The sequence below is a fragment of the Rhizobium sophorae genome, from assembly GCF_013087515.1.
Lineage (GTDB): Bacteria > Pseudomonadota > Alphaproteobacteria > Rhizobiales > Rhizobiaceae > Rhizobium > Rhizobium sophorae.
Genome location: NZ_JABFCN010000001.1, coordinates 1 through 54,639, shown reverse-complemented (window position 1 = coordinate 54,639; position 54,639 = coordinate 1). Strand labels below are relative to the sequence as shown.

Sequence of the window (54,639 nt, the reverse complement as noted above, 5' to 3'; positions counted from 1 at the left end):
GTTGTAGCCCATTGAAGATATCGCTTCTTCTAGCTGGATATTTCCGGGTTCGCCAGTTAGAGCCTTTCCGGGTTAGCTTGAAGCATTCTGTTGGCTCAAACGGAGTCGGATGGTCGACCGGCCGGCGCGCGTCGTAGTCAGCTCTACGGCCAAGCCGGCCGGTCGATCAGCCGGCCCGTTTCAGCCAACCCGAAGGGCCGGGCATCTTTCCGCCAGGGCAGAGGCGATCGGCTCGGACGTACCAAGGGGTATGCCCATCGCCAATCGCCTCTGCCCTGACGAAAACCTGCTCCGGCAGAATGCTGCAATCTAACCCGGAAAGGCTCTAGAACCGCCGCGGGAACCAGATGCCGCCGCAATCGCCCTTTAGCTCTGTGCGCCTCACCGCCGGAGGATTTCATGGATCTCAGTTTGACCCGCCGCACGCTGCTCGGCTCGGCCCTTTGCCTACCTGCGCTGGCGCTTCCCGCCAGTGCCGAGGAAGGGGCCAAGGAGAATACCGGCGAGGGCGACGACAATATCGAACACCGCCTTGCCGCATTGGAAAAACGCACCGGCGGCCGTCTCGGCGTCTCGGTGCTCGATACCGAGACGAGCATCTCCTTCGGCTATCGCGGCAGCGAGTCCTTTCCGATGTGCAGCACCTTCAAGGCGCTGGCCGCGGCTTTCGTGCTTGCCCGTGCCGACAAGGGCGAGGAGAACCTCGACCGGCGGGTGAGCTACGGCAAGGACAAGCTCGTCGATTATTCGCCGCTCAGCGAAAAACACGCCGGAACCGATGGCATGACCCTTGCCGAACTCTGCGAGGCGGCGGTGACGGTCAGCGACAATACGGCCGGCAACCTGTTGCTCGAAAGTTTCGGCGGTCCGGCGGGGCTGACCGATTGGCTGCGCTCGATCGGTGACGGCACGACGCGTCTCGACCGCACCGAGCCAACGTTGAACGAGGGCAGGAAGGGCGATCCGCGCGATACGACGACACCGGATGCGATGCTCGACACGCTCGGCAACCTGACGCTCGGCTCGGTCCTGGCCGAGGCCTCCTCAGACAGGCTGATTGCCTGGCTGGTGGCGAGCACGACAGGCAAGGAGCGGCTCAGGGCCGGCCTGCCGGCCGATTGGAAGGTCGGCGACAAGACCGGCACCGGCCCGAATGGCTCTCTCGGCGATATCGCGGTGATCTGGCCGCCGGATCGCGGCCCTATCGTCGCAGCCGTCTACATCGCCGAGGCGACCGCGTCGGCGAAGGAGCTCAACCCAGTCTTTGCCGAGGTTGGGCGTATGATCGTCGAGATGGTTTGAACTGGAGAAAGCTGAAGCGGGTTTCCCGCGAGTGTATGCAATCGCTGAGAACAGCCCCTCATCCGCCTGCCGGCACCTTCTCCCCGCGCGCGGGGCGAAGGGACATGCCGCACCGGCTTCCTCCTACCGCGGCGCCGCCTTTGACACGTCCCCTCTCCCCGCGAGCGGGGGTTAGGGTGTGGGGCTGCCATTGGCGCGAACCGAAGAGCCTTGAGCCATCAAGGCAGCGTATAGGCGATCACGTAATCGCCGGGCGTCGTGCCGACCGAGCCGTGGCCGCCGGCGACCATGACGACATATTGTTTGTTGTCATCAGCCGTATAGGTCATCGGCGTCGCCTGGCCGCCGGCGGGAAGCCGCGCCTGCCAGAGCTCTCTGCCGTTCGTCACGTCATAGGCGCGCAGGTAGTTGTCGACCGCGGCCCCCAGGAAGGCAACTCCACCCTTGGTCAGCATCGGCCCGCCGATGCCGGGAACGCCCACCTTGAAGGGCAGGGGCAATGGCGTCATGTCGCGCACGGTGCCGTTCTTGTGCATATAGGCGATCTTGCCGGTGCGCAGATCGACGCCGGCGACATAGCCCCAGGGCGGCGCCTGGCAGGGGATCTGCAGGAGACCGAGGAAGGGACCCATGAAGACGCCGTAGGGCGCGCCGTCATTGCGGTTCAGCCCCTGTTCGCTGCCCTTCTCGTCCTGGCCTCTCGGCGGAATATCGGCAGCCGGCACCAGGCGCGAGGTGAAGGCGAGATAGGTCGGCATGCCGAACATGATCTGCCGCTCCGGATCAACCGCCACCGAGCCCCAGTTGAAGGTGCCGAAATTGCCGGGATAGACGATCGTCCCTTTGAGCGAAGGCGGCGTATAACGGCCCTCATAGTGGTAGCGATGGAAGTCGATGCGGCAGGCGAGCTGGTCGAACAGCGACACGCCCCACATGTCCTTTTCCTTCAGCGGCTCGGGCGAGAAGGTGAGGTCGGAAATCGGCTGCGTCGGCGAGGTGTGGTCGCCGGTGATCGCGCCGCCCGGCGCCGGGACTTCCTTGACCGGTATGATCGGCTCGCCGCTGCGCCGGTCGAGCACATAGAGGTCGCCCTGTTTGGTCGGGCCGACCAGGGCCGGAACCACGGTGCCGTCCTGCTTCGTCAGGTCGATCAGCGCCGGCTGGGCCGGCACGTCCATGTCCCAGAGATCGTGATGCACCGTCTGGCGCACCCAGCGCAACTGCCCGGTGGCGATATCGAGCGCGACGATCGAGGAGGAGAATTTCTCGACATTGTCGCTGCGGCCTATGCCGAGCTGGTCGGGCACCTGGTTGCCGAGCGGAATGTAGACCATGCCGAGTGCCTCGTCGACGCTGAAGACCGACCAGCTGTTCGGCGAGTTGGTCGTATAGGTCTGGCCGTCGGCGAGCGGCGTCGTCACGTCGGGATTACCGGAATCCCAGTTCCAGATGAGCGCGCCGGTGTTGATGTCGAAGGCGCGGATGACGCCGGATTGTTCCTCAGTCGAATAATTGTCGTTCACCGCCCCGCCGACGATGATCTTGCCCGCCACCGCGACCGGCGGCGAGGTGGAGTAATAATAGCCGGCCGGGTTGTAGCGCATGCCGGTTTCCAGATGCAGCACGCCCTGGTCGGCAAAGCTGGTGCAGACCTTCCCGTCCGCGGCATCGAGTGCGATCAGCCGGGCGTCGGAGGTCGGCAGGTAGACACGCTCGGCGCAGGGCTGGCCGGCGGCAACGGCGGGATCGGCATAATAGGTGACGCCGCGGCAGGTCTGATGCTGCCGGTCGGGGTTCATGCCGGAGTTGGCGTCGTATTTCCATTTCTCCTTGCCGGTCTTGGCGTCGAGCGCGATCGCCCAGTTATGCGGAGTGCAGAGATAGAGCGTGTCCTTCACCTTGAGCGGTGTCACCTGATAGGTCGTCTCGCTGATATCCTCCGGCCGCTTGACGTCGCCGGTCTGGTATCGCCACGCTTCCTTGAGGGTGGAGACGTTCTCGGCGGTGATCTGGTCGAGTGGCGAATAGCGCTGGCCGAAGGGCGTGCGGCCATATTGATGCCATTCTCCATCCGGCACGCTGCCGCCGAAGGCGGGGTTGGCGGCGACCGTATCCTTAGGCAGCTCGCCGGCGAGATCATGCGGGTCAGTCGTCATCGAATAAAGGGCAACGAGGATGGCGAGGATGACGGGCACGGCGAGCGGCCAGGGGTTCGCGGCGTAGGTGATGCCCGTCGGGCTGCGCAGGCCGAGCGGCCGGCGGATCCATGGCGTCAGCAGCCAGAGCCCGAGCAGGATGATCATGCCGCCGCGGGGCCCAAGCTGCCACCAGTCGAAGCCGACCTCCCAGATCGCCCAGGCAAGTGCTGCGACGACGAGTACCGCATAGACCCAGAGCGCCACCGCCTTGCGCATCAGAAGCAGCCCGGCGGTAATCAGGAACATCAGCCCGGCGAACAGATAGAAGACGCTGCCGCCGAGCGTAACGAGCCAGAGCCCGCCGCCGCCGAGAGTGAGCCCGATGATGATGAAGAAGATGGAGGTGACGATGATCGCCATAAGGCTGTCTCCCGCTGAGGTTAGCCGGGGTGAAGGATCGGCGGAAAAGTCCCGCCGATCAGCCAGATAGCGCAAAGGAGATGCCTTTCAACGGCCACAATTGCCGCAGGCTGCGATGAGGCTTTCTTGGGCCTTTGCGGTTCGCTAGGGATTTTCGCTCACGTCCCGCAGAAAGTCGCAAGCACCCGTTCGCTGGGCTTCGGCGGCTCCCTATAGGCGGCAAAGCCGGGCTGGTCCTCATAGGGTTTCGAAAGCACGGCGAGCAGCGCCTCGAACAGCGAGAAATCGCCGTTCTCGACGGCGGCCTCGATCGCCTGTTCGACCCGGTGATTACGCGGAATGAAGGCGGGATTGACGCTGCGCATCGCAACGGCGCGCTCACTGGCCGTCTGTGGATCGCGTGAGAGCCGCTCGCGCCACAGCGTAAGCCATGCGCCGCCGGCTTCCGGCTCGCGGAAACTCGCCGCAAATTCAGGCTCTGCGGCATCATCGCCGGCAAGATCCGACAGCCGCCGGAAGGCCAGGGTGAAATCGGCACCCTGCGCCTGCATCAGCGACAGCAGCGCCTGCACCAAGTCGAGATCGCCGTCCTCTTCACTGGCAAGCCCGATCTTATCTCGCATCCCGGCCAGCCAGTGCGCCTGGAACCGTTCGCCGTAACTCTTTATCACCGCATTGGCCTTGTCGACCGCACTGTCGGGTTCGGCGTCGATCAGCGGCAGCAGCGTTTCGCCGAGCCTTGCGAGGTTCCATTGGCCGATGCCGGGCTGGTTGGCATAGGCGTAACGCCCATGCTGGTCGATCGACGAAAAGACGGTCGCCGGATCATAGGCATCCATGAAGGCGCAGGGGCCGAAGTCGATCGTCTCGCCGGAGACGGTCATATTGTCGGTGTTCATCACGCCATGGACGAAACCGACATGCAGCCAGCGAGCAATCAGCGCCGCCTGGCGTTCGGAGACGGCTTCGAAAAGCGCGAGATAGGGGTTCTCGGCCTCTTTCAGCGCGGGATAGTGCCGGTCGATCACATAGTCGGCCAGAGCCCGTACGCCATCGGTGTCGCCCCTGGCCGCGAAGTACTGGAACGTGCCGACGCGGATATGGCTGGCCGCGACGCGGGTGAAGACCGCGCCCGGCAGCACCTCTTCGCGATAGACCGGCTCGCCTGTCGTCACCGCCGCCAGCGCCCGCGTGGCCGGAATGCCGAGCGCAAACATCGCCTCGCTGATGATATATTCGCGCAAGACCGGCCCGATTGCCGCCCGCCCATCGCCGCGGCGCGAAAAAGGCGTTGGCCCGGCGCCCTTCAGCTGGATGTCGTAGCGCTTGCCGCTGCGGTCGATGACCTCGCCGAGAAGGATCGCCCGCCCGTCACCGAGCTGCGGCGAGAAGCCGCCGAACTGATGTCCCGCATAGGCCATCGCCAGCGGTTCGGCTCCTTCGGGAACGAGATTGCCGGAAAAGATCGCCGCGCCGTCGCGGCGCAAGGCCTCGACGTCGAGCCCAAGCTCGGCAGCGAGCGGCTCGTTGAGCTTGATCAGCCAGGGCTCCGCCACTGCGGTCGGCGCTTGGGCCGCAAAGAAGCGCTGCGGCAAGCCGACATAGCTGTTGTCGAACGGAAAGGCCGCGCCGGGCCGGTTTATCTGCAGGGCGGAGGTCATGGTTCATAGGTAGGGCTAGGATGCATGCCGCGCAAGCCGGGGGATGACGACCTTCACGAAGAACAGACCCATGCAAGGAATCGTGACCTGCCTTTACCTCTCGTCAAAGCAGCTTTGCCATAAACGACATAGCGCCGCCATGAACGCAGGCGTATAGCAAATCGTCTCCCCTTGGCTTTGCGCCATGTCATCCCCCGCGGCCCTGCTGCCTTGTGTGCTCCGCCGCGCCACCGCGAGTGATCCCGGACGATGTCGGATCAGATTTACCAGGCGCCGATGGTTCGGCGCGCCACGCCCAATTTCCGGGTGATCGCGATGATTGTCGCGAGTGCGATGCTGATGGAAAATATCGATGCGACCGTGCTTGCGACCGCGCTGCCCACCATGGCGCGCGATTTCGGCGTCAGCGCCCCGGCCATGTCGATCGCCCTGACCTCCTATCTCTTGAGCCTTGCGATCTTCATTCCGGCAAGCGGCCGGATGGCCGACAGTTTCGGCTCCCGCACCGTTTTCCGCTCGGCCATCGCTGTCTTCGTCGTCGGCTCCATCCTTTGCGCCCTGGCGCCGACGCTGTCCTTCCTGGTGCTGGCGCGGCTGCTGCAGGGTATCGGCGGTGCGATGATGATGCCGGTCGGGCGCCTGGTGCTGATGCGCAGCGTCGACCGCAAGGATATGGTCAGCGCCATGTCCTGGCTGCTCGTGCCGGCGCTGATCGGCCCGATCGTCGGCCCGCCGCTCGGCGGCTTCATCGTCACCTATCTCGACTGGCGCTGGATCTTTTATATCAACGTGCCGATCGGCATCATCGGCATGATCTTCGTCTCGATCTACATCGAAGAGGTGAAGGGCAAGGCAAGCGGTCCGTTCGATACGATCGGCTTCATCCTCTCGGGCATCTCGCTCGGCTCGCTGCTCTTCGGCTTTGAAATGTCGAGCCATGAAGGGGAGGGCGCCTTCTCGATCTTCCTGATCGCCATCGGCCTGCTTTTCGGCATCGGCTATCTCAGGCATGCCCGCAAGCACCCGTCGCCGATCATGGATTTCTCGCTGATGAAGGTGCCGAGCTTCGGCACGTCGGTCATCGCCGGTTCGCTGACCCGCATCACGCAAGGGGCGCAGCCCTTCCTGCTGCCGCTGCTCTTCCAGATCGGCTTCGGCCTGTCTGCGGCCGCGGCCGGCCAGATCATCATCGCGACCGCGCTTGGCGCTCTTGCCATGAAGCCGATGGCGAAGTTTGTCTTCCGCCGGCTGGGCTTCCGCAGGAGCCTCATCCTCAACGGCATCCTCGGGACGATTGGCTATGGCCTCTGTGCTGCCTTCCGGCCGGACTGGCCGATGCCGCTGATCTTCGTCGTCCTGGTGCTCAGCGCCTTCTTCCTGTCGTTCCAGTTCACCGCCTATAACACCATTGCCTATGACGAGATCAGCAAGGAGCGGATGAGCTCAGCCACCAGCTTCTACACCACCTTCCAGCAGCTGATGCTGTCGCTCGGCATCTGCATCGGCGCCTTGGCGCTGCACGGCTCTATGGCCTTCAACGGCGCCGAAACGCCGGCCCTTGGCGATTTCTCGGCCGCCTTCATCGTCGTCACAATCATCTCGATCACCGCCACCTTCTGGAACCTGCGCTTCTCGCCGACCGCCGGCGAGGAGATCACCGGCTACAAGGCCAAACGGACGAAAGGCGCCGTCGCCAAAGGCTGACGCCGCCTTTCTTTTCGTCAGAAGCCGATCGGCTCCCGCAGCCGCCTGCGTCGCAAGGGCCGGCCCTCGCGCCGGTCCGCCTCGAGCCCGTAGGTCATCGGGCCGTCGAAGCTCCCGAAGGCGAGATCGCTATCCTGCAGCGCCACCTCCACGGTCGCCTCAGGCTCAGTGCGCCTTTGCCGTCCCGTGATCGCAAGCCACAGATCATGCCAGCGGTGCTCACGCATCATCGTGCCCCCAATCGTCATTCTCTCCTCCCTCTCAGGTCGTTACGCCGCCTGCGGCAGGCATGCCTCGCAAATCGCCGCGACATGGCGCTGGTCGGTGCCGCAGCAGCCGCCAAGCACGCTGAGCGCTGGCATGCGGTCGATGAGCTTGCGGTAGCGGCGGCCGAGATCTTCGGGATCGCCGGCATCCAGCGTCTCGCTATTGTCGAGCTGCTCATGGCTCATGGTCGAGGCATTGGCGCGGATGCCGGATATACGTTTCACCCAGGCGCTTCCGTGATCGAGCGCTGTTTCGAAATGCGTCGGGTGGGCGCAATTGATCATGTAATAGGCCGGCGCCCCGCCGGTCATCGCGTCGGTCGTCTCGATGGCCTCCTGAAGGCTGCGGCCCGTCACCAGCCGGCCATCCGTCTCCAGCGTGAAGGAAATGGCCGAGGGCATGCCGAGCGCCTGTGCCGCCCGCGCCACGCCGATCGCCTCGTCGATATTGGTCAGCGTGAAGGCGCTCACCATATCCGCCTCGGTGCCGGCGAAAGCCCCGATCTGGAAGGCGTGGTAGTCTTCCGCCTCGGCGGCATCCATGACGCCCGCCTTGTAGCCGTCGCCGCGCGGGCCGATCGCGCCGCTGATGACGATCGGCTGCTCCGGCCGCTCATAGGCGCTGCGCAAGCCGACGAGCAGGTCGACCGCTTCCTCGTTGACCGCCTTCAGGGCTTCGCTGGTATAGCCGAGCTTCTGCCCCCAGTCCGGGTTGGCCCGCCATGTGGCGGTATCGAGCACGAAGCCCGTGCCGTGCCGCCGTGCGACGTCGAGATAACGGCGATAGTAATTCCGCATGCGCTGCCGCCCGTCCTCGGAAGCCAGCAATACGAAGGCGGCGAAATGCGGAAGATCGATCCCTTCCTGAAAGATCATCGTCGTTTCCATGCCGCCATCGGTAATGAAGGTGCCGCCTTTGAGCTGCGGTAAACCGTTTCTGTACTTTGCCATTGTTGAAGCCTCTCCCTCGCGACACCCGATTGGCTGCCGTCGATGAGTGATGTTCTGGCGCTTAATTCGCTGCCAAACTAGGCGACTTGCGGTATACTGCCGGCGGTTTTGGTTTTTGCAGATTGATATCAATCGCTTGCTTCAACCGATCTTGCCGGGGGCGGAGGCAGATCTGATCGTGCAACACCGAAAACTGTACCGCCGGTACAGGAGGGGAACATGCGAAAGGGCGAGGAAACGCGGACCCGCATCCTCGATGTGGCCGAAGCGGCGGTCTTGCAGAAGGGTTTCGGCGGCACCTCCATCGAGGAACTGATCGCCGAGACCGGCATCACCAAGAGCGGCTTCTTCTATCACTTCAGGGACAAGAACGAGCTCGCCAAGGCGCTGCTCAACCGCTACATCGAAAATGACGAGCGCATCTACGACGAGATCTTCAGCCGCGCGCGCGAGCTGACCGGCGATCCGCTGCAATCCTTCCTGCTCGGCCTGAAGCTGCTGTCCGAATTGCTCTCCGACCTGCCGAACGGCCATCCCGGCTGCCTCGTGGCGACCGTCTGCTATTACGAGCGGTTGTTCGACCGGGAGATACAGGAGACCAACCGGAATGCGGTGCTTGCCTGGCGGCGCCGTTTCGGCCGCATGCTCCGCGAGATCGTGGAGATCTATCCGCCGCGCGAACCCGTCGACGTCGACCAGCTCGCCGACATGGTGTCCTCCGTCCTGGAAGGCGGGATCGTTTTGTCGAAGACGCTGAAGGAACCGAACACGCTGGCCGAACAGGTGCTGATGCTCCGTACCTTCGTGAAAATGCTCTTCCTGCCGGTGGCGGAGATGCCGAGGGCCTAAAGCAACTCCAGCAAAAGTGGGAAGCGGCTTTGCGTCGGGAATTGCGCTTACAACCTCAGTCGCCGTCCTCCAGCGCCGCCGCCATTTCGGCGAGCTTGCGCACGGTGTTGAGGTTGCGCGATGTTCCAGGCTTCAGCGCCGCCAGTTTCAGCCTTGAGCGGCCGGATCCATTGGGATAGTGCACATAGATTTCCCGGCCGGCGAGTTTCGCCTCCTCGCCGTCGGGGGCCACCATCTTCTCCAGCGCATCGCCGGGCGCCTTCTCGGGCAGGAAATAGACGAGCAGGAAATTCGGCTTGGCGTGGGGAAAGGCTGCGTCGGCGGCAATCTTGTCGAGCTCTTTCCGGCTGCGCACCATCACGCCTGGCCGCTTGCCCATCTTCTTGCCGAGCGCCTCGTCGAGCCGCTCCTCCACCGTCTTTTCCGCCTCATCCGAACGGAAAAGCACGTTGCCGCTCTGGATATAGGTTTTCACATCGGAAAAGCCGAGGCCTTCGCAGATCGCCTTCAACTCGGCCATCGGCAGAGCGCCGGTGCCGCCGACGTTCACCGCGCGAAGGAGGGCGATGTAGACGGGCATTTCGTTGTCTCCCAGAGCTCTGTGATGCCCCACCGCACCTTTCACATCTTGCCGGCAACCTTGATCGCAAACGCATACTCAAACGCGATCTCTTCCAGCCGCTGGAAGCGGCCCGAGGCGCCGCCGTGGCCGGCGTCCATATTGGTCTTGAGCAGGATCGGCGCGCTGCCGGTCGTCTGGTCGCGCAGCTTGGCCACCCACTTGGCCGGCTCCCAATAGGTGACGCGCGGGTCGGTCAGGCCGCCGAGCGCCAGGATCGGCGGGTAGGCTTTTGCGCCGACATTGTCATAGGGCGAGTAGGATGCGATCTGCTCGTATTCTTCCTTGCTGTCGATCGGATTGCCCCATTCCGGCCATTCCGGCGGGGTGAGCGGCAAAGTGTCGTCGAGCATGGTGTTGAGAACGTCGACGAAGGGAACGGCGGCAATGAGACCGGCGAACTTCTCCGGCGCCATGTTGGCAACCGCGCCCATCAGCATGCCGCCGGCCGACCCGCCCTCGGCGATGATCTTCGCGTAAGAGGTGAACTTCTGTTGATTCAGATAATCGGCCGCTGCGACGAAGTCCTTGAAGGTATTCGTCTTCTTGTCCATCTTCCCATCTTCGTACCAGGCAAATCCCTTGTCCTTGCCGCCGCGGATATGGGCAATCGCATAGACGAAGCCGCGATCGGCGAGCGACAGGCAGTTGGTGTTGAAGCCGGCTGGAATGGTGATGCCGTAAGCGCCATAGCCGTAGAGCAGGCAGGGCGCGCTGCCGTCGAGCGGGGTATCCTTGCGATAGAGCAGGGTGACCGGCACCATCTCGCCATCCCAGGCCGGGGCAAAGACGCGGCGGGTGACATAGTCGTCGGGATTGTGGCCGGACGGCACTTCCTGCGTCTTCAACAGCGTGCGCTCGCGCGTCACCATGTTGTAATCGTAGAGCTGTGATGGCGTCGTCATCGAGGAATAGGAGAAGCGGATGATATCGGTGTCGTATTCGGCCGCGCCCTGCAGTCCCAGCGAATAGGCTTCCTCCGCGAAGGCGATCGCATGTTCCTCGCCGGTTGCCCGGTCGCGGATCATGATCTGCGGCAGCCCGTCCTTGCGCTCCAGCCACAGAAGATGGCGGGCATAGGCCATGTGGCTAATGATGAGTGTGCCGGGCTTATGCGGCACCACCTCGCGCCAGTTTTCCTTGCCCGGCTTATCAACCGGCGCTTCCATGATCTTGAAATCCTTGGCGCCGCCGTCATTGGTGAGGATGTAGAAGACGTCGCCGCCCTCGGTCAGCGAATATTCGATGCCTTCCTCGCGCGCCGCCACCAGCTTCGGCTCGGCTGTGAGGTCCTTGGTCGACAGCAGCCGGTATTCGCTGGTCTCGTGGTCGTGAATGTCGATATAGATGAAGTCGTCGAGCAGCGAGCCGCCGACGCCCATGAAGAAGCCGGCATCGGCTTCCTCATAGACCAGCCTGTCTTCGGACTGCGGCCGGCCGAGAATGTGGTGGAACACCTTCGACGGCCGGTGGTTCTCGTCGAGCGCCGAATAGAAGAAGCTCTTGCCATCAGGCGCCCAGACGCCGCCGCCGCCGGTATTCTCGATCCGGTCCTCGAGGTCTTGCCCCGTCGAGAGGTCGCGCACCTGCAGCGTGAAGAATTCCGAACCCTTGTCGTCATAGCCCCAGATGCCGCGGCTGTGGTCGCTGGTATGGTCGAGGCCGGCGAGGCGGAAATAGGCCTTGCCGGCGGCCTCCTTGTCGCCGTCGAGCAGCACCGTGCGGATCGTCTCGTCGGCAACATTGCCATCGCGGGCGATGCGGAAATAACGCGGCTGTTCGCCGCCTGTCACATAGAAGGTGCCGTAGGCATAGGCGCCATCCTTCATCGGCACCGAGCTGTCGTCTTCCTTGATGCGGCCGCGCATTTCGGCAAACAGTGCCTTCTGCAGTGGCTTGGTGTCTTCCATCGCCGCATTCATATAGACGTTTTCGGCTTCGAGATGGCGGCGGATCTCAGGATCGAGGATCGACGGATCCTTGAACATCGCCTGCCAGTTGTCGGCGCGCAGCCACGCATAGTCGTCCGTGCGGGTGATGCCGTGGCGCGTATCGGAGATCGGCTTCTTCGGTGCGGCAGGCGGTGTCGGCAGGCTTTTGAAAACGGACAAGGAATGGCTCCGGTGGGAATGTCGGGTTGGCAAGAGATAGAGGTGCACTGGCCCCGGATCAAGCGGTAAGGGTGCGCCAAGGGTACAGGTGCCCTTCCACAGACAAGGAGGACGCTCAGCCCATTTTGCCTTGATGTCACCACAATATTTAAGAAAGTCCGCTCTCGTCGCGCGAAATTTGCACACGCCAAGCCTCCGGCAAGCTGCCCGGGGCAGGGTGAAGAATGGACAACAGTAAGGGATTTCTCCGCAATGCCGAAACGTCTGGTCCTGTTTCTATCCCTCGCAAGCCTTGCTGCTCCCGCCTTTGCCGTTGATCCCGCCATCAAGAAGCAGCTGGAAAAACTCGATCCCTCGACCCGCCTGGAACAGAGCTGCGACACCGAGGCGATGAGCCGCATCAACAAGGACAGCACCGGCTTCAAGCCCGACAAGGTGATCGCCTACACCTTCAAAGACCCGATCCTCGGCGACAATTCGCTGGACGCGCCGGGCGCTGTCTTCCGCAGCAAAGGCGACTGGTACCATCTCTCCTACAATTGCATCACCGGTCCGCAGCATATCAACGTGCGCGAGCTCAATTACGAGATCGGCGAGAAGGTGCCGCGCGAGAAGTGGAACAAGTATTATCTTTATGATTGATGCTGGCCTGTCCGGGCGGCTGCGGTGACATCCGGCCGCATGGCGCCGGGGGAGAGCCGCCGCTAAAATCGGCAGCTCGAATCATAGAAACCCCATTGTATGAACCGCATCCTGCTCGCTTCGGCGTTCCTTCTCGTCAGCATCCCCGCTGCATTCGCGGACGGAATTCCGTCAGCGCCGCCGGCCACGGCAGTTGTCAGGCCGGCCCCGAAGGCGCCGGCGCCAAGACTCGTCGAGCCGCATCTGCATATCGCGCGTTCCAATGTCGTCGGCCATGCCCGCGTTGCTCTGACCTTCGATGCCTGCATGGGGCAGGCGGACGAGCGCATCCTGTCGACGCTGGTGCGTGAACGCATCCCGGCAACGATCTTTGTCACGGCGCGCTGGCTGAAGCGCAATCCCGCTGCCGTCGCCGTGTTTCTGCAGAACCCCGATCTCTTCGAACTCGAAAACCACGGCCAGAACCATATTCCGGCCGTCAACACGCCGACGCTGATCTATGGCATCGCGTCTGCCGGCTCGCCGCAGGCGGTGCGACAGGAGGTCGAAGGCGGCGCTGCTGCGATGGTCGCGGCCGGCATCCCGGCGCCGCACTGGTTCCGCGGCTCGACAGCCAAATATGATCTTTCCGCCATCGGCGAGATCCGCGCCATGGGCTATCGCATTGCCGGCTATTCCGTAAACGGCGACGGCGGTTCGCTGCTGGGTGCTGTTATCACCGAAAAGCGCATCTCCTCGGCCAAGGACGGCGATGTCGTCCTCTCCCACGTCAACCAGCCGACCCATGCAGCCGGCGAGGGGGTGGCGAAGGCGCTTGTCGATCTCAAAGCCAAGGGAACGGAGTTCGTTCGCTTGCAGGACGTCGAGGATACCGGCGACGATAAGACGACGGAGTGATTGAGGGCGTGCCGTGGGGCACCCACCCTCTGCCCTGCCGGGCATCTCCCCCACAAGGAGGGAGATTGGCTGGGCGCGGTGGCTTCCCTAAACAAGGGGCCGTCACGTGAATCGTCGATTTAGACCAGGGCGAGGCATGGCTTCTTGCCGATCTCCCCTTGTGGGGGAGATGGCCGCCAGACCAGAGGTGTGCCCCACGGCACAGTCAATGTGAGGTTTACCTCAGCTCCTTCCCGGCCCGCGCCATACCCTCTCCAAAACGCGCCAAACCCGGCCCATCCCTGTCGAGCGCAAAATCCTCGAACCAATCCCGTTGCATGCCGGCCAGCATGGCGCCGATCATCTGCGCGGCGAGGTAGGAAAAGGTAATGCCGTTGCCGCCGTAGCCATAGGCAGCAAACACATGCGGCGTCTCCGGGACCGGGCCGATCAGCGGCAGACCGTCGACCGTCTCGCCGAAGGTGCCGCACCAGGCGTGTTCCACCCGCGTATCCGCTTTCGGCCACAGCCGCTTCATCTTCTCCTGGATGGCTATGGTCTTTGCCGGCAGCTTGCGGTCGCGCGCCTCCGCATCAATCGTCTCGTCATCCTCGCCGCCGGCGACGATGCGATTGTCAGCCGTCGTGCGCATGTAAAGATAGGGGTGGCTATCCTCCCAGATCAGCGCCCTGTCGCGCCAGAAATTTGCCGGGTCCTGCGGCACGGTGGCGAGCGCCCAGCTTGAACTCGAGCGGTGCAGCTTCGGCATGTCGAGACCCGGCATCGAATAGCCGGTCGCCAGCACGACATGCCGCGCCTCGATGACCTGGCCTCCATCGGTCTCTGCCGTGATGTGATCGCCTTCGCTGTGAAGCGCGGTCACGGAAGCGTTGACCAGCCGCGCGCCGCGCCGCACCGTCATCTCGATCAAGGCCCAGGTTAGATGCAGCGGATCGCACTCCGCCGAACCCGGCGAATAGATCGCGCCATCCCGGTCGAGCTCGAATTGTGTAAAGAGATCGGGATGTTCGAGATAGACGCCGGGAAGGCCGGCCCGGCGGCGAAGCTGGCGCTCCTCCAAGAGGTCGCGCGCGCCTTCGCGGCCGTCGGCCAGATAGAGCGTGTTGCGCGACCGGAAGCCGCAGGCGATGCCGTTGGCGGCGATCAGCTTGGAAAGGCCGGCGACCGCGGCACCGCTGCGGCGGTAGATCCCGGCCGCGCGCTCGAAGCCGTAATAGTCCTCGAGTTCGGTGAGCGTGCTGTCGATTTCCCATTGCAGCATCGCCGTGCTCGCCGCGGTGCTGCCGAAACCGGGCTCCTCCCGGTCAATGAGCGCCACGGAAAAACCGCGCGCCGTCAAATGTTCGGCAACCAAGGCACCGGTAATGCCGCCGCCGATCACGGCGACGTCGGTGGAAAAGCTCTGCTCGATCGGCCGCCATTCCGGCCTTATGCCGCTTTTTCCCCAGAGAGAACGGCCGCTGACCATCTGGTCGTGATCGGATTCGTTGAGATCGAGATCAGCTGCCACGAACGTTTCCCCGGTTGATTATTTCGGCAATTGCGGCTGCGGCTTTTCCTCAATCAGCAATTCGTCGATAATAGTCATGACGATCAGCGAAAGCGGCAGCGCCAGCATGGCGCCGACGGCACCCCACATCCATGTCCAGAACAGGATGGCGAGGAAGACGACGAAGGGATTGATTTCCAGCCGCCGTCCCATCACCGCCGGGAAGATCAGGTTCTCCATGAGGAGATGCACCGTGAAGAAGGCTGCGGCCGGCATCAGGCCGATGAGGAGGCCATCATGGGTCAGGATGCCGGCGACCGCAACGGCAAGCGTCATCAGTGTGATGCCGAGATAGGGGATGAAGCTCGACAGGAAGGCGAAGAAGCCCCAGAGCACCGGGGCCGACAGCCCGCCGGCATAGGCGATGACAGTCATGACCACGCCGAGCCCGACATAGATCAACGAGGCCGTCGCGAAATAGAAGCCGAGCACCTGCTCGACGGCATTGATGACTCGGATGGCCGCCAGACGCTGCGTGCGGGTGCGGAAGGTCATGATGATCGTCTTGCGCAGGTTGACCCGACCAGCGAGGAAGAACAGCAGCGCCGCAAAGAAGATCATCCCCTGTATCAGGGCCGGCGTCAGGTTAGTCGTCACCACGTGCAGCACGCTGCCGGTGTTTTCGAGCAGCGCACCGATCGACATCGATCCGCTTTCGAATGTCGCCGGCGTGATATGCAGCCATCTGATGCGCTCCAGATAAGGCATCAGGCGGTCTATGGTGCGTTCGGCGAAGGCCGGACCCTCATTGGCAAGTGTCATCAGCGGGTCGGCGAGCGAGTTGATCAGCAGGAAGATCACCAGCGCCACGCTGCTTGATAGCATGAAGGCGTTGGCAAGCCGCGGCACGCCCATCTTGCTGAGCTTTTCTGCCGCCATGCCGAGGATCATGCCGACCACGACGGCCAGCGTGATCGGGATGAGGATCAGCGACATGAAATAGACGGCGGCAAGGAAGAGAATGCCGAAGATGCCGATGATCGCCCAGGCCATGGTGACATCGAGCCCGTCCTTTTCCAGACGGTGCAGCGGGGGGGGCGGCAGATCTTCCGCAGCCTCCTTCAGCGACTGTGCCCAGGCGCTGGTATGGCGTTCGCCGATCGCGATCTTCTTTGCTTGTTTGCGGATGCCATTGGCAATACCCATGCGGTGAGGTCCCCGAAGCCCCATTGCTTCCTCACGGAAACGCGCTGACAGGGTTCCGGTTCCGTGACGGGAATGACCGACCGGTACGCTGCATGCCGCATGTCTTTGCGCCGACGGCATTGCTCCATGGCGTGAGCGCCTGCAACAGATATGGCTGACCTGCAGTAACCTGGAAATTACGCTGAAAGCGTCAGGCCGATGCCCCAGGGATCCCTGAGGAATACGCCGCCGTCGCGCTTCTCGCTTTTGATCTCCAGCGCATCGAGCTTGGAGACCGCCGCATCCAGCGTCGCCTTGTCGTTGAAACGGATCTTGTAGTCCGAAAGCCCGGTCATATTGCCGGCGCGTGCCATGGCACCGCGGCTGTTCCAGATATTGGCGCCGAGATGGTGGTGGTATCCGCCGCTCGCAAAGAAGCTCGCGCCCGGATAACGCGCCATCAGCTTGAGGCCGAGGACATCGCGGTAAAAGGCGTCCGCTTGTGGAATATCGCCGACCTGCAGATGCAGGTGGCCGATCGCCGTCCCTGCAGCCATGCCGTCCCAGCGCTCATCAGGCGCGCTGTTGTAGAGCGCCTGCAGGTCGAGGCGCAGCGTCGCCATCTCCACCATGCCGTCCTCATGGAATTTCCATTGTTCGTGCGGCCGGTCGGCATAGATCTCGATGCCGTTGCCTTCGGGGTCGGAAAGATAGATCGCCTCGCTGACGAGATGGTCCGAGGCGCCCTCGAGCGCGACGTTGTTCTGTGCCGCATAACGCAGCCAGCGTGCGAGTTCGGTCCGGTCCGGCATCAGGAAGGCGGTGTGGAAAAGGCCAGCGGCATTGCGCGGCGCGATCATGGCATTCTTTGCGGTGGTCAGCGTCAGCAAAGGAAGATCGCCGACACCCAGCACTTCGCCGCTGGCCGTCTTCTCGATCACCTTCAGGCCGAGCATCGATTGGTAGAAGCCGGAAACCAGACCGAGGTCGGTGACGACCAGATGCGACTGGTCGATATAGGCGGGCCGCGTCAGCGCATAGGAAGTTTCGGTCGTCATGGATGGGTCTCCTGCCTCTGAATTGGCCTGTAAGATAGAAGGCGTACCGGCGGTGGCGGCAAACATGCCGCCGGTGGCAAGGCCGAGGAAGTTTCGCCGGTTCATTCGCCTCTGATCTCCCCTCGGCTGCCGTACTTGATCGCTATATGGCGCATCCCGATTGTTCACAGAAGACCTGTTTTTGAGGATGAAGCGTTGAGCAGATGTTGACGATGCCTTGCGCCCACTTGATCGCGATCAATGCGCTCATATCTCCATCAGAGGAAACTTATGCATCTCAGTCATGGAGGGAAGCCATGTACAGGAAGATCATCGTAGCGATCGCGCTCGGCGGCATCGACAAGGGAGAAAAAATCCTCCGCAAGGCCGCGTCTCTGCTCGACGCAGGCGGCGAGATCATCGCGCTCAATGTCGTCGAGGATGTGCCGAGTTATGTCGCGATCGAACTGCCGGCCAATATGGTCGAGGACGTCATGAAGGACAGCCGCGGGCAACTGGAAGCTCTGGTCGCCGCAGCCGGTGTTGCGGCAACTGTCGAGATCCGCAACGGCCCGCCCGCCAAAGCGATCATCTCGGCCGCCGAAAGCCACGGCGCAGACCTGATTATCGTCGCCTCGCACGTTCCCGATTTTTCCAACTACTTCATCGGCGCCACCGCCGATCGGGTCGTGCGCCATGCCAAATGCTCGGTGCTGGTCGACCGGCAGAAGGTTTGACTTTACACCCCGCTGCCTGTCACGAAGATTTACCGCCCGTCCGTTTTGCCGCAGTTGCGCGCCCGTCCGTTCGATGCGACGATTGCAATCGGGTATGAAACGGATTGGCGTGCATGGGCGAGTTCAACGGCATTCGCTGGGCTTATGATAGATATGAATTGATCGCCGACGGTATCGTCCACGGCGTCGGTCTTGTGCTGGCGCTGATCGGGGCCACCGTGCTGATCTTCTACGCCACCGTCTGGAGCTCCTATGGCGCGCTCGCCGCCGCCTGGATCTATGGCGTCGGACTGGTGCTGACGCTCGCCATTTCCTTTTCCTACAATGCCTGGCCGGTCTCGCGCACGAAATGGTATCTGCGCCGCTTCGATCATTCGGCGATCTTCCTCTTGATCGCCGCCACCTATACGCCCTTCCTCGAACGTGGCGCCGACGATCCGCTGCTCTTGTTCATGCTGGTTGCGATCTGGCTGTTTGCCGCCGTCGGCATCGTCTTGAAATGCGCCTTTCCCGGGCGTTTCGACCGTCTTGCCATCCTGCTTTATCTCGCCATGGGCTGGAGCGGCGTGCTCGTAGCCGAGCCCGTCGCCTCGCGCATTCCCGCCGCCTCGATGCTGCTGATCGTCATCGGCGGCGTCATCTATTCACTTGGCGTCATCTTCCATGTCTGGGAGAAGCTGCGCTTCCAGAACGCCATCTGGCATGGTTTTGTCGTCACTGCCGCGGCGGTGCATTATTCGGCCGTCTTCACCTGTTTCAGCCTGTCGGCGCCGGGCCTCTGAACGACTGATGTGCCCGAGGCCGTTCCTATTTCGCATCCGCCGTTTACATCTTCCCAGGCGGGGCGTATGCCCGCCTTCGCAAACAATATGAACCCGAGCATCATGACTGACGCTGTCCTCCTCCGCGACGCCACAGAAGCCGATCTTTCCGCCATTCGCGATATCTATAATCACGCCGTCGAGCACACGACGGCGATCTGGAACGATACGCTCGTCGATCTCGAAAACCGGCTGGAATGGTTCAGGGCGCGCCAGGCGCGCGGCTTTCCCGTCATCGTCGCCGAAATGTCGGGCAAGGTCGCAGGCTACGCCTCCTATGGCGACTGGCGGCCCTTCGACGGCTACCGCCACACGGTCGAGCATTCCGTCTATGTCGACAAGGATTGCCGGGGTGGCGGCATCGGCGAGCGCCTGATGCGGGAATTGATCGCGCGTGCTGTGGCCGGCAATATCCATGTGATGGTCGCCGGTATCGAGGCGGAGAACACCGCCTCGGTCAGGCTGCACGAAAAGCTCGGCTTCCGCATCGCCGGCAGATTTTCCGAGGTCGGCACCAAATTCGGCCGCTGGCTGGACCTTACCTGCATGGAGCTTCGCCTGCCCGGCAAGGCGGATTGATCCACCTGCCAGGTAAGGTGGATACCACCTGCCAAGAAAAGCCGGACAGCAATCCATTGTGAACGGCGCTCGCCATCTTTTTATTGTAGTCTGAGCTGTGTAAGAAATGGAAGGCTGCTTCGCGAAAGGCGGCCTGAAAGCGTCATCTAAGCGTCATGGGGGTGAACTGTTCAATGGCAATGCACGGATCGTCACTCGGTCTCCTTGCCCTCGTCCTTTTGGCATTTCCGCCGGTTGCCGCACGGGCCGCCGATTGCGGCAGCCTAGCCTCGCCGAAGCTCGACTGGCAGGAATGCACCAAGAAGAACCTGATGCTGCAGGGCAGTGACCTCGAAGGCGCCAATCTCTTCGGCACCGATTTCTCGCTGACCGATCTCGCCGGCGCCAACGTCAAATCCGCCAATCTGGAGAAAGCGACGCTGGTGCGCGCCTCTCTCGAGGGTGCACACGCCGAAGGCGCCAATTTCGCCAAGATCGAGGCCTACCGATCCACCTTCGCCAAAGTCGCCGCCGAGGGCGCGTCCTTTGCTGGCGCCGAACTGCAGCGCGCCAATTTCGCCGGCGCCCAGCTCTCCGGCGCGAGTTTCGAAAAGGCTGAACTCGGCCGCGCCGATTTCGACAAGGCGGTGCTGACGGGGGTGAAATTCTCTTTCGCCAATCTCTCCCGCGCCGATCTCTCCAAGGCCACCTTCGAAGGCCCGGCGACCTTCGAGCGCGCCTTCATGTTCCTGACCCGCATCGAAGGCCTCGACCTCTCGGCCGCCGCCGGGCTCGAACAGGCGCAGATCGACCTTGCCTGCGGCGATGCCTCGACCAAGCTGCCGGCAGGCCTTTCGGCACCCTCGAGTTGGCCATGCCCTGCCGATCACGATTGATTGGGGCTTTCGCGCGATACAGAGCGGTTGGTAAGGCCCTATGGGCAACAATGGCTGGCGGATACGCAGCCATCTGCTGGGACTGTCGGATTCGATTTAGTGCAATCGCAACTCGCCCGTGACGCGACGCCATTCGTTCGGTCCGATCAGCCGCTGGTGGCTATAGCGAACGGAATGCAGCGGCCCGTCAAGCTTGGACTGCCAGAAATCCAGGAATCTGTGCATTTCCGGAAAGTCGGGGGCGAGATCGTAATCCTGCCAGACATAGGTCTGCAGAACCGACTCAAAATCCGGCATGCGGTAGAGGATGTGCGCGGTGGTAAGGCCGTAACCGTTGAGCTGGCGCTCTATGTCCGATGAAAATTCCATGCTTCATCTCCGTTTCGCGATAACGAGAAGGTGGCGCATATTTTTGCCTCCATCAACTGGTTTCTCAACGCGGAAACAGTGTTTGTTGTTCCTTCTCAGTATGTTAGCAGCCATTTCCGGCGAGTGCTAATTTTTTTCGCCACCCCCTTGAAATGGAAAAACCGCAAAACCAGATCATTCCGCGCAAAACGCTCGACAGAGGTTTGCACCCGCCCGGACCGGTCATCCGGTCCGGCCAGGGAACAACGTCATTATTGTTTGTCCATTGGAGGAAAACATGTCGTTCCGACCGCTTCATGATCGCATTCTCGTCCGCCGGCTCGATTCCGAGGAAAAGACCAAGGGCGGCATCATCATCCCTGATACCGCCAAGGAAAAGCCGCAGGAAGGCGAGGTTATCGCCGTCGGCCCCGGCGCACGCAACGACGCCGGCCAGATCCAGGCGCTCGACGTCAAGCCCGGCGATCGCATTCTGTTCGGCAAGTGGTCCGGCACCGAGATCAAGATCAACGGTGAAGATCTGCTGATCATGAAGGAAAGCGATGTCATGGGCATTATCGAGGCCCAGGCCGCCGAAAAGATCGCCGCCTGAGGCGTTCTCAGCGCACTAGTCAAGAAAAGCTGCCTATCGAAGGAGTGAAAGAATGGCTGCGAAAGAAGTCAAATTCCATACCGATGCCCGTGAACGCTTGCTGCGTGGGGTCGATGTGCTGGCCAATGCCGTGAAGGTGACGCTCGGCCCGAAAGGGCGCAACGTCGTCATCGACAAGTCCTTCGGCGCGCCGCGCATCACCAAGGACGGCGTTTCGGTCGCCAAGGAAATCGAGCTCGAAGACAAGTTCGAAAACATGGGCGCCCAGATGCTGCGCGAAGTCGCCTCGAAGACCAACGATCTCGCCGGTGACGGCACCACGACTGCAACGGTGCTGGCCCAGGCGATCGTCAAGGAAGGGGCCAAGGCGGTCGCTTCCGGCATGAACCCGATGGACCTCAAGCGTGGCATCGACATCGCCGTCGACGCCGTTGTCAAGGAACTGAAGACCAACGCCCGCAAGATCTCCAACAATTCCGAAATCGCCCAGGTCGGCACGATCTCCGCCAACGGTGATTCCGAGATCGGTCGTTACCTCGCTGAAGCAATGGAAAAGGTCGGCAATGAGGGTGTCATCACCGTCGAGGAAGCCAAGACCGCCGAAACCGAACTCGAAGTCGTCGAGGGCATGCAGTTCGACCGCGGCTACCTCAGCCCCTACTTCGTCACCAACCAGGACAAGATGCGGGTCGAGCTCGAGGACCCCTATATTCTCATTCATGAGAAGAAGCTCTCGAACCTGCAGTCGATGCTGCCAGTTCTCGAAGCCGTCGTCCAATCCGGCAAGCCGCTCCTCATCATCGCTGAAGACGTCGAAGGCGAGGCCCTCGCAACACTCGTCGTCAACAAGCTGCGCGGCGGCTTGAAGATCGCTGCCGTCAAGGCCCCCGGCTTCGGCGACCGCCGCAAGGCCATGCTCGAAGACATCGCTATCCTGACCGGCGGTACCGTCATCTCCGAAGATCTCGGCATCAAGCTCGAGAACGTGACGCTCAATATGCTCGGCCGTGCCAAGAAGGTGTCGATCGAGAAGGAAAACACCACCATCATCGACGGTGCTGGCTCGAAGGCGGAGCTTGACGGTCGCACGGCTCAGATCCGCGCCCAGATCGAAGAAACCACCTCCGACTACGACCGGGAGAAGCTGCAGGAGCGCCTCGCCAAGCTGGCCGGCGGCGTTGCCGTCATCCGTGTCGGCGGCTCGACGGAAGTCGAGGTGAAGGAGAAAAAGGATCGCGTCGACGACGCGCTTCATGCAACCCGTGCCGCCGTCGAAGAGGGCATCTTGCCCGGCGGTGGCGTTGCCCTTCTGCGCGCCGTCAAGGCGCTCGATAATCTCAGCGTGGCCAACCAGGACCAGCGCGTCGGCATCGAGATTGTGCGCCGCGCAATCGAAGCCCCGGTACGGCAGATCGCCGAAAACGCCGGCGCAGAAGGCTCGATCGTGGTCGGCAAGCTGCGCGAGAAAGGCGAATTCTCCTATGGCTGGAATGCCCAGACCGGCGAATATGGCGATCTCTATGCGCAGGGCGTTATCGATCCGGCGAAAGTGGTGCGCACCGCGCTTCAGGATGCCGCCTCCGTTGCCGGTCTTCTGGTGACGACGGAAGCGATGATCGCCGAGAAGCCCAAGAAGGAGGCCGCTCCGGCCATGCCCGCCGGCCCCGGCATGGACTTCTAAGCGATCGCTCGGCCCGCCCTGCTCTTAAGGGCGGGCCTCCCCACGCACTATCGAATGAACCAAGTTCCATCGGTCAACATCAGTGGAGCCAAGCTATGAGAAAGGAAAGCACCAGCAATTCCATACAGCAGGAAGCCACGGCGGCAATCAGCGCGGCGCATCTGGTTTATCCGGCCAAACATTTCAGTCACCCACGTGACGTGCTTACCGCCGCCGACATCGGCAATGACGAGAAGCGGGCCATTCTGGCTTCATGGGCATCCGATATTTTCGCGATCGAATCCGCACCGGCCCTTCGCCTTTATCCCGGGGCGGAAAGAGCTGTTTCCTATGACGAAATCCTTGAAGCGCTGAAGACGTTGGACAAGGACGATCGGCAAGCTGAGAAGCAAGCTGCGTCGACTTCCTCGACGGCCCGCAGGACCCTTCGCCGAAAACTGCCGACACGCCGGCTTCCTGGTTTTGGCTTGTGCAGCTATTGGAAGGGGGGGACGGCGCCGACAGCTATTCGAAACCTGACCTCTCCCATCTGACCTGCCGCGCGCCTCGTAAGGACGCAGGCATGATTTTTGCCGACGACTCTTTGCTCAACAGAGGAGGTTACAATGGCTCGATCTGGCCACATGACAATGCCTTGATCGCCAGCGGCCTTGCCCGCTATGGCTACCGCGTCGAAGCCGCGCGGATATTCGAGGGGTTGTTTGCCGCCTCGACCTATATCGACCTGCGGCGGCTCCCCGAACTCCTCTGCGGCCTGCCGCGCCAGCGGGCACGAGGGCCGACCTTCTATCCGGTCGCCTGCTCGCCTCAAGCATGGGCGGCAGCCGCTCCTTTGCCGCTGCTGCAATCCTGTCTTGGCCTCGACTTCGACCCGAATGGCTTGCACATCAGCTTCAACGTACCGAGGCTTCCCCCATTCCTCGACGAGGTGATCTTACGACGCCTGTCGATCGGTATTGGCTCGGCTGACGTCGCCATTCGCAGGTCGGGACGCCAGGTCGTGGTCGATGTGATGGACCGCCACGGCAATGTTCAGGTGCTCACGATAGCATGACGGATCAGTGGGGGAGGCGAGTCATCCGGCTCTCCTATTCCGGTTCCTCTTCATCCGAACTCAGCAAATCAACAAGCGCAGCAACCCTGCCTGTTGGCAGAGGCCGGCCTTCACCCATCAAGGCTTCGTCGTTGCTGGCCCACGCAAATGCCTCGGCGAGTTCAGCCTGGGTGGCGCCTGTCGCGATGACCTCGGCCACGAGCGTTTCATCGGCGGGCCCGAGGACGGCGATGACGTCCTTTGAAGTCATTGTCATAACCATTTCTCCTCTCTCAAGCTCAGCCCAGATATGGTGGTGCCTTCGAAGAAAGCAATTTTTTCGCTGAGAAATTCTCTCCTCTTGAAACGGTAAACTGCTGAATTATATCAGTATTGTCGATCGCCGAGCAGGGATCGACAGGTCCAGGAGACGCCTGTCGCTCTTGGCGTCTCCTGTATCCATGTTGCTTGTAAGGAGGATATGGCTATGAGGACAAACCTCGATTTCTCTCCCCTGTTCCGGTCGAGCATCGGCTTCGAGCGGATGTTGAACGCACTCGACGCTGCAAGCCGCGCCGAGACAATCGACAACTGGCCGCCTTACGATATCGTCAAAGCCGGCGAGGACGAATACCGCATTGCCATGGCCGTGGCGGGCTTCTCGCAGGACGAACTGGCGATCATCCAAGAGCAGAACATGCTCGTCGTCTCAGGGCAGAAGGCGAACGGCGAAGATGTTCAATACCTGCATCGCGGCATTGCTGGTCGAAGCTTCCAGCGTCGGTTCGAATTGGCCGACCACGTCAAGGTCGTGGATGCCGGCCTCGTCAACGGTCTGCTGACCATCGACCTCAAGCGTGAAATTCCTGAAGAGATGAAGCCGCGCCAGATCGAGATCGGAACTGGAAATGCAATGCCGAAGGCCGAGACCAAGCAGATCGACGCCGAGACGCAGGCAGCCTGAGCCGTCAGGAATGCCCAAGAACCACCAGAAAGGAGTAAGCCATGAGTGTTCGTGATTTGATTCCTTGGGGCCGCAACAACGGCCACCAGGTTCCGAGTCTCCTCCGCGAGGACGACCATGATCCTTTCCTGTCGCTCCATCGCGAGGTCAACCGTCTGTTCGACGATGCTTTCCGCAGCTTCGGCTCTGGCCTGCCGTCACTGCGGGGCGCCAGCGGTTTCGGTGCCGGCTGGCCGAGTGTCGAGATCTCCGACACCGATAAGGATATCAAGGTGACGGCCGAAGTCCCCGGCCTTGAGGAAAAGGACATCGAGGTCATTCTCGATGATGGCGTTCTGACGCTGAAGGGTGAAAAGCGTTCGGAGACGGAAGACAAGGAGAAGCAGTTCTCGGAGCGCTACTATGGCCGCTTCGAGCGACGCATCCCACTCGCGACCGAGGTCAAGGAAGATCAGGTCGACGCGACCTTCAAGAACGGCGTCCTGACCGTCACCTTGCCCAAGAGCGAAAAGGCGCAGTCACAGGTCAGGCGCATCGCCATCAGAACCTGATCGAAACAAGTGCGGCGGCCGACCACCTGGCGGCCGCCGCTACCATGTCGACCATGGTGGCACGGAAATTTCCGTCGCGCTTAGTCTCCTCATGGCCGCCGCGGGATCGGATCCCGATCGCAGGTTCAGGCCTATTTCCCCGCCTCGAACACCATCGAGTGGCCGTTGATGCAATAACGCAGGCCGGTCGGCGGCGGGCCGTCGGGAAAGACGTGGCCGAGATGGGCGTCGCAGCTGCCGCAGCGGATTTCGGTGCGCACCATGCCAAAGGCCGTGTCGCGATGCTCCGTCACCGCTTCGGGCGATACCGCTTCGAAATAGCTCGGCCAGCCGCAGCCGGCATCGAATTTCGTGTCGGAGCGGAAAAGCGGCGCATTGCAGCCGACGCAGCGGTAAAGCCCCGTCTCGAAGGAATCCCAATAGGGGCCGGTAAAGGCGCGTTCGGTGCCGTGCTGGCGCGTGATGCGGTATTGCTCAGGCGTGAGCTGCTCTTTCCATTCGGCGTCGGTCTTGTGGATCTTGGCGGTCGTCGCAGTGTCGGACATGAGGTGCTCCTTTCGCCGAGGGGCGGGTTCCGTTTCGCGAGAAAATGTGGTGCGCCGTGTTCAGTTCATCAAGTCTCCCGCGGCACGCCATGAGATTGGCGGCATACCCAATTAGGGGAAGAGGCTTGCTTTTACATCCGTTAGGGGCTTTCTGTTAGGGTTAATGTTGCGTGCATTGGAGAAACACTGGTGTTTGAAACAGCAATCGTCCTGCTCTACGGCCTTGTGGCCGTGGCCGCCATGGCGGTCACGCTGTTGGAAGGCTGGGCCAACCATGACGGTTTGACGTTCCATCGTCTCGCTGGGCTCCTCGCTTGCCTGCTCTGGCCGCTGACGCTTCTTGTCTTCATCCTCCACGGTTGCATCGTCCGGCTGCTGACGCGTCTTTCCAGATCGACGGCCTGATCGGCTTTGAACATTGCCATGCAGTTGGCTTGCGGCCGAAATCACTTGAGACGCTCCCCCGTTTCGCCTAAGCCAGAAGACAGGCCGGTTTTCTCCGGCTTTTCGTCTGTTGCCATTACAGCGCCGCGCGCCTTGTCGGACGTGCAAAAGCCTGTAACATTTTGAATCATGCAGTAGAGGAGGGGACATGGCCGATGTCACGGCTCTGACATTTCTGGCCTTGTGTCTGCCGCTCGCCGGCGCTCTTGCCGCCCCCTTCGTCATCCGCATCTTCGGCGCAAACGGTGCCTGGCTCCTGGCGATCGCTCCCTTGCTCGCCTTCCTGCATTTCCTGCGTTTCATTCCCAAGATCGCGCGCGGCGAGGTCGTCACCGGCGGCTATTCCTGGGTGCCGAGCTTTCATCTCTCCTTTTCCTGGTTCCTCGACGGCCTGTCGCTGGCTTTCGCGCTGCTGATCACCGGCATCGGCACCCTGATCGTGCTTTATGCCGGCGCTTATCTCAAGGGACACAAGGATCAGGGCCGCTTCTTCTCCTTCATCTTCCTCTTCATGGGCGCGATGCTCGGCGTCGTCGTTTCCGACAGTTTCCTGATGCTCTTCGTCTTCTGGGAACTGACATCGATCACGTCCTTCCTGCTGATCGGCTTCGATCACGAGCGTGAAGCCGCTCGTCGCGCCGCCCTGCAGGCGCTTGTTGTGACCGGTGGGGGAGGGCTCTGCCTGTTGGCCGGTCTGCTGCTGCTCTGGAACATCTCGGGCGTCACTGAGATGTCGCGGCTCATCGGCGCAGGCGATGTCGTGCGCCAAAGCCCGCTCTATCTACCTGCCCTCATCTTGGTCCTCGGCGGCGCCTTCACCAAGTCGGCCCAGTTTCCCTTTCACTTCTGGCTGCCGAACGCCATGGAGGCGCCGACGCCGGTTTCGGCCTATCTGCATTCGGCCACCATGGTGAAGGCAGGCGTCTATCTGCTGATGCGGCTCAACCCCGTCATGGGGGCAACCCCTGCCTGGGAAATCCTTCTGCCCTTCTTTGGCGGCCTTACGCTGGTGGTCGGCACCGCGCTTGCCATCCGCCAGACAGACCTGAAGCTCAAACTCGCCCATACTACCGTCTCCTCGCTCGGCCTGCTCGTTATGCTGATCGGCTTCGGCTCGGACCATGCGATCGAGGCGGCGGCGCTCTATCTGGTGGCGCATTCCCTCTTCAAGGGCGCGCTCTTCATGGTCGCAGGCATCATCGATCATGAGACCGGCACGCGCGATATCACCAGGCTCAGCGGCCTGATGCGGGCGATGCCGCTCACCTGGATCATCGCGCTTGCGGCCGCCTTCTCCATGGCCGGCCTGCCGCCCTTCTTCGGCTTCCTCGCCAAGGAGGAGATCTATACCGCACTCGTCGGCGGCGATGTCCGCGCGCTCACCTTCACCGGCATTACCGTCTTCGGCAATGCGCTGATGTTTGCCGTCGCCTTTGCCGTGGCGCTGAAACCCTTCCTCGGCCAACCGGTGGAGACGCCGAAACCCCCGCACGAAGCGCCCGTCCTTTTGTGGCTCGGCCCGGCGGTTCTCGCCGTCCTCGGCCTGCTCGCGGCGCTCTTTACCGGCTTCACCCATGCCATCCTGTCCTCGCCGATCGCATCCGCCATCCGCCAAACACCTGTCGAAATCGACATTTCGCTGACGCCGCATATCGGCCTGCCCTTGGCGCTCTCCGCCCTGACCGTGCTGCTCGGTATCGGCGTCTACTGGCAACTCTCGCGTGCCCGTTTCCTTATGGCCGTCTTCCTGCGCGCGGCCGGACCTGGGCCGGACCATGGCTTTGATGTCGCTGTATCGGGCCTTGTCCGCTTTTCAGGCCGCGTCATGCGTGTGCTCCAGCCGGGGCGGCTGGAGATCTACGTCACCTGCACCTTCCTCTGCGTTGCCGCCATCCTCATCGTCCCGCTCGTCGTCTATGGCGAGCTGCCGCGTCTGCCGGCCTGGCCGACCGATGTCAGGCTGCATGAATGGGCGGTCTTCCTGATCGCCGCCTTCGGCCTGGCCGCCGTGCTCATCGCCCGCGACCGGCTGACGGCGATCGTTTCGCTCGGCATTCAGGGTTTCGCCGTCGCCATCATCTTCCTGCTGTTCGGCGCGCCGGATCTGTCCTTCACCCAGTTCATGGTCGAAACCCTTTCGGTGGTGATTCTCGCCCTGGTCATGACCAGGCTTCGTCTCTCGCCCGACGATCAGCGGCCGCTCGGCCGCAAGCTCTTCGACGGCGCGCTGGCGCTTGCCTGCGGCCTCGGCTTCACGCTTCTGCTGATGCGGGCAACCGAGGCACCGTTCAACGACGCGCTGACGGCTTTCTTCAACACGTATTCCAAATCGATCGCCCACGGCGCCAATGTCGTCAACGTCATCATCGTCGATTTCCGCGGCACCGACACGCTTGGCGAAATCGCCGTCGTCGCGGTCACCGGCCTTGCCATCCTGGCGCTGATCCGCATCCGCGCCGGAAGCGAGCGCAAGCTTGCCGCCAACGACCCCGCGGCGGAGGGTTGAGCGCGTGAACACCCTCATCTTCCGCACCGCCGCCCCGTTTCTCACCGCGCTGATGCTGCTTTTTTCCGTCTTCGTGCTGCTGCGCGGCCATAACGAGCCGGGCGGCGGCTTCATCGGCGGGCTGATCGCTGCCTCGGGACTAGCGATCTACGGCATTGCCCGCGGCGTTGGCGCCGTTCGCCGGGCGCTGTTTTTCCATCCGCTGTCGATTGCCGGCTTCGGCTTGCTTCTGTCGACCGTGGCCGGTCTTCTCTCCATCCTGTTTGCCGTTCCCTTCATGACCGGCCTCTGGATCTATCCGACGCTTTTCGGCGCCGAGGTGCCGCTGTCCAGCGTCCTGCTTTTCGATGTCGGCGTCTATCTCGTCGTGCTCGGCGCCATCACCTCGATCGCACTGGCGCTCGAGGAAAAGGAGGTGGAATGATGGAGCCGCTTCTCGCGATCCTCGTCGGCCTGTTCTTTGCCGCCGCCATCTATCTGATGCTGTCGAAATTCTCGATCCGGATCATGCTCGGTATTGCCATCCTCGGCAACGCCGTCAACCTGCTGCTCTTTACCGGCGGCCGGCTGACGCGCGAGGTGCCGCCGATCATCCCGGCGGGTCTCGACAGTCTGCCCGCGGGCACGGCCAACCCGCTGCCGCAGGCCCTCATCCTGACGGCCATCGTCATCTCCTTTTCCTTCCTCGCCTTCCTGCTGGTGTTGACCTACCGCGCCTATCAGGACCTCGGCACCGACAACACCAGCGACATGCGCGTCGCCGAGCCCGACGACCGGCCGCTGCCGCCACTGGGGTATTGAGGCGGATGGTTGTGCGGATGCTCACCCCAAGGCAAACACTCTCGTGTGATATTGGAGGCGCCATCTGATGGCCGCCCCCACCTCTACTGTCGATCTCTCCGCCGCCCTGATCACCGCTCCGGTGCCGATCGGTCACTGGCTCGCCATCCTGCCGGTCGCCCACTGCATTACGCTGGGTGCCGTCTTGCTGATGCTGCGCGCCTATCCCCGTCTGCAGGCCTGGCTTGCTATTCCGGGTCTTGCGGCGCTGGCGCTGATCGATGCCGCCCTGCTTGCCAAGGTCGCGACCGACGGGCCGCTGACCATGGTCATGGGCCGCTGGCTGCCGCCTTTCGGCATCGCCTTCACCGTCGATCTCCTCGGTGCGCTGATGGCCTTCACCGCGGCCCTTGCCGCGCTTGCCGGCGGCATCTATGCGCTGGCCGATATCGGCGAAAGCGGCCGCCGATACGGCTTCTTCCCGCTGCTGATGCTGCTGATGGCCGGCGTCACCGGCGCTTTTCTGACCGGCGATATTTTCAATCTCTATGTCTGGTTCGAGGTGCTGCTGATCTCCTCGTTCGGGCTGATCATCCTTGGTTCCGAACGTGAGCAGATCGACGGCGCGCTGAAATATGCGGTGCTCAATCTGATTGCCACGACCCTGTTTCTGGTCGGCGTCGGCATTCTCTATGCCGCCTTCGGCACGCTCAATATGGCCGATATCGCTGCAAAAACCGGGGATTTGCGCGGCACGGCGCCGCTGATGACGCTGGCAAGCCTCTTCCTGCTCGCCTTCGGCATGAAGGCGGCAGCCTTCCCGGTCAATTTCTGGCTGCCCGCCGCCTACCATACGCCGCGTATCGTGGTCTCCGCGCTGTTTGCCGGCCTGCTCACCAAGGTGGGCATCTACGCGCTGATCCGGGTGATGGTCATGCTGTTGCCGATGGAGCGCCAGGAATTGAGCCCGGTGATCGCGCTTGCCGCCGCCGCGACCATTCTCGTCGGCGCTCTCGGCGCGCTCGCCGAAAACGATATCCGCAGGCTGTTCGGCTATGTCGTCATATCGGGCATCGGCAACATGCTCGCCGGCGTCGCGCTCGGCGGCCTTGGCGGCATCAGCGGCGCGGTATTCTACGCGCTTCATTCCATGGTGCTGATGACCGCACTTTATCTTGCCGCCGGCGAGATCGCCCGGCGCGGCGGCGGCTTTTCACTGTCGGCCCTCGGCGGGCTCTACAGGCAAAGCGGCGGCTTCGCCGCGCTCTCCCTCGCGCTCTTCCTTGCCGCCTGCGGCCTGCCGCCCTTTTCCGGCTTCTGGCCGAAAGTCATTCTCGTCAAGGCCTCGTTCGATCTCGGTGCCTGGTGGTTGGCGGCCTCAATCCTCCTCGGCGGCTTTCTGACGACCATTGCCTTCGGCCGTCTCTTCCTGCTCGCCTATTGGCGCCCGGCTCCGATAGCCCCGACGCCGATAGCTTTGGCGTCGACAGCCCTGAGGTCTCCCGGTGCCAGGTGGCGCACGGGCCTGCCGCTCGCGGCACTGACAGCGCTGGTCGTCGGTTTTGGCATCCTGCCGGAACAGTTGCTGGCGCTGTCGCAATCGGCCGCCGCCGGCCTGGCCCATCCCCAGGCCTATCTTCATTCGGTCTTCCCGGAAGGAGGCGCGCCGTGATCTTCTTCCTCTTCAACCTGTTGCTTGCCATTGCCTGGGTCGCCGTTACCGGCAGCGCCTCGCTGCACAATCTCGTCCTCGGCTTGCTGCTCGGGGCCTTGGCGCTGGTCATCATCCGCGAATCCTTCGGCGGCAAGGGGCATATCCCCCGCGTTCTCCCATTGCTCTCGCTCGCCGCTCTGTTCCTCAAGGAATTGTCGCTGTCGGCCTGGAAGGTTACGGTCACCGTCCTCTCGCCCGATATGAAGCTGAAGCCCGGCATCTTCGCCTTCCAGTTGACGGTAACGAGCGATTTCGAAATCACTTTGCTCGCAAACCTCATCACGCTGACACCCGGCACGCTGTCGGTCGACGTCTCGCCCGATCGCCGCACGCTCTATGTCCACGCGCTCGATTGTTCCGATCCCGAGACCACCAAGCGTGATATCGCCAACGGTTTCGAACGCAAGATCATGGAGGCCTTCCGGTGATCACACCTGCCGCCATCGTCGCGGTCGCATCCTCGGCCGCACTCGTCATCCTCGGCCTGGCGTTGATTCTGAGCGTCTGGCGTGTCGTTGCCGGCCCGACATTGCCGGACCGGATCCTCGCCCTCGACATGCTGACCGGCATCGCCATTGGCTTCATCGCCGTCATCGCGGTCAAGACCAGGTTTTCGCTCTATATCGATATCGCCATCTCGCTCGGCCTCGTCGGTTTCCTGGCGACCGTCGCCTTCGCCCGATTTGTGCTGTCGCGCGGCAACATCAAATCGAAGCCGCCCGCCGCTGCGGCAAATGGCAACACGCAAAAGCGCCGGGCAGGGGGGAAAAAGCGATGATCGATTATATCGTTGCTACCGTCACCGCCCTGCTTTTGACCGTCGGTGCGCTCTTTGCGCTTGCGGCGGCGATCGGCCTGGTCCGGCTGCCCGATCTTTATACGCGCATGCATTCGGCCTCGAAGGCGGGGACTGTTGGCTCCGGCCTGTTGCTCCTTGCCGCCGGCCTCTATTCAGAGGAGCCGGCGATTCTCGCCCGCGCCATTGCCGGTTTCGTCTTCTTCCTGCTGACGGCGCCGGTGTCTGCTCACCTGCTTGCCAGAGCTGCCCATCGTTCGGGATATGATCTCGGTGCGCTCTCGGTCCGTGACGATATCAGGGATCGTTGAGCCTATGCTGTTCGCGACTTTACCAGATTTATGCAAAACTTATGCACAGGAAGCTGTGAGTAAAGCTTGCCGAAGAGCCCCTCAATTCTTCATCTGTCATTTTTTCTCAAGAAAAACGACAAATAATAATTGGCCTTTCGACCAAACGATGGTATTTGAAAATGCAAGTAGAGTTCTGATTGTGAATTGCAATCGTACTGCTTCCAAGTCCCTCAGTTTTGATTTTTAATGTCTAAACTGAGGCCATCGCCTGGGGCATGACGTAGTGGTTTCCAGTCAGGCAGTATAAGAACAGGTCACGCTCTTCGGAATCTAGGGGTGGATTTCGCGTTTTTCGAAACAGAAGGTCGCTTCCTGTGCTTTTGCTGTTCGCTTCTACGAGGCGGGTCTTTGGCGTGTCAGTCAAAGACCGTTTGAGCATGCTAACAGGAGAAAGAATATGACGGATATAGCGACCGGCAATGCGCCGGAGCTGCTTGTGGAACTGACCGCCGACATCGTCGCGGCTTATGTCAGCAACCATGTTGTACCGGTCAGCGACCTGGCCAATCTGATTTCCGACGTGCATTCGGCACTGAGCAACACGTCCGTACCGCAGCCTGCTGCGGCGATCGTCGAAAAGCAGAAGCCTGCAGTTTCTGTCCGCAAGTCCGTACAGGACGAGCAGATCACGTGTTTGGAATGCGGCGGCAACTTCAAATCCCTCAAGCGTCACCTAATGACGCATCACAGCCTCTCGCCGGAAGAATACCGCGAGAAGTGGGACCTGCCGACCGATTACCCGATGGTGGCGCCCGCTTATGCTGAAGCGCGTTCGCGCCTGGCAAAGGAGATGGGTCTCGGGCAGCGCCGCAAGCGCGGCCGCGGCTGAGCTTTTTCAAAGGCATCGACGAAAAAAGCCGGGTCTTGTGCCCGGCTTTTTTGTGTGCCTTTTCAAGGCGAGGAAAATAATCTCGCTGGAGCCTTTCCAGGAAAAGTGCGAAGAGGTTTTCTCAGGAGTTGCCTAAAACGCGAGGTGGGAGCGGTTCTGCGTTTCTATCAAAAGCTGATCCGCCCTGGCATTCCAAGCCTTCGCAGCTGATTCGGACGGTCGCCAAGATAGTGTGGGCAACCCTGTCTTATGCTTTGCCGACAGGCTTAGAATGTATTCCTATACTATCAGCAAGTGTTAATGTATTCGATGTGCCGAGGCAGGCGCTGGCCGAATCGATCGGCTGTGGCTCTGAAAGCCCATCCGCCATCGTCACGTTCAAGCCACGGCGCGAACTCTTGCCTCTTCGCGGATCCTGTTCACCATCGAGCGAAGTCCGTTCGAGCGCTGTGACGACAGGTTTTCCACCAAGCCGATCTTCGAGAATATCTCGAAGGCATCGAGCCCGGCGATCTCGGATGCGGTCTTACCGGAATAGGTGGCAAGCACGATGGCCACGAGGCCGCGTACGATATGGGCGTCGGAATCACCCTCGAAGCTCATGACGGGATTGTCGGCATCGCCCGTCGTATGCGTCACCAGCCAGACCTGGCTGGCGCAGCCCATCACCTTGTTTTCCGAAGTGCGCTTCTCCTCGGCCAAATCGGGCAGCGCTTTGCCGAGTTCGATGACATAGCGGTAGCGGTCTTCCCAATCGTCCAGGAAAGCGAAGTCGTCGATGATCTGGTCGAGGGATGCCATGGAGAAGCCTTTCACTGTTAAAGCAGTTCCAGCAAAAGTGCGCAGCGGTTTTGCGTCCGGAATGCGTCAGGAAATGCTCTAAGACTGCATATAGGTGAAAGACCGGCAGATTTGAACCGCTAAAGCAATTCCAGGAAAAGTGTGAAGCGGTTTTCCGTCCGGAATTGCGTAAACAAAAGACCGAACACTTCCAGGCGATGCACGAAGCGGTTTTGCCGGAATTGCGTAAACTGAGATAGAAAAACGCCGTGAGGGATGGGCATCCTCACGGCGCAGCAATATGCTGAATTAAACAGGGCAGGCACGTCAGGCATGGGGCATCTCCGCGTCATGCGGACCACCGATGCAAGCTGGTTGAGGGTCAGGTCGCCGGCTTCGGTGTCGGCAGCGGAATAGCGCCGGTCACCACCGTCTCAGGAGAGGCATCGTCCTCGACCGGTGGACGGTAAGGCATCGGCTGGTTGAGCGCAGCCTTGGCCTCGCGTACCTTTTCCTGGACGGCCGGCGTGGCGAGGGAAGGCATATTGAGCGCCACCGGCATCTGCGGTTCGGCAGGCCTTGCGGTCGCAGGCGCCTCATCCGTGAACTGGCTGTCGAGAAGTTCGTAGGCAACGCGGGCGCCTTCACGCGCCCGGTAGCCAAGTGCGGTCAGGGTCTCCGTGCCCTTGACGCAGACCTCGGGCTTCTCCGAGCACATGCCGGTCAAATAGTCATAGGCGCCGCTTGCCGCCGTGAACGCGTCGGACAGTTGCAATTGCGGGCCGTTGGCGAGCTTGTCGGAACTCTCCGGGCCGAAGACGGAAAGAAGCACGAGCACGAGGCCAAACCAGAAGGATCCTTTGATCAGAAACCACATTGTCGTCGCCCATCCTGTTTTCCCCGTCCGGTTCTTGTTGCCGAATCAGGCCGGTTGTCCGGTGTGTTTTCACCCTACCGCCAAGTTGCGAATGCCGCTTTTCGAAACTCACGCGCATTTGCGGCAAATTTAGTTCAAATTTTAGCGAACAGCATTTGAGCCGCATTTTAGTCGAATGCGAGCGATCGCCGTTAAGCATCAGGGCAGCACCTGCTTGCAATTGCAGGACTTTTGCCGGCTCGCCTTGCCACAGGAGTTAACGCAATGCTGAAATATGAGGAAAATCCGTCGCTTACCCCCTATTAACCACAAAAGGCAAAGAGCCTTCCAGATGCTTCAAAACGAGAATTTCAGCCGTTTCAGGCTGTGAACATCGCTTTTGCCTTATCCTTTCTTTAAGTCGCCAAGGCCTATTGTCCGGATCGACAGACAGCCTTTTGGGCGGGTATTGCGTGCGTGTATTGAGTAACATTGGCGGCTGGATGACGGCCCTCGTAGACCGGGCAGCGACAAGCTGGCTCTCCCGGACGGGCGGCGGTGAAGCCGTGCGCCAACGCGAGCTTGCGATCTTGCGCCGCCTCGTGCTGCTCTCGTCGGCTGCTCTCGTTGCCGCTCCTATCGGCCTTTCGGCGGTCACCAGTCCGGCCGTGGCGCTGCCGGCAGGTGTCGCCATGGTCTGCGCCGCCTTTCTCTTTTCCGCCGTCGGCAGCATCGCGCTAGCCCGTCAGGGTTCGTCTGCCGGTATCGCCACGCAGTCGGCCGAGGATTTCTTCCTTGCCGCCACCCCGGGCCTCGTCTTCTTCCTCGACCCGCATGGCAGTGTGGCGACCGTCGGCGGTCGCGACCGGCGCGATTTCCTCGCCTGGATGCGCGATCCGAAGGGCAGGGGCTTCCTTGAGCAGGTGCATGTCTCCGACCGCATCCTTTTCCTGCAGGCGCTCGATGGCCTGCGCCGGGGCGAGGATGCTCAGAGCGTCGACCTGCGCCTCGACCGGCCCTCGGTCTCGCGTGATCAACGCCAGTTCGCCTATCTGAGAATGGACATGACGGCCCGGCGCGATGCCGACGGCGAACTTGCCGCCATCATTGCCCAGCTGCGCGACGTCTCCGTCGAGCAGCAGTTGCGTGACGAAGCCCAGAATCGCGCGGCGGATGCCGAATCGGCAAACGACGCCAAGTCGCGCTTCCTCGCCGCCGTCAGCCATGAGCTGCGCACGCCGCTGAACGCTATTCTCGGTTTTTCCGATATCCTGATCGGCGAATATTTCGGCAAGTTCGAAAACGACCGTCAGCGCGAATATGTCGGCCTGGTTCGCGAATCCGGCGCGCATCTGCTGTCCGTCGTCAACACCATGCTCGATATGAGCAAGATCGAAGCCGGCCGCTACGAGCTGATCCTCGAAGCCTTCGACATATCGAGCTCCGTCAAATCCTGCGAATCGATGCTGGCATTGCAGGCGAAGACCAAGGGCCTCACGTTGACGAGCCGTATTCAGCGCGGCGTCGGCGAGGTCGTCGCCGATCAGCGCGCCATCCAGCAGATCCTCATCAATCTCGTCGGCAATGCCATAAAGTTCACCGAGGCCGGCGGCGTCGTCTCGGTCGATGCGGCAGCGCGCGACGGCATCCTCAAGCTGACGGTCAGCGACACCGGCATCGGCATCCCGGCCGACAAGCTGGCATTGCTCGGCCAGCCCTTCGTTCAGATCCAGAATGATTACACCCGCCGGTTCGAAGGCTCCGGCCTCGGTCTGTCCCTGGTCAAGGGGCTGGTAGCGCTGCATGGCGGGTATTTCGCCATCGCCAGCCAGCCGGGCGAAGGCACGATCATCACCATCGAGATCGCGGTGGACGGCTCGGGTGCTCAGCACGCCGAAGACGCCGGCCATGGCGCGACTGTCGAGTTTCCGCCGCGGCTGAAGGGCGCGGTCAACACAGGCGCAGAATTGAAAGAGGGGCGTTTCGATGGCCGCGCGCAAGCGAAAATCGCCTAGGGGAAAAAGGGGACGGCAGCAGCCGGGCCTTCTGATGTCAGGCGCTGCCGCCCTCGGCGGGCTCGGCCTGCAGGGCGCCTCCGTGCTCGGCGGGCTCGGCCTGCAGGGCGCATCCGTGCTCGGCGGCGTCATCGGCCGCAATCCGTCGGTCGCCGGCGGCGCGATCACCTTCGCCGTCATCTTCTCCTTCGTCGCCGCCAATGCACTCTGGTATCAGCCGGGCCTGCATCCACATCCGATCTTCCGCACCCGCGATCCGCAATCTCCGACCGTGCTCGGCGCCCGCCGGCCGGCCGAGGAGCAACAGGGTGACGTCACCACCTTCCGGATCGAACGGCCGCAGGATACCGCCACCACCAACGCGACACCGGCGCCTGCCGCACCCGGCCAGCAGCCGAGCCAGCTCGTCATGGACATCCAGCAGCAGCTGGTGCGCCGCGGCCTCTATAATGGCATTCCGGACGGCATCATTGGCCCCCGCACCAGCGCAGCCATTCTCTTCTTCGAGGAGACCGTCGGCATGACCCAGACCGGCGATCCGACGCCGGAGGTATTGGCGGCGCTGAAGACCGATGCCGCCGGCCCCTCGACCGTGCCCGCCGAAAAGCCGCCGGAGGATGTAAGCTCGAAGGCAGCGGCTGAAGACCCGGTGGCAGCGGCGATCCGCAACGCCGAGAAGACCGTCAAAACGGTTCCATCGGCGGCAAAACAGGTTCCATCAAGCCAAATCACCAATGTCGACCTGGTGTTGAAGATCCAGAAGGGTCTTTCCAACATGGCCTATGCCAATGTCGGCGTCGACGGCGTCGCCGGCGAGCAGACCCGCGCGGCCATCCGCCATTTTCAGAAGCACTACAACCTGCCCGAAGATGGCGAGCCGAACCAGGCGGTGCTGAAGAAACTCAAGGAAATCGGCGCGATCTAGGTTCTGCGCCTCGCAAAACGGCGCCAGGTCAGTCATGGCAAGGCCTTCCTGCACCGCATCGCCGGATGCATCGAGAGTGCCGCACATGGCAAGCGTCCCTCGGACCAGCGTCTCAATCCTGAAGCAATGTCAGACGCGAAGGGGCCGTTAGTTATTTTTCTGTCGAGCTAAGCTTGTTAAGCGTCGCGGTCGAATCGCCATTCCTATTCGCCTCGAAGCTCCAACCGGACGGCTGAAGATGAGTAGGTCCGCTATCCCGATTGCGGACCCGACAGCTGACGCCGGCCGCCGGGCCAAATCCTCCTTCCAAACAACGTTTAGGTGCGACTCTGTACGATTTCGTACAAAAGTTGTTGCGCAATGCAGCTTTTAAGCGCAGTCTTATATATGACGTCAGCCACGTAAGGGCGCTGACGTTTGGAAGATCGTCGTGCTTTCGCCCCAGAGAGCACGATGACCAACCAAAATATAAGCACGTTCAAGAACCATTTGTTGTGTGCCCTTGCCCCTGAAGATCGGCGCCTGCTTGCCCCCAGTCTGGAGAGAATGCAGCTCAACCTTCGTCAGTCGCTCGAAAAGGCGCATCAGCCGATCAACTTCGTCTATTTTTTCGAGGCGGGTCTTGGTTCGGTGGTGGCAAGCAAAGAGGGCGGTTCAACCGTCGAGGTCGGCCTGTTCGGCCGGGATGGCATGACTGGCACGTCGCTGGTCCAGGGCGATACAGAAAGCCCGTTTGACTGCTTCGTCCAGATGGGTGGCTCGGCACTTCGTATTTCTGCCGACAATCTTCAAGAAGCGATGTCTCAGAGCCCCGCGTTAACTGAACTTTTGATGCATTATGCCCGTACGCTCGGTATCCAAACCACCTACACCGCTCTTGCAAACGGTCAGATCAAACTGGAAGAGCGGCTGGCGCGATGGATCCTCATGGTTCACGACCGCGTCAATGGCGACAGCTTCTATGTGACCCATGAATTTCTTGCGATGATGCTTGGCGTGCGTAGGCCGGGTGTAACAGTGGCCCTGCAAATTCTCGAAGCGAAGCACTTCATCAAATCGCAACGTGGGGAAATTCTCGTCCTGGATCGCACTGGGCTGATGCACCTCTGCCAAGGCACTTATGGCCCGGCTGAGATAGAATACGAACGGCTGACCGGCATTCCTCTTGGCAAATCGAAGCCGGTTCCGAATGATGCCGCGCCGTTGATACGGCCTGCCTGATCGACAACTGAACGCATTTGACGTCGGCAACCCTTAAGGATGATGCGTGACCTCATTTTACAATCACCATGTCGACGAGACCGCTTCGACAGTGCTCCTGATCGCCTTCCAGGAGGCCTGCGCCCGGCATGACATCTCGCCCGATAGCGAAGACGGCTCGGATCTCTTGACCGTTCTTTTGTATGCCTTTCAAAAGGGGACGACGACCAAGGATGCGCTGGTCGGCCTCGTGTTAAATCTCATTGGCAAATGAAAGGGAAAATCCCGCCCGTCTCGTCCCGGTCGGTAGATCACCTTTTGAGACGATGCGCGGCCCGGTCGGAGGCATCCCGATCAGATCGGTGCAGATTGAGAATCCGGATCGCGTCCATTCTGGCGATGGCGTGTTTCTGCACAAAATAGTCAAGTTCATAGGCATCGGACACCTTTTTCCGATCCTGTGCGGGTTTGATCACCGTGACAGTCATCATTTTCTCCTCCTATACCAAATCAGTTGATTCAACTTATCAGGGTCGTGACTCGACCGGTGGAATGGTACGGAATGAGACAATGCATGGAGGGGGAGCTACAATTCAGCTTCCGCGGACAGGCGTCGAGCCTGAGCGCGTCTTCGATGGTCAACATTCCAATGCGCCGCATATCTTCAAAAATAGGCCCGGAAAAACGATACACAGGCGACGGCCCTCTTTGATCCACTTCATCACGGAATGCGGGCGACAGCATTGAGAGCATGATGCCGCTGACCCGATCGGGCCTAAGATCATCTGGATCTTGCGCCGCTACGATGCCGCCCTCAACAGCCTGTAATGCGTCGTCATCGCCTGTCCCTCGACATCCACCACCTCTTCGATCGGCCCGGTCTCGCGGGCCATCGCCACGCGATAGCGCTTCGGCGCCATACCCGTCATCCTTTTGAAGGCGTTGCTGAAGGCGCTTTCGGATGTGTAGCCGAGCGAAAGCGCCAGCGCCGAAACCGGCATGCTGCCCTCCCGCAGCTCGCGTTCGGCAAGGCGCATGCGCCAGCCGATCAGATAGGTGAGCGGCGCAACCCCCGCCACGGTCTTGAACCGCAGCGCAAAACTCGTGCGCGACATGCCGGCCGCCTTTGCCAGTTCGCCAAGCTGCCAGGACCGGCCGGGATCGCCATGCATCAGCCGCAGCGCGGGCGCAATGCGATCGTCGCCGAAGGCGCGGAGCCACCCGACCGTCAATGGCGCCGAGCTCATGATGTGCGCCCTCAGCACCTGCACGAACATCAATTGCGCAAGCTGGGTCGAGGCGAGCAGGGCGCCTGGCCGCTTCGCCGCCATCTCCCGCACCAGCTGGTCGAGCAGCCAGCGCAGCACGCCGGCTTCGGCAAGGGCGGCGCGCACATGAATGATCGGCGGCAGCACCTCGGACAGCAGCTCCATGCCCTGCGGCCCGAGCGCGATGTGGCCGCCGAGATAGTGGAAATCCTCGCCAACGCCGTGGCGTGCTATGCCGTCGACCTTCTCCTTGAAGGCGCCAACCGCATCGGCGGGCGCAACGGCAAGGTCGCTCGCCAGGACGAACGAAAACCGGCCGTTCAGAAGCGCAACGTCGCCTGCCTCGAGCAGAATGGGTTCACTGTCATTGTCGAGGCAAAGCCAGCAGCGCCCTTTGGCGACCGCGCTGATCTTTATCCGGTTCGGCTGGGGGAAACGCAGCGCCCAGGCGCCGCCGGCGATCAGCCCGCCCGACACGAGGCAGCGTGCATCGAGCAGATTGAGCATTTCGGAAAGCGGATCACTGGTCATTTTTGAACGATGAAGCAGGAAATCGGGATTTGCAAGCATTCAGAATCCCATTTATCGGGCTTACATAAGGCCATCAGGCAACAACGGAGGGCACGTCATGTCCACCCCACAAGCTCCCATCGGTTCCGGTTTCGGTGCGGCATCAACCGCCGCCGACGTGATTGCCGGGCACGATCTTTCAGGCAAGGTCGCGATCGTCACCGGCGGCTATTCCGGTCTTGGCCTCGAGACGGCGCGTGTGCTCGCCGAAGCCGGCGCCAGGGTTGTCGTCCCCGCCCGCAATCTCGAAAAAGCCAAGGCGGCCGTGCAAAGCATTCCCGGCCTTGCGGTGGAAAAGCTCGATCTGATGGACCTCAGCTCGATCGACGATTTTGCCGATCGCTTCCTCGCTAGCGGCGAGCCCCTGCATTTGCTCGTCAACAATGCTGCCGTCATGGCGAACCCGTTGACGCGTGATGCCCGCGGCTACGAATCGCAGTTCTCCACCAATCATCTCGGCCATTTCCAGCTCACTGCCCGCCTCTGGCCGGCGCTGGTGGAGGCCGAGGGTGCGCGCGTCGTCGCAGTCTCCTCGCGCGGCCACATCTTCTCCGGTGTCGATTTCGACGATCCGAATTTCGAGAACCGCGAATACGCGCCCTATCTCGCCTATGGCCAGTCGAAGTCGGCAAATGCTCTCTTTGCGGTCTCGCTGGACGCTTTGGGGGCGAAACACGGCGTCAGAGCCTTCTCGCTGCATCCGGGCGGTATCGTCACCACCAATCTGGTGCGCCATCAGTCGAGCGACTTCCTCAAGGCGAGCGGCTATGTCGACCAGGATGGCAAGCCGGTCATCGATCCGGAAAACAACAAGAAGACGATTGAGCAGGGGGCGTCGACCATCGTCTGGTGCGCCGTCAGCGAGAAGCTTGAGGGTCTCGGCGGCGTCTATTGTGAGAACTGCGATATCGCCATCGCCGTCCCCGGTGATTCGACCGAGATGCTCGGTGTCCGTCCTTGGGCAACCAATCCGGAATTTGCCGAACGTCTCTGGCAGCTGAGCGAGCGGCTGACGGGCTTCACCGCCAGCTGATGGGTCGCCACACGGCCGGTCCACGGTCACGGAGTCCGCTTTCCCTACAACCTAAGTCTAAGGTGCTGCCGCTGTTTGCAACTTATTAACCATGTTGCCTGAAGCTTTTCTGATTGGGGCGGGGGAGCGTCGGTCATGCATGCGCTGAAGGCGATAGACGATCTGGCTGGAGAACCGGCGGTCGAAGCGGGAGGGCCGGATCGCGAGGCGTTGCGCCACATCCTGTTGCGACTTGCCGAAGAAGCCTCCACCCTTGGCATTGATCTCGTCGATATCGCCGGCGCCATCCAGGACATGGCGGGAATGTCGGCCCGGCATGCCTCCGCCTTCGATCATGTCACCCGCACCGCGCTTTCGATTGCCGAGACCAACCGCTCGGTCGCCGTGTCGCTGCGCGAGACCGACCGCACGGCGGCCGAAGCCCGTCACATGCTGAAAGAATCAGCTGACCGCCTGACGGGCTCCGTCGCCGAGATCGGTCACATGGTCCAGTCCTCCAACGAGATCAGCGCGGAGATAGCTGGCTTCTCCAAGTCGCTTGCCGATGTCGACAATATCGCCGAGGAGATCAGCACCATCGCCCGCCAGACCAACCTGCTGGCGCTGAACGCCGCGATCGAGGCGGCGCGCGCCGGCGATGCGGGCAAGGGTTTTGCGGTCGTCGCCGCCGAGGTCCGGGCTCTTTCGTTGCAGACCTCGAAGGCGACCGGCTCCATCCAGCAGACGCTGGACGAACTGCGCGTGAAGATCGACCGGCTGTCGGCCGTCGGCACCGTTGCGCGCGACAGTGCCGCCGGCGTGCGTGACAAGTCGGAGGCGATGCGCGGCGCCTTCGAAAGCATGGAACATGTCATCACCCGCATCCTCGACAGTTCGACTGTCATGGCCAACACCACCGAGGCGGTCGACCAGCAATGCGCCGGCTTCGTCGAGAAACTCGGCGAGATGTCGGCCGAGGTCGCCGGCTCGAATGTCAGGCTGCAGCAAGCGGCAAAACGCGTCGACAGCGTCGTCGGCCTCTCGGAAACCCTGATCCAGCTGACGGCGAGCGCCGGCGTCAAGACCGCCGACAGCCGTTGGATCGAGGAAGCGCAGTCGGTGGCAAGACAGATTTCCGGCGCCTTCGAACGCGCCGTCGCGGAAGGCCAGATTGGGCTCGATGCTCTTTTCGACCGACGGTATCGGCCGATACCGGGCTCCGATCCGGCACAGATGATGGCAGCCTTCACCGAACTCACCGACCGCCTGCTGCCGCCGATCCAGGAACCCGTCACAACCTTGGACGAGCGCATCGCCTTCTGCGCGGCGATCGACGAGAACGGCTATCTGCCGACCCACAACCGGAAATTCTCGCAAACCCAGCGGCCTGGCGACACCGTCTGGAACACCGCCAATTGCCGCAATCGCCGCATCTTCGCCGATCGTGTCGGCCTTGCCGCAGGCCGCAGCACCGCGCCTTTCCTCGTCCAGACCTATCGGCGCGACATGGGCGGCGGCAACTTCGTGATGATGAAGGATATCTCCGCTCCGATCACCGTCCGCGGTCGGCATTGGGGAGGCCTGCGGCTGGCAGTCAAGGTCTGACTCGGCGTTCAAGATTTGACTGCGGGTTGCCGCCGCCCGCGCCAGTCTAAAGCATGTCGCAATCTCGTCTCGGGCTTTAAGTCTTTATTTTTCCGCATGTCGTTATCGCGCGACATGCTTTATACCGCCCCAATGAGATTACGCGCCGACATCTTCGTTTCCGCTCTCCTGCGCCGCGTCTTTGCCAGCGGCGATTTCGCCGCCATCGAAAAGAAGGGTGCGGAGGAAGCAGGTGCTATCTTCATCCGTCAGCACTTCCGCGACGGCCTGGAAACGCTTTACGCGCCGGCGCCGCAGTCCGCTTTCGACGAGGGCCAGGCCGGCGACCGCCTGTTCGAGATCCGCGTGTCGCGCAGCGATCCTGAAGCGGTACGCGCGATGCTGGAGCGCGAACGCAAATTCGACCCCGATCTCTGGATCGTCGAGCTGGAGGCGGAGGAACTGGGGGACATGATCCCGCTTGCGAAGGGCGGTTGAGAGCCAAGGCGCTCGTCAGCTCAGCGTCATGTCGAACCGCTCATATTATGCGGCCAAAGCATGTCGCACAAAAGTGAGCAGCGGTTTTGCGACAACGGCATGCGTAAAAAAAGACCTAAGCGCGATGAGCGGATCTGAAAGATCGCGACGCGTTTTAGTCAGTCAACCCGCAGCTCAGCGACACCGCCGCCCCATGACGCGCATGTCGCGCTGCGGCGGCGCCTGGCGGATGAAGCGATAGTCGGGCGTTGCCGCCGGTGCGGGCGTATCGGTCGCTTCCGGCTTATAGGTGTAGCGATCGGCACGCCGCCAGGCTTCGACGCGTTCGTCGCATTCTTCCGGGTCGAGCGCATCGAGCACCATCCAGCCGCGGGTGACGTTGTGCTGCTGTTCGGCAAGGTGCGGATAGAGCCTTTCGAGCACGAAGACGGCATCGAGAAAGCCCATGCCGAGGCTGGTCAGCGTCGTGGCGAGCTGCTGGCCGGAAAGATCGAGCATGATGCGCTCGGCAAGCCAGCGGCTGGCGGAAAGCGCATCGGCAAGTGCGGTTGCGAAATGCGTCGCCTCGCGCGAGCGGGCAAAGCGCACCAGCAGCGCCTCCTGAATGTCGGTGAGCGTGCGCAGACCGAGCCTGTCCTCGTCGGCACGGCCGAGATGGCCGGCAAGCCCGAGGATGCGTTCGCGCAACACCTCTTCATTGGCAACCCGCTGTTCCTCCAGGGCATCCGCCTCGTTGGTCTCGGCCGGTGCCGGCGAAAGCGGCACCGCCGGCGATTTCATGACCGGCGCCGATGCGGCCGCGGACCGCGGCTGGCTCTGGCGCAGCGCCACCAAAGCATCGATGACCTTCGGCGAGAGTGAATCGCGACTGACGATCGCCTTGACATGCGCTGCACCCTGCATGCGCGCGATGGTGATCAGCGTATCGTCGGCGATTGCCTTTGAGGCGGCAAGAAAAGGGGCTGCGATCTCGATCGGCTGGTTGCCGATAAACAGCGCCACGGCGGCCGGCATGTTCTCGCATTGGGACAGCGCCGCGACCGCCTGGCGCTTGGCCTCGTCGGAGGAGGCTTGAAACAGCGGCATGAAAAGTTCGGCGAATTGGCGCAGTTCGGACCGTGTCGGATGAGACAGGTTCTCGAAACTGCTGACAGTCGCCATTAATACCACGTCCTTTTTCCTGACGGCCAAGGGGCCTTCTAGGTCTCGAAACCGGTCACGCACAAAAACACCCCGAAAACGCAGAACAAGGGGACCAAGGCCGATATGCGCTGGCGGAACGCATGTCAGGCCATACGGTTATGAACAAATCCTACACCGATACGGTTAATGCATGCTGAAGATTTTATTAAAATGCAACAGAAATATACACGCTAAGCGTGTCGCGGTATGGTTAGCCGGCAATATAAAAAAGCGCGGTTGGAAGGCGTGTTGCGAAGTCTGCGCATCGCCGCCGCGATGGTTGAAAAACTCAGGCGACCCTGTGATCGCGCAGCGCGTGCAGCAGCTTTTCGCGGCTGCAGTAACCGGCCTGATATAGGTCGAGTGCTGCGGATGCCGCGAATTGCGCGTCGACGCTTTTGATGTCGATGCGCCGTTCCGAGCACCAGGCATCGAGCGCACTGCTCAGCACGTCGAGATCTTGAGGCGAGAAAGATGAATTCACCAGCAAAGACATCGCTTGCCCTCCGCATTCCGGCAAGAACGTGGAAAATCCGCGATCGGTCGGAGCCCGGAAACGTGTGACCGACAGGAGAGAACATACGCGCATCTGAACGCCTCGCAATTAAATATTTTCATGATGTATTTTTGCAACATCGCCATTTCCCCGGAAGGCGGATTGCAACGCCGTTGCCAACTATATGAATTGTTTCTAATTTTATCCGTTGATTCCAGCCGGCCGTTTGCGCGGGCGGCGTGAAACCAAATCAACTCTTCGAGCGTTAAAGAGGAAGTGACGTGAACTGTGTTTGGCATCCCCCGAACATTAGTAAACTGTTAACTGTCATCTGTCTCAATTCGGATAGGAACGACGCGATTTGAGTATTTGGATCGTTGAAACTCCGCATCACGGTATTTCAATCAGGTGCCGTGGGAAAGGCGCGAATGCCCTCGGTCCGGTCATCCCGGCACTGCAGGACGCGCCGGCCCGCACATTGGCGGGCAGGGTGAAATCCATCGCAACTTCATCCGTCTCGGGCAGTGCATGGAGACGAGAATGGCAATAGTAGTCGCATTGGCGGATCGGCGGCCGCGGGCGCCGCGTCGCCCGGACAAAGAGCCCCGCGAAGCCAAGATCCTTTGGTTCACCGGCGTCCGCTACGAGCGGTTGACCGAGAGCCCGAAACATCGTCCGGCGCCCGCGCCGCGCGTCAACAAGAAGTAACCGCTCTTCAACCTCAGCGAGCGGCGAATTCCTCGCAGCCGGCTTCCGTCAGGAAGTTGCGCGCAGCCTCATCGAAGCTCGCCTGCGGCGCCAGAGTCCGCAGCACGGCATAACCGTCCGGCCGTGCCATTTCCACCAGGATCGCCTGCTCCAGCTCCTGCGGCAAGTTTTTGCGCAGGTCGGTCAGCTGGATGGGACTGCCGGCCAGCACATCAAGCGCGCCGCCCACCGATGTCCTGTCGTTCATGCTGAAGACCTCGTTGGAGGCGCTGTCGTAGATCGCGATCGACCAGAAGGGCACATTGCCCTTGGCGGTGAAATGCACCGGCGCATCCTCGACGTCGAAGGAGCAGACGGCGGTGCGCAGGAAGGGGTCGCCATTGGCAAGGCCAGCCTCATCATATCGGTCGCCGAGCAGGTAGAAATTGTTGAGGTCGCCCTCCGCCTCCACGCGGGTCGCCGCATCTTTGCCGGTGAAATGCGGCAGCGACAGGATGATGACGAGATGCAGCAGAGCTGCGCCGAAAAGGCCGGTCAGGACGGCGAAGAATATCCTAAGCATTGCCGCATCCGGTCTTGGTGAGCTTCGGCATGGCGAGGTCGATCACCCCGGAACTGCCGGCGGTCGGTGTGTCGAACAGCGTCAGTACCAGCCGGAAAGTACCGGCCTCTGGCAAGGCCAGCCAGTTGCCCGGCTGTGCGGCAGCTGAGATCTCGACCGAGAAACTGCTGTCTTGATTGCGCAGCACCGTCCAGGAATTGAGCGCTGAGGGATGTCCGGTCTTCACCGCCGCCGGATTGCCGCCATTGTCGGCGGTAAAGAGGGTCCAGAGCCGGGCAGGCGGCGTCTGCCCGCTGATGCGGTAGCGGCAGCCGGCATTCAGTCGCGCGCCTTCGTCGTCGACGCTCGCCGTGAAGGTCAGGCCCTCGGCGCTGCCATAGAGCAGCTTGCCGGCGCGCGCCCGGTGCGACTTGGCATAGGGATCGGCCTCGACCGTCTGCAACGCTGGAAAGGCCTCCCAGGCGCCGAGCTTGATCGCTCCAAAACCCTGTGTCGCGTCCAGCGCATAAAGCGAAATCATGATCCCGCCGCCGAAGGCGACGATCAGCGTGATCGCGATAAAGAGGGGGAATCGAAACACGTTATGACCTTGGAAACCATATCGGATGAAAGGGTTACCACTGATTCTGGCAGGGTGGAATGCCGGGCAGTGACATAGGCGCCGATTGATCCACGGTCATGCCAAGTGTGGCAAAGCCGTCATGCCGCGGCCGGCGACGGCAAACCACGCCGACGCATCGATGACGGCGGATGCTGATTTGAGATCTGGACGTGGGGCGTGGCGGGCTATTCCACGCTCGCGACCTTCGCCGGCGCCAGCGGGGCGGCATCCTTCAGCTTCTCGGCGAGCCTCTTGAGGATGCCGGTCGATTGAACCGACAGCATGCGCGGCCGGATGAGTTGCGGCAATCCGTCCTGCGGCTTGGCGGCGGCGGTCTTGGCGAGGTCCTTTTCCGAGGGCAGGGGGTTTTCGACGCCGGGGATAGCGCGCAGCGTGACGCCCTGATGGGCGTAATCCATGGCGCGCTTGAAAGTCATCGCCGGCAGCGAACCGCCGGTCATCTCGTTGGTCGAGGTGTAGTCGTCATTGCCGAACCAGACGGCGCAGGTGTAATTGCCGGTGAAGCCGACGAACCAGGCGTCGCGATAGGCCTGGGTCGTGCCGGTCTTGCCGGCCGTCAGGATGCCGTTGTCGAGGGCCGCTTTGCGCGCCGTGCCGACATAGGGAACGCGCGACAGCATCTGGTTCATATAGGCATCGGCCTGTTCGGAGAGCACACGCTTCGGCGCCGGCTCGTCGCGGTCGAAATCGTAGAGCACGTCGCCGTCGTAATCGAGAATCTGGGTGATGCCGTGGCGGCGCGACTGGTAGCCGCCGGCCGGGAAGGTGGCATAGGCGGTCGCCTGGTCGAGCACCGTCACCTCGGAGGTGCCGATCGGGATGGTAACGTCGTCGCGGATCGGGGTTTCGACGCCGAGGTTTTTCGCCATCGCCCGGATCGGCTGAATACCGAGTTTTTCCTTGGCGAGCCGCACCGGGATCGTGTTGATCGACTGGGCGATCGCGGTCTCGAGTGTTATGCGGCCGACATAGCGATTGGCATAATTGTGCGGGCTCCAATTGCCCCAGTAGATCGGCGCATCGACAATGGTCGTCTGCGGCGTCATCCCGCTCTCCATCGCCACCGCATAGGTGTAGACCTTGAAGGAGGAACCCGGCTGGCGCAGCGCCCTGGTGGCGCGGTTGAACTGGCTCTCGCCGTAATCCCGGCCGCCGACCATGGCGCGCACGGCGCCGCCGTTTTCGATCATCACCATCGCGCCCTGCTTGGCGTGATAGGCCTCGCCATATTCGCGCAGCGACGTCTCGACCGAATCCTCCGCCGCCTGCTGGATGCCCATGTCGATCGTCGTGCGCACGATCAGCGAATGCTGGTGGAAGCGCGCCGAAAGCCGCTGCACCTCGTCGAAAGCCCAGTCGAGGAAGAAATCGGGTGATTCCACCTCGTTGCGGTCGACGACGGTGGCCGGATTGCGCCTGGCTGCGATCACCTGGCCCTCGGTCATCAGCCCGCTCTGCACCAGATTGGTCAGCACTTCATTGGCGCGGGCACGCGCCGCCGGCAGGTTGACGTGTGGCGCATATTTCGCCGGCGCCTTGAACAGGCCGGCAAGCATGGCGGATTCAGCGAGATTCACATCGGTGATGTTCTTGCCGAAATAGAATTGCGCCGCTGCGGCTGCGCCAAAAGTGCCGCCGCCCATATAGGCGCGGTCGAGATAGGTGGAGAGGATTTCCTTCTTGGAAAGGTTCGCCTCGAGCCAAAGCGCCAGGAACGCCTCGGTGACCTTGCGGTCGATCGAGCGTTCGTTCGACAGGAACAGGTTCTTGGCGAGCTGCTGGGTCAGCGTCGAGCCGCCTTGGACGACTTCGCCGGCGCGCGCATTCTCGCTCATGGCGCGGAAGAGGCCGATGAAATCGATGCCGAAATGGTCGAAGAAGCGCCGGTCCTCGGTGGCGATTACCGATTTGATCAGCGAATCCGGCAGCTCGTCGATCGGCACGGAATTCTGGTGGATCACGCCGCGATGGCCGATAACGTTGCCATAGCGGTCGGTAAAGGTGACGGCGAAATCGCCGCGGTTGCGCCAGTCCTCCTTGGTCGCCTCGAAGGCGGGCTGGGCAAGCAGCAGCATCAGCACCGAGCCGGCCGCTCCGAGCGTCAGTCCTTCACCGGCGAGTTCGAAGACCATGCGCTTCCAGCCGCGCACGCGGAAGCGGCGGAAGAAAATGGTGATGTCTTCCCAGATCTCGGCGGCGCGGAAGCCGGCGTTCCAGACGGTCGAATCGATCCAGGAATCGATGCGCAGCAGAATGTGACGGCTCTTCGCCGGCCGCTTTTCCGCCGCCTCGTTCGCCGCTTTTCCAGGCCCTTTTTTTAGCCCGTTTTCTGGCCCATTTCCTGGGTTGTCCGGATCCTGCACGTCCTGTATTCCCGCCTGATCGCGTTTCGGTCATATCCGACGAAAGCGCGAGGCCCGCATATGGCCGCAAAGCTCTCCGATACCAGAGAGAATTCTCCGAGTATCAGGAGTATGCTGAAGGATTGATTGATTTTGCGGCTGATAACAAGAGAGATGCATCAGGGTCACGCGAATTTGCGGGTCGCTGTTGCAAGAAACGAACGATGAACGATCTGCCCTTCTGGAAGAGCAAGACGCTTGCCGAAATGACCGTTGCCGAGTGGGAAAGCCTTTGCGACGGCTGCGGCCTCTGTTGTCTCAACAAGATCGAGGAATGGGATAGCGGCGATATCTATTTCACCTCGGTCAGCTGCAAGCTGCTCGATGGCGAAAGCTGTCGCTGCTCCAGCTATGAGAACCGCTGGGATTTCGTGCCGGACTGCGTGCAGCTGACCAAGGAGAACGTGCCCGACATCGCCTGGCTGCCGCCCACCTGCGGCTACCGGCTGGTCAACGAAGGCCGCGACCTCTACTGGTGGCACCCGCTCGTTTCCGGCGACCCTGAGACCGTCCATGCCGCCGGCATTTCCGCGCGCGGCCGCACGATCAATGAAAATGAGATCGATATCGACGATCTCGAGGACTACGTCGTCGACTGGCCGCTGACCGTGGGCGAGGTGAAGGACGACGAGGAAGCCTAGAACAGGATGATTTTAGGCCGGTCGGCCCAAATCTGAGTCCTATTCGAAGTTAAAGTGTTAGAGCATGATGTCGTCGGAAACCACTCACACTTTTCGGCGTCATGCTCTAGGCGGGCTCAGGACTTTATTGCCGCGAGGAAGCGCCGAAGCTCCATCTCTACATAGGTATCCACCGGTCCGTCTGCGCCAAAACCCCACCATAGCAGCGATCCCTGCCATTGCGACAGCATCAGCCGGGCGATCGTCTCCGGCGCCTTTGCCGATCCGAAACATCGGGCGATCGCCGCCGTCAGTGCCGTTCCCCAGGCCGCCCCTCGGGCGCGCAGCACCGGATCGCGGAAGTCCTCGCGAAGCACCAGCAGTCCCTCGCCATAGGCGGCGGCATTGTCGCCATAATCCTGCGACAGGCCGACGAGCAGCGTGATGGCGCCTTCCGGCGTTTTAGGGACGGTCTCGGCAAGCCGTGTCGTTTCCGCATCCAGCTTGTCCCAGGCATAAAGCAGCGCGGCGCGCAGCATCGCCGCTTTCGTCGCGAAACGCTGCACCAGTGTCGAGCCCGAAAGTCCGCTGGCTTTCGCCACCGCCGCAAAGGTCGCCGCATCCGGCCCCTCGGCCTGGATCAGCGCCAGCACCATGGCGAGAAGCTGTTCATCGGACAGTGTGCGGCGTCGCGGCATGAAATTCCTCTTGCATTCACCTTGTATATAAACGATCATTCGTTTATATACAAGGTGCGCCGGATGAATTAGGCGCACTCCGTTCTAGCGTGGAGGATCGAGAAGTGACAGCGAACTTGCGGGAGAAAGTGGCCTTGGTGGCGGGTGCGACGCGCGGCGCCGGCCGAGGCATCGCGATGGAACTCGGTGCAGCGGGCGCCACCGTCTATGTAACGGGGCGCACGACGCGCGCTCAGCAATCCGAATATATCCGGCCGGAGACGATTGAAGAGACGGCCGAGTTGGTGACGTCAGCCGGTGGCAAGGGTATCGCCGTGCAGGTGGACCATCTGGTCCAGCAACAGGTCGAGGCATTGATCGCTCGCATCCGCGGCGAAGCCGGCCGGCTCGATATTCTGGTCAACGACATCTGGGGCTGCGAGAAAATGTTCGAATGGGACAAGGCCGTGTGGGAGCATTCGCTGGACAAGGGCCTGCGTATGCTGCATCTCGGCATCGAGACGCATCTGATCACCGCCCATTACGCCCTGCCGCTGATGATCGAGCGGCCGGGCGGGCTGCTGGTGGAGGTGACCGACGGCACGGCCGAGTACAATGCCACCCATTACCGGCTGTCGCCGTTTTACGACCTCGTCAAGACGGGCGTCACCCGCATGGCCTGGGCGCATGCGCAGGATTTGGCGAAACACGGTGCCACCGCCGTTTCGATCACGCCCGGTTGGTTGCGCTCCGAAATGATGCTGGATGCTTATGGTGTTCGCGAGGAGAACTGGCGCGAGGCGACGAAGGTGCAGCCGCATTTCGCCATTTCCGAAACCCCGCGCTTCGTCGGCCGCGCCGTTGCGGCCATCGCCGCCGATCCTGACCGCGCCCGCTGGAACGGCCAGTCGCTGTCGAGCGGCGGAGTGGCCAAGACCTATGGCTTCGACGATATCGACGGTTCGCGGCCGGATTGCTGGCGCTACATGGTGGAAGTGCAGGAGCCCGGCAGACCGGCGGATGTGACAGGCTATCGCTAAAGCATGTCGCGCAAAAGTGTGCAGCGGTTTTGCGACAACGACATGCGTAAAAACAAAGACCTAAAGCACGACAAGCGAATCTGAAAGATCGCGATGCGCTTTAGAACGGTCATCATGCTCTGGAGCAATTCCAGGAACAAAAGGTTAGAGCGGCTCTGCGCTTCCGTGAAAGCTAAACCGCTCTAACGCCCGTTATCGCGCTGTGGCAAGCCGCGCCGCGTCGCGAAATGAGACCAGCCGCTTCGTCTGTTCGTCCCACAGCACCAGCTTGACGCAACGCAGGCTTTCCATGAGCGTGATGCGGCCGATATCGGCAAGCTCAGGATGGTCCCGCAGCACCTCCGGCAGCCGGTAGTAGGGCACCCGGCTCGACAGATGATGCACGTGGTGGATGCCGATATTGCCGGTGATCCAGCGCAGCACCGGCGGCAGGTCATAATGCGAGGCACCGTGCAGGGCTGCATGCTGGAACTGCCAGTCCGGCTCCTTCGACCAATGTGTTTCCTCGAACTGGTGCTGCACGTAGAACAGCCAGACGCCTGCAGCACCGGCCAGAAGCACGATCGGCAGATGCACCAGGAGAAACGGAATGATCCCGATCGCCCAGATCAGCAGCGCGGCGGCCACTGCGATGGCAAGGTTGGTCGCCATTGTTGAGACCCAGGGCAGGGCGCCGGAGCGCATCATGCCGAAAGGCAGGCGCTGCTTGAAGAGGAACAGCCATGCCGGTCCGATCCCGAACATGACGATCGGGTTGCGATAGAGCCGATAGCCGAGCCGGCCCCAGCGCGACAGCGCGTTATATTCGGCGATCGTCAGCGTTTCGATGTCGCCGACGCCGCGCTCGTCCAGGTTCCCGGCCGAGGCGTGGTGTTCCGCATGCGCCCGGCGCCAATAGTCGTAAGGCGTCAGCGTCAGGATGCCGATCGTGCGTCCAACCCAGTCGTCGACGCGGCGATGGGCGAAAAACGAGCCGTGGCCGCAATCATGCTGGATCATGAACAGCCGGAGCAGGAAAGCGGCGGCGGGAAGGACGAGGATCAGGCCGGGCCAGAAGCTGTAATGAACCGCTGCCCATGCGGCAGCCCAGAACAGCGCAAAGGGGACGACGGTCACGGCAAGCTCGAAGGCGCTGCGTCCGGCCCGCGGCTGACGATATCCGGCAAGGATCTTCAACCAGCGCTTTTCAGCGAAAAGCGCGGCTTGCTCCGCGGATCGCTCCGGGTTTTCGTCGGGCTCGCCCAAAGGGGCCACTTGGATTTCCTCGCACTCGCTGCGGCGCGCAGATTCGATCACAGAGTGACGCCGTGAAAGGCGGCAATCGCCGAAAAGCCGAGTGCGATCACCACGGCCGAGCGAATGAGGAAGAGCGGATAGTCGAAGTGGTACATCGTATGAAGAGTGGTCATGGTTGCAGCAATTCCTGTTTTTCTGAAAACATGTCAATGGGTGATGGTGTCACGCCGGAGCGCGGCGCGTCCGACAAGACGCGCTATCACTTGCGCTGTTATGCGCACGGGGGGCGGAGCGGGGGCTCGATAAGAGGTTCTATTTCTTTGGAGCACTGCCCTGCGGGGCGGTTTTGGTCGCCGTCTTCATCTGATTGGCGAATGTGCTTTCCACCTTCGCTGCCTGCTTGTCCTTCTTCGGCTTCCGGACCTCGCGATTGCTTCTTACTTGTCCTTTTGCCATCGATAAAATCTCCCTTTAGATCGAATTTGAAAGCCGCAGCCTGCGTGGTATTCGCCCCGCTTGTCGGTCGCGATCGGAGATCGCGGGATCGTCATGAGGGGCAACCCGACAACACCGGGCCGCAGGGATGGAATGAAAATGATGCCTGCTGAAACCGCATCGCAGTCTGGAGGCGGATGACCGGAGAGGTCATCGAAAGCCAAACCCGACGTTGAGACGGGACGTCACCATGCTTTCGCGATCGGGAAAATGGCGGGGCCGGAAACCCGGTCACCGCAAATGCCGCATCGGCCAAATCAGCGAGCCCTCCTTATAGAGTAAAATTGAGGTGCCATTAAGGCCGCCGCCGCAGGAAAGCCATATTTCCACAGGGGATACGTGCCGCGCAAAAGTGGGCAGCGGCTTTGCGATAACGGCATGCGAAGCAATAAAGCATGTCGCGCAAAAGTGTGCAGCGGTTGTCTAATCGCATTGCCTTGGTCAAGGTTAT

Annotated in this window: 58 protein-coding genes and 2 pseudogenes; 34 read left to right on the top strand and 26 right to left on the bottom strand. The window is 61.7% G+C overall.

Annotated elements, in window-relative coordinates:
* Positions 1-399 precede the first annotated feature (399 nt).
* Complete coding sequence (gene bla / locus G9X64_RS00295) at positions 400-1,302, top strand: class A beta-lactamase (RefSeq protein WP_168312290.1); 903 nt, start codon at positions 400-402, stop codon at positions 1,300-1,302.
* A gap of 218 nt (positions 1,303-1,520) precedes the next feature.
* On the opposite strand, the gene G9X64_RS00290 is transcribed toward bla, so the two are convergent.
* Together G9X64_RS00290 and G9X64_RS00285 are read right to left on the bottom strand one after the other, a co-directional pair.
* A complete protein-coding gene (locus tag G9X64_RS00290; RefSeq protein ID WP_168312289.1) occupies positions 1,521-3,860 on the bottom strand; it encodes a glucose/quinate/shikimate family membrane-bound PQQ-dependent dehydrogenase in 2,340 nt (779 codons plus the stop codon).
* 158 nt (positions 3,861-4,018) lie between these two features.
* Positions 4,019-5,521, bottom strand: coding sequence for a protein adenylyltransferase SelO (locus G9X64_RS00285; protein ID WP_168312288.1), 1,503 nt, complete (start codon positions 5,519-5,521; stop codon positions 4,019-4,021).
* Positions 5,522-5,770: 249 nt separating this feature from the next.
* On the opposite strand from G9X64_RS00285, the gene G9X64_RS00280 reads away from it, so the two are divergent.
* Positions 5,771-7,225 (top strand): MFS transporter, encoded by a 1,455-nt coding sequence (locus G9X64_RS00280; protein WP_168312287.1) that lies wholly within the window; start codon positions 5,771-5,773, stop codon positions 7,223-7,225.
* A gap of 17 nt (positions 7,226-7,242) precedes the next feature.
* On the opposite strand, the gene G9X64_RS00275 is transcribed toward G9X64_RS00280, so the two are convergent.
* Both G9X64_RS00275 and G9X64_RS00270 read right to left on the bottom strand, forming a co-directional pair.
* On the bottom strand, positions 7,243-7,473 hold the full coding sequence (locus G9X64_RS00275) for a hypothetical protein (protein ID WP_168312286.1): 231 nt from the start codon (positions 7,471-7,473) through the stop codon (positions 7,243-7,245).
* A gap of 21 nt (positions 7,474-7,494) precedes the next feature.
* Positions 7,495-8,442: a homocysteine S-methyltransferase family protein gene (locus G9X64_RS00270; RefSeq protein ID WP_168312285.1), complete on the bottom strand. Its 948-nt coding sequence runs from the start codon at positions 8,440-8,442 to the stop codon at positions 7,495-7,497.
* Between the two features lie 219 nt (positions 8,443-8,661).
* On the opposite strand from G9X64_RS00270, the gene G9X64_RS00265 reads away from it, so the two are divergent.
* Entirely contained in the window at positions 8,662-9,291 is a 630-nt protein-coding gene (locus G9X64_RS00265) for a TetR/AcrR family transcriptional regulator (protein ID WP_168312284.1), read from the top strand.
* 55 nt (positions 9,292-9,346) lie between these two features.
* Here the strand turns inward: G9X64_RS00265 and G9X64_RS00260 are convergent, their stop codons facing one another.
* The gene (locus tag G9X64_RS00260; RefSeq protein ID WP_168312283.1) at positions 9,347-9,871 is read right to left on the bottom strand and encodes a DUF1697 domain-containing protein; all 525 of its coding nucleotides are present in this window, start codon (positions 9,869-9,871) and stop codon (positions 9,347-9,349) included.
* Positions 9,872-9,912: 41 nt separating this feature from the next.
* The gene (locus G9X64_RS00255) at positions 9,913-12,021 is read right to left on the bottom strand and encodes a S9 family peptidase (RefSeq protein WP_168312282.1); all 2,109 of its coding nucleotides are present in this window, start codon (positions 12,019-12,021) and stop codon (positions 9,913-9,915) included.
* Between the two features lie 252 nt (positions 12,022-12,273).
* On the opposite strand from G9X64_RS00255, the gene G9X64_RS00250 reads away from it, so the two are divergent.
* Together G9X64_RS00250 and G9X64_RS00245 are read left to right on the top strand one after the other, a co-directional pair.
* Positions 12,274-12,663 (top strand): DUF930 domain-containing protein, encoded by a 390-nt coding sequence (locus G9X64_RS00250; RefSeq protein WP_168312281.1) that lies wholly within the window; start codon positions 12,274-12,276, stop codon positions 12,661-12,663.
* 99 nt (positions 12,664-12,762) lie between these two features.
* A complete protein-coding gene (locus G9X64_RS00245) occupies positions 12,763-13,560 on the top strand; it encodes a polysaccharide deacetylase family protein (RefSeq protein WP_168312280.1) in 798 nt (265 codons plus the stop codon).
* Between the two features lie 217 nt (positions 13,561-13,777).
* Here the strand turns inward: G9X64_RS00245 and G9X64_RS00240 are convergent, their stop codons facing one another.
* The 3 genes from G9X64_RS00240 to G9X64_RS00230 form a co-directional block, all read right to left on the bottom strand.
* Entirely contained in the window at positions 13,778-15,070 is a 1,293-nt protein-coding gene (locus tag G9X64_RS00240; RefSeq protein WP_168312279.1) for an NAD(P)/FAD-dependent oxidoreductase, read from the bottom strand.
* Positions 15,071-15,088: 18 nt separating this feature from the next.
* Complete coding sequence (locus G9X64_RS00235) at positions 15,089-16,255, bottom strand: AI-2E family transporter (protein WP_168312278.1); 1,167 nt, start codon at positions 16,253-16,255, stop codon at positions 15,089-15,091.
* Between the two features lie 176 nt (positions 16,256-16,431).
* Positions 16,432-17,397, bottom strand: coding sequence for a VOC family protein (locus tag G9X64_RS00230; RefSeq protein WP_171375751.1), 966 nt, complete (start codon positions 17,395-17,397; stop codon positions 16,432-16,434).
* A gap of 191 nt (positions 17,398-17,588) precedes the next feature.
* Here G9X64_RS00230 and G9X64_RS00225 point away from each other — a divergent pair, with 191 nt between their 5' ends.
* The 4 genes from G9X64_RS00225 to G9X64_RS00210 all read left to right on the top strand — a co-directional run bounded on the left by G9X64_RS00225 (position 17,589) and on the right by G9X64_RS00210 (position 20,283).
* Complete coding sequence (locus G9X64_RS00225; protein WP_168312276.1) at positions 17,589-18,008, top strand: universal stress protein; 420 nt, start codon at positions 17,589-17,591, stop codon at positions 18,006-18,008.
* A gap of 113 nt (positions 18,009-18,121) precedes the next feature.
* A complete protein-coding gene (gene trhA, locus G9X64_RS00220; protein ID WP_029875311.1) occupies positions 18,122-18,790 on the top strand; it encodes a PAQR family membrane homeostasis protein TrhA in 669 nt (222 codons plus the stop codon).
* Between the two features lie 66 nt (positions 18,791-18,856).
* Positions 18,857-19,408 carry a GNAT family N-acetyltransferase gene (locus G9X64_RS00215; protein WP_168312275.1) on the top strand — a complete coding sequence of 184 codons (552 nt, stop codon included), beginning with the start codon at positions 18,857-18,859 and terminating at the stop codon, positions 19,406-19,408.
* A 173-nt stretch (positions 19,409-19,581) separates the two neighbouring features.
* A complete protein-coding gene (locus tag G9X64_RS00210; RefSeq protein WP_168312274.1) occupies positions 19,582-20,283 on the top strand; it encodes a pentapeptide repeat-containing protein in 702 nt (233 codons plus the stop codon).
* Positions 20,284-20,379: 96 nt separating this feature from the next.
* On the opposite strand, the gene G9X64_RS00205 is transcribed toward G9X64_RS00210, so the two are convergent.
* Positions 20,380-20,652, bottom strand: a complete 273-nt coding sequence (locus G9X64_RS00205) for an usg protein (protein ID WP_168312273.1) — start codon at positions 20,650-20,652, stop codon at positions 20,380-20,382.
* A gap of 277 nt (positions 20,653-20,929) precedes the next feature.
* Between G9X64_RS00205 and G9X64_RS00200 the strand changes: the two genes are divergently transcribed.
* From G9X64_RS00200 to G9X64_RS00185, 4 genes and pseudogenes are all read left to right on the top strand, one after another.
* Positions 20,930-21,244 carry a co-chaperone GroES gene (locus G9X64_RS00200; protein ID WP_168316756.1) on the top strand — a complete coding sequence of 105 codons (315 nt, stop codon included), beginning with the start codon at positions 20,930-20,932 and terminating at the stop codon, positions 21,242-21,244.
* Between the two features lie 52 nt (positions 21,245-21,296).
* Positions 21,297-22,925, top strand: a complete 1,629-nt coding sequence (groL, locus tag G9X64_RS00195) for a chaperonin GroEL (RefSeq protein WP_168312271.1) — start codon at positions 21,297-21,299, stop codon at positions 22,923-22,925.
* A 95-nt stretch (positions 22,926-23,020) separates the two neighbouring features.
* Positions 23,021-23,444 (top strand): annotated as a pseudogene (locus G9X64_RS00190) (hypothetical protein).
* 82 nt (positions 23,445-23,526) lie between these two features.
* Positions 23,527-23,979 (top strand): annotated as a pseudogene (locus tag G9X64_RS00185) (amylo-alpha-1,6-glucosidase); the annotation flags it as partial.
* Positions 23,980-24,013: 34 nt separating this feature from the next.
* Here the strand turns inward: G9X64_RS00185 and G9X64_RS00180 are convergent.
* A complete protein-coding gene (locus G9X64_RS00180) occupies positions 24,014-24,235 on the bottom strand; it encodes a hypothetical protein (protein WP_017959619.1) in 222 nt (73 codons plus the stop codon).
* Positions 24,236-24,445: 210 nt separating this feature from the next.
* Here G9X64_RS00180 and G9X64_RS00175 point away from each other — a divergent pair, with 210 nt between their 5' ends.
* Together G9X64_RS00175 and G9X64_RS00170 are read left to right on the top strand one after the other, a co-directional pair.
* Positions 24,446-24,922: an Hsp20 family protein gene (locus G9X64_RS00175; RefSeq protein WP_171375750.1), complete on the top strand. Its 477-nt coding sequence runs from the start codon at positions 24,446-24,448 to the stop codon at positions 24,920-24,922.
* A gap of 41 nt (positions 24,923-24,963) precedes the next feature.
* The gene (locus G9X64_RS00170) at positions 24,964-25,473 is read left to right on the top strand and encodes an Hsp20/alpha crystallin family protein (RefSeq protein WP_168312269.1); all 510 of its coding nucleotides are present in this window, start codon (positions 24,964-24,966) and stop codon (positions 25,471-25,473) included.
* A gap of 131 nt (positions 25,474-25,604) precedes the next feature.
* Here G9X64_RS00170 and msrB read toward each other — a convergent pair whose 3' ends face one another.
* Positions 25,605-26,018 carry a peptide-methionine (R)-S-oxide reductase MsrB gene (gene msrB, locus G9X64_RS00165; protein WP_168312268.1) on the bottom strand — a complete coding sequence of 138 codons (414 nt, stop codon included), beginning with the start codon at positions 26,016-26,018 and terminating at the stop codon, positions 25,605-25,607.
* A gap of 189 nt (positions 26,019-26,207) precedes the next feature.
* Here msrB and G9X64_RS00160 point away from each other — a divergent pair, with 189 nt between their 5' ends.
* The 9 genes from G9X64_RS00160 to G9X64_RS00120 all read left to right on the top strand — a co-directional run bounded on the left by G9X64_RS00160 (position 26,208) and on the right by G9X64_RS00120 (position 33,440).
* On the top strand, positions 26,208-26,423 hold the full coding sequence (locus G9X64_RS00160; protein ID WP_171375749.1) for a hypothetical protein: 216 nt from the start codon (positions 26,208-26,210) through the stop codon (positions 26,421-26,423).
* A gap of 187 nt (positions 26,424-26,610) precedes the next feature.
* On the top strand, positions 26,611-28,968 hold the full coding sequence (locus G9X64_RS00155) for a putative monovalent cation/H+ antiporter subunit A (protein ID WP_168312266.1): 2,358 nt from the start codon (positions 26,611-26,613) through the stop codon (positions 28,966-28,968).
* Between the two features lie 4 nt (positions 28,969-28,972).
* Positions 28,973-29,392 carry a Na+/H+ antiporter subunit B gene (locus tag G9X64_RS00150; protein WP_168312265.1) on the top strand — a complete coding sequence of 140 codons (420 nt, stop codon included), beginning with the start codon at positions 28,973-28,975 and terminating at the stop codon, positions 29,390-29,392.
* A complete protein-coding gene (locus G9X64_RS00145; RefSeq protein ID WP_168312322.1) occupies positions 29,392-29,769 on the top strand; it encodes a Na+/H+ antiporter subunit C in 378 nt (125 codons plus the stop codon). Before G9X64_RS00150 ends, G9X64_RS00145 begins: the two co-directional genes overlap by 1 nt.
* Before the next feature lie 67 nt (positions 29,770-29,836).
* A complete protein-coding gene (locus G9X64_RS00140; RefSeq protein ID WP_168312264.1) occupies positions 29,837-31,420 on the top strand; it encodes a Na+/H+ antiporter subunit D in 1,584 nt (527 codons plus the stop codon).
* Positions 31,417-31,890 (top strand): Na+/H+ antiporter subunit E, encoded by a 474-nt coding sequence (locus G9X64_RS00135; RefSeq protein ID WP_168312263.1) that lies wholly within the window; start codon positions 31,417-31,419, stop codon positions 31,888-31,890. Before G9X64_RS00140 ends, G9X64_RS00135 begins: the two co-directional genes overlap by 4 nt.
* Entirely contained in the window at positions 31,887-32,240 is a 354-nt protein-coding gene (locus G9X64_RS00130) for a cation:proton antiporter (RefSeq protein WP_168312262.1), read from the top strand. The genes G9X64_RS00135 and G9X64_RS00130 overlap by 4 nt, the downstream gene beginning before the upstream one ends.
* Positions 32,237-32,569 carry a monovalent cation/H(+) antiporter subunit G gene (gene mnhG, locus G9X64_RS00125; RefSeq protein ID WP_168312261.1) on the top strand — a complete coding sequence of 111 codons (333 nt, stop codon included), beginning with the start codon at positions 32,237-32,239 and terminating at the stop codon, positions 32,567-32,569. Before G9X64_RS00130 ends, mnhG begins: the two co-directional genes overlap by 4 nt.
* A 439-nt stretch (positions 32,570-33,008) precedes the next feature.
* Positions 33,009-33,440, top strand: a complete 432-nt coding sequence (locus G9X64_RS00120; RefSeq protein ID WP_003557810.1) for a Ros/MucR family transcriptional regulator — start codon at positions 33,009-33,011, stop codon at positions 33,438-33,440.
* Positions 33,441-33,818: 378 nt separating this feature from the next.
* Here G9X64_RS00120 and G9X64_RS00115 read toward each other — a convergent pair whose 3' ends face one another.
* From G9X64_RS00115 to G9X64_RS00105, 3 genes are all read right to left on the bottom strand, one after another.
* A complete protein-coding gene (locus G9X64_RS00115; RefSeq protein ID WP_168312260.1) occupies positions 33,819-34,241 on the bottom strand; it encodes a SufE family protein in 423 nt (140 codons plus the stop codon).
* A gap of 119 nt (positions 34,242-34,360) precedes the next feature.
* A complete protein-coding gene (locus tag G9X64_RS00110) occupies positions 34,361-34,555 on the bottom strand; it encodes a hypothetical protein (RefSeq protein WP_171375748.1) in 195 nt (64 codons plus the stop codon).
* A gap of 47 nt (positions 34,556-34,602) precedes the next feature.
* Positions 34,603-35,097 carry a DUF5330 domain-containing protein gene (locus tag G9X64_RS00105; protein ID WP_171375747.1) on the bottom strand — a complete coding sequence of 165 codons (495 nt, stop codon included), beginning with the start codon at positions 35,095-35,097 and terminating at the stop codon, positions 34,603-34,605.
* 413 nt (positions 35,098-35,510) lie between these two features.
* On the opposite strand from G9X64_RS00105, the gene G9X64_RS00100 reads away from it, so the two are divergent.
* The 4 genes from G9X64_RS00100 to G9X64_RS00085 all read left to right on the top strand — a co-directional run bounded on the left by G9X64_RS00100 (position 35,511) and on the right by G9X64_RS00085 (position 39,490).
* Entirely contained in the window at positions 35,511-37,091 is a 1,581-nt protein-coding gene (locus G9X64_RS00100) for a sensor histidine kinase (protein ID WP_210259587.1), read from the top strand.
* Positions 37,063-38,016, top strand: a complete 954-nt coding sequence (locus G9X64_RS00095; protein ID WP_168312257.1) for a peptidoglycan-binding domain-containing protein — start codon at positions 37,063-37,065, stop codon at positions 38,014-38,016. Before G9X64_RS00100 ends, G9X64_RS00095 begins: the two co-directional genes overlap by 29 nt.
* A gap of 453 nt (positions 38,017-38,469) precedes the next feature.
* Complete coding sequence (locus G9X64_RS00090) at positions 38,470-39,237, top strand: Crp/Fnr family transcriptional regulator (RefSeq protein WP_168312256.1); 768 nt, start codon at positions 38,470-38,472, stop codon at positions 39,235-39,237.
* Positions 39,238-39,283: 46 nt separating this feature from the next.
* Positions 39,284-39,490: a hypothetical protein gene (locus G9X64_RS00085; RefSeq protein ID WP_171375745.1), complete on the top strand. Its 207-nt coding sequence runs from the start codon at positions 39,284-39,286 to the stop codon at positions 39,488-39,490.
* Positions 39,491-39,527: 37 nt separating this feature from the next.
* Here G9X64_RS00085 and G9X64_RS00080 read toward each other — a convergent pair whose 3' ends face one another.
* Both G9X64_RS00080 and G9X64_RS00075 read right to left on the bottom strand, forming a co-directional pair.
* A complete protein-coding gene (locus tag G9X64_RS00080) occupies positions 39,528-39,707 on the bottom strand; it encodes a hypothetical protein (protein WP_033180556.1) in 180 nt (59 codons plus the stop codon).
* Positions 39,708-40,016: 309 nt separating this feature from the next.
* Positions 40,017-41,054 (bottom strand): AraC family transcriptional regulator, encoded by a 1,038-nt coding sequence (locus G9X64_RS00075; RefSeq protein ID WP_171375744.1) that lies wholly within the window; start codon positions 41,052-41,054, stop codon positions 40,017-40,019.
* A gap of 58 nt (positions 41,055-41,112) precedes the next feature.
* On the opposite strand from G9X64_RS00075, the gene G9X64_RS00070 reads away from it, so the two are divergent.
* From G9X64_RS00070 to G9X64_RS00060, 3 genes are all read left to right on the top strand, one after another.
* On the top strand, positions 41,113-42,087 hold the full coding sequence (locus G9X64_RS00070; protein ID WP_168312254.1) for an oxidoreductase: 975 nt from the start codon (positions 41,113-41,115) through the stop codon (positions 42,085-42,087).
* 135 nt (positions 42,088-42,222) lie between these two features.
* The gene (locus G9X64_RS00065; RefSeq protein ID WP_168312253.1) at positions 42,223-43,671 is read left to right on the top strand and encodes a methyl-accepting chemotaxis protein; all 1,449 of its coding nucleotides are present in this window, start codon (positions 42,223-42,225) and stop codon (positions 43,669-43,671) included.
* 132 nt (positions 43,672-43,803) lie between these two features.
* Complete coding sequence (locus G9X64_RS00060) at positions 43,804-44,148, top strand: DUF1491 family protein (RefSeq protein WP_168312252.1); 345 nt, start codon at positions 43,804-43,806, stop codon at positions 44,146-44,148.
* 174 nt (positions 44,149-44,322) lie between these two features.
* On the opposite strand, the gene G9X64_RS00055 is transcribed toward G9X64_RS00060, so the two are convergent.
* Both G9X64_RS00055 and G9X64_RS00050 read right to left on the bottom strand, forming a co-directional pair.
* On the bottom strand, positions 44,323-45,372 hold the full coding sequence (locus G9X64_RS00055; RefSeq protein ID WP_168312251.1) for a DUF2336 domain-containing protein: 1,050 nt from the start codon (positions 45,370-45,372) through the stop codon (positions 44,323-44,325).
* 247 nt (positions 45,373-45,619) lie between these two features.
* Positions 45,620-45,826, bottom strand: a complete 207-nt coding sequence (locus tag G9X64_RS00050; RefSeq protein WP_171375743.1) for a hypothetical protein — start codon at positions 45,824-45,826, stop codon at positions 45,620-45,622.
* A 540-nt stretch (positions 45,827-46,366) separates the two neighbouring features.
* Between G9X64_RS00050 and G9X64_RS00045 the strand changes: the two genes are divergently transcribed.
* Positions 46,367-46,534: a hypothetical protein gene (locus tag G9X64_RS00045; RefSeq protein ID WP_167334090.1), complete on the top strand. Its 168-nt coding sequence runs from the start codon at positions 46,367-46,369 to the stop codon at positions 46,532-46,534.
* A 13-nt stretch (positions 46,535-46,547) separates the two neighbouring features.
* Here the strand turns inward: G9X64_RS00045 and G9X64_RS00040 are convergent, their stop codons facing one another.
* From G9X64_RS00040 to G9X64_RS00030, 3 genes are all read right to left on the bottom strand, one after another.
* A complete protein-coding gene (locus tag G9X64_RS00040) occupies positions 46,548-47,096 on the bottom strand; it encodes a DUF1254 domain-containing protein (protein ID WP_168316742.1) in 549 nt (182 codons plus the stop codon).
* Positions 47,089-47,676: a DUF1214 domain-containing protein gene (locus G9X64_RS00035; RefSeq protein WP_168312248.1), complete on the bottom strand. Its 588-nt coding sequence runs from the start codon at positions 47,674-47,676 to the stop codon at positions 47,089-47,091. The genes G9X64_RS00040 and G9X64_RS00035 overlap by 8 nt, the downstream gene beginning before the upstream one ends.
* Positions 47,677-47,882: 206 nt before the next feature.
* On the bottom strand, positions 47,883-50,081 hold the full coding sequence (locus G9X64_RS00030; protein WP_171375742.1) for a transglycosylase domain-containing protein: 2,199 nt from the start codon (positions 50,079-50,081) through the stop codon (positions 47,883-47,885).
* Positions 50,082-50,284: 203 nt separating this feature from the next.
* Here G9X64_RS00030 and G9X64_RS00025 point away from each other — a divergent pair, with 203 nt between their 5' ends.
* On the top strand, positions 50,285-50,761 hold the full coding sequence (locus G9X64_RS00025) for a YcgN family cysteine cluster protein (protein ID WP_168312246.1): 477 nt from the start codon (positions 50,285-50,287) through the stop codon (positions 50,759-50,761).
* Positions 50,762-50,877: 116 nt separating this feature from the next.
* On the opposite strand, the gene G9X64_RS00020 is transcribed toward G9X64_RS00025, so the two are convergent.
* Positions 50,878-51,438: a TetR family transcriptional regulator gene (locus tag G9X64_RS00020; RefSeq protein WP_171375741.1), complete on the bottom strand. Its 561-nt coding sequence runs from the start codon at positions 51,436-51,438 to the stop codon at positions 50,878-50,880.
* 104 nt (positions 51,439-51,542) lie between these two features.
* On the opposite strand from G9X64_RS00020, the gene G9X64_RS00015 reads away from it, so the two are divergent.
* Positions 51,543-52,457 carry an SDR family oxidoreductase gene (locus G9X64_RS00015; RefSeq protein WP_171375740.1) on the top strand — a complete coding sequence of 305 codons (915 nt, stop codon included), beginning with the start codon at positions 51,543-51,545 and terminating at the stop codon, positions 52,455-52,457.
* Positions 52,458-52,649: 192 nt separating this feature from the next.
* Here G9X64_RS00015 and G9X64_RS00010 read toward each other — a convergent pair whose 3' ends face one another.
* The 3 genes from G9X64_RS00010 to G9X64_RS36135 form a co-directional block, all read right to left on the bottom strand.
* A complete protein-coding gene (locus G9X64_RS00010; RefSeq protein ID WP_171375775.1) occupies positions 52,650-53,702 on the bottom strand; it encodes a fatty acid desaturase in 1,053 nt (350 codons plus the stop codon).
* A 303-nt stretch (positions 53,703-54,005) separates the two neighbouring features.
* Positions 54,006-54,149, bottom strand: coding sequence for a hypothetical protein (locus G9X64_RS00005; RefSeq protein WP_003546677.1), 144 nt, complete (start codon positions 54,147-54,149; stop codon positions 54,006-54,008).
* Positions 54,150-54,445: 296 nt separating this feature from the next.
* A partial coding sequence (locus G9X64_RS36135) for a hypothetical protein (RefSeq protein ID WP_210259586.1) occupies positions 54,446-54,639 on the bottom strand: 194 nt, incomplete at its 5' end.

Coding starts and splice junctions, on each gene's coding strand:
- mnhG (WP_168312261.1), top strand. CDS start 32,237: ATGATCGATTATATCGTTGCTACCGTCACCGCCCTGCTTTTGACCGTC.
- G9X64_RS00080 (WP_033180556.1), bottom strand. CDS start 39,707: ATGATGACTGTCACGGTGATCAAACCCGCACAGGATCGGAAAAAGGTG.
- G9X64_RS00075 (WP_171375744.1), bottom strand. CDS start 41,054: ATGCTTGCAAATCCCGATTTCCTGCTTCATCGTTCAAAAATGACCAGT.
- G9X64_RS00070 (WP_168312254.1), top strand. CDS start 41,113: ATGTCCACCCCACAAGCTCCCATCGGTTCCGGTTTCGGTGCGGCATCA.
- G9X64_RS00065 (WP_168312253.1), top strand. CDS start 42,223: ATGCATGCGCTGAAGGCGATAGACGATCTGGCTGGAGAACCGGCGGTC.
- G9X64_RS00115 (WP_168312260.1), bottom strand. CDS start 34,241: ATGGCATCCCTCGACCAGATCATCGACGACTTCGCTTTCCTGGACGAT.
- G9X64_RS00235 (WP_168312278.1), bottom strand. CDS start 16,255: ATGGGTATTGCCAATGGCATCCGCAAACAAGCAAAGAAGATCGCGATC.
- G9X64_RS00215 (WP_168312275.1), top strand. CDS start 18,857: ATGCCCGCCTTCGCAAACAATATGAACCCGAGCATCATGACTGACGCT.
- G9X64_RS00020 (WP_171375741.1), bottom strand. CDS start 51,438: ATGCCGCGACGCCGCACACTGTCCGATGAACAGCTTCTCGCCATGGTG.
- G9X64_RS00120 (WP_003557810.1), top strand. CDS start 33,009: ATGACGGATATAGCGACCGGCAATGCGCCGGAGCTGCTTGTGGAACTG.
- G9X64_RS00200 (WP_168316756.1), top strand. CDS start 20,930: ATGTCGTTCCGACCGCTTCATGATCGCATTCTCGTCCGCCGGCTCGAT.
- G9X64_RS00090 (WP_168312256.1), top strand. CDS start 38,470: ATGACCAACCAAAATATAAGCACGTTCAAGAACCATTTGTTGTGTGCC.
- G9X64_RS00290 (WP_168312289.1), bottom strand. CDS start 3,860: ATGGCGATCATCGTCACCTCCATCTTCTTCATCATCATCGGGCTCACT.
- G9X64_RS00045 (WP_167334090.1), top strand. CDS start 46,367: ATGGCAATAGTAGTCGCATTGGCGGATCGGCGGCCGCGGGCGCCGCGT.
- G9X64_RS00180 (WP_017959619.1), bottom strand. CDS start 24,235: ATGACAATGACTTCAAAGGACGTCATCGCCGTCCTCGGGCCCGCCGAT.
- G9X64_RS00230 (WP_171375751.1), bottom strand. CDS start 17,397: ATGAACCGGCGAAACTTCCTCGGCCTTGCCACCGGCGGCATGTTTGCC.
- G9X64_RS00210 (WP_168312274.1), top strand. CDS start 19,582: ATGGCAATGCACGGATCGTCACTCGGTCTCCTTGCCCTCGTCCTTTTG.
- G9X64_RS00140 (WP_168312264.1), top strand. CDS start 29,837: ATGGCCGCCCCCACCTCTACTGTCGATCTCTCCGCCGCCCTGATCACC.
- G9X64_RS00110 (WP_171375748.1), bottom strand. CDS start 34,555: ATGCCTGACGTGCCTGCCCTGTTTAATTCAGCATATTGCTGCGCCGTG.
- groL (WP_168312271.1), top strand. CDS start 21,297: ATGGCTGCGAAAGAAGTCAAATTCCATACCGATGCCCGTGAACGCTTG.
- G9X64_RS00155 (WP_168312266.1), top strand. CDS start 26,611: ATGGCCGATGTCACGGCTCTGACATTTCTGGCCTTGTGTCTGCCGCTC.
- G9X64_RS00285 (WP_168312288.1), bottom strand. CDS start 5,521: ATGACCTCCGCCCTGCAGATAAACCGGCCCGGCGCGGCCTTTCCGTTC.
- G9X64_RS00170 (WP_168312269.1), top strand. CDS start 24,964: ATGAGTGTTCGTGATTTGATTCCTTGGGGCCGCAACAACGGCCACCAG.
- trhA (WP_029875311.1), top strand. CDS start 18,122: ATGGGCGAGTTCAACGGCATTCGCTGGGCTTATGATAGATATGAATTG.
- G9X64_RS00145 (WP_168312322.1), top strand. CDS start 29,392: ATGGAGCCGCTTCTCGCGATCCTCGTCGGCCTGTTCTTTGCCGCCGCC.
- G9X64_RS00260 (WP_168312283.1), bottom strand. CDS start 9,871: ATGCCCGTCTACATCGCCCTCCTTCGCGCGGTGAACGTCGGCGGCACC.
- G9X64_RS00275 (WP_168312286.1), bottom strand. CDS start 7,473: ATGACGATTGGGGGCACGATGATGCGTGAGCACCGCTGGCATGATCTG.
- G9X64_RS00050 (WP_171375743.1), bottom strand. CDS start 45,826: ATGTCTTTGCTGGTGAATTCATCTTTCTCGCCTCAAGATCTCGACGTG.
- G9X64_RS00245 (WP_168312280.1), top strand. CDS start 12,763: ATGAACCGCATCCTGCTCGCTTCGGCGTTCCTTCTCGTCAGCATCCCC.
- G9X64_RS00095 (WP_168312257.1), top strand. CDS start 37,063: ATGGCCGCGCGCAAGCGAAAATCGCCTAGGGGAAAAAGGGGACGGCAG.
- G9X64_RS00225 (WP_168312276.1), top strand. CDS start 17,589: ATGTACAGGAAGATCATCGTAGCGATCGCGCTCGGCGGCATCGACAAG.
- G9X64_RS00205 (WP_168312273.1), bottom strand. CDS start 20,652: ATGGAATTTTCATCGGACATAGAGCGCCAGCTCAACGGTTACGGCCTT.
- G9X64_RS00250 (WP_168312281.1), top strand. CDS start 12,274: ATGCCGAAACGTCTGGTCCTGTTTCTATCCCTCGCAAGCCTTGCTGCT.
- G9X64_RS00040 (WP_168316742.1), bottom strand. CDS start 47,096: ATGCTTAGGATATTCTTCGCCGTCCTGACCGGCCTTTTCGGCGCAGCT.
- G9X64_RS00265 (WP_168312284.1), top strand. CDS start 8,662: ATGCGAAAGGGCGAGGAAACGCGGACCCGCATCCTCGATGTGGCCGAA.
- G9X64_RS00060 (WP_168312252.1), top strand. CDS start 43,804: ATGAGATTACGCGCCGACATCTTCGTTTCCGCTCTCCTGCGCCGCGTC.
- G9X64_RS00005 (WP_003546677.1), bottom strand. CDS start 54,149: ATGGCAAAAGGACAAGTAAGAAGCAATCGCGAGGTCCGGAAGCCGAAG.
- bla (WP_168312290.1), top strand. CDS start 400: ATGGATCTCAGTTTGACCCGCCGCACGCTGCTCGGCTCGGCCCTTTGC.
- msrB (WP_168312268.1), bottom strand. CDS start 26,018: ATGTCCGACACTGCGACGACCGCCAAGATCCACAAGACCGACGCCGAA.
- G9X64_RS00025 (WP_168312246.1), top strand. CDS start 50,285: ATGAACGATCTGCCCTTCTGGAAGAGCAAGACGCTTGCCGAAATGACC.
- G9X64_RS00105 (WP_171375747.1), bottom strand. CDS start 35,097: ATGTGGTTTCTGATCAAAGGATCCTTCTGGTTTGGCCTCGTGCTCGTG.
- G9X64_RS00175 (WP_171375750.1), top strand. CDS start 24,446: ATGAGGACAAACCTCGATTTCTCTCCCCTGTTCCGGTCGAGCATCGGC.
- G9X64_RS00270 (WP_168312285.1), bottom strand. CDS start 8,442: ATGGCAAAGTACAGAAACGGTTTACCGCAGCTCAAAGGCGGCACCTTC.
- G9X64_RS00280 (WP_168312287.1), top strand. CDS start 5,771: ATGTCGGATCAGATTTACCAGGCGCCGATGGTTCGGCGCGCCACGCCC.